50 protein-coding genes, 1 other RNA gene and 1 riboswitch (1 of these 52 cut by a window edge) are annotated in these 51,601 nt (G+C 53.9%); of the genes, 33 read left to right on the forward strand and 18 right to left on the reverse strand.

Features of this window, described 5'->3' with window-relative positions:
* A protein-coding gene (locus tag ET33_RS09845) for an alpha-L-fucosidase (protein ID WP_036680094.1) crosses the window boundary here: on the reverse strand, positions 1-18 show its beginning. It extends 1,782 nt beyond the left edge of the window; the window shows 18 of its 1,800 coding nt (coding positions 1-18); its start codon is at positions 16-18; the stop codon falls past the left edge of the window.
* Between the two features lie 157 nt (positions 19-175).
* Here ET33_RS09845 and ET33_RS09850 point away from each other — a divergent pair, with 157 nt between their 5' ends.
* A complete protein-coding gene (locus ET33_RS09850; RefSeq protein ID WP_051775228.1) occupies positions 176-1,039 on the forward strand; it encodes an AraC family transcriptional regulator in 864 nt (287 codons plus the stop codon).
* Positions 1,040-1,122: 83 nt separating this feature from the next.
* On the opposite strand, the gene ET33_RS09855 is transcribed toward ET33_RS09850, so the two are convergent.
* The 4 genes from ET33_RS09855 to ET33_RS09870 all read right to left on the reverse strand — a co-directional run bounded on the left by ET33_RS09855 (position 1,123) and on the right by ET33_RS09870 (position 3,783).
* On the reverse strand, positions 1,123-1,317 hold the full coding sequence (locus tag ET33_RS09855; RefSeq protein ID WP_036680096.1) for a hypothetical protein: 195 nt from the start codon (positions 1,315-1,317) through the stop codon (positions 1,123-1,125).
* A 130-nt stretch (positions 1,318-1,447) separates the two neighbouring features.
* On the reverse strand, positions 1,448-2,302 hold the full coding sequence (locus tag ET33_RS09860) for a YitT family protein (RefSeq protein WP_036680103.1): 855 nt from the start codon (positions 2,300-2,302) through the stop codon (positions 1,448-1,450).
* 106 nt (positions 2,303-2,408) lie between these two features.
* Positions 2,409-3,188 (reverse strand): DUF4247 domain-containing protein, encoded by a 780-nt coding sequence (locus ET33_RS09865; RefSeq protein ID WP_179223895.1) that lies wholly within the window; start codon positions 3,186-3,188, stop codon positions 2,409-2,411.
* 61 nt (positions 3,189-3,249) lie between these two features.
* Positions 3,250-3,783 (reverse strand): DUF4178 domain-containing protein, encoded by a 534-nt coding sequence (locus ET33_RS09870; RefSeq protein WP_036680105.1) that lies wholly within the window; start codon positions 3,781-3,783, stop codon positions 3,250-3,252.
* 257 nt (positions 3,784-4,040) lie between these two features.
* Between ET33_RS09870 and ET33_RS09880 the strand changes: the two genes are divergently transcribed.
* Positions 4,041-5,621: a DEAD/DEAH box helicase gene (locus ET33_RS09880; protein WP_036680110.1), complete on the forward strand. Its 1,581-nt coding sequence runs from the start codon at positions 4,041-4,043 to the stop codon at positions 5,619-5,621.
* Positions 5,622-5,737: 116 nt separating this feature from the next.
* On the opposite strand, the gene ET33_RS37360 is transcribed toward ET33_RS09880, so the two are convergent.
* Entirely contained in the window at positions 5,738-5,833 is a 96-nt protein-coding gene (locus tag ET33_RS37360; RefSeq protein WP_081890271.1) for a YjcZ family sporulation protein, read from the reverse strand.
* Positions 5,834-6,112: 279 nt separating this feature from the next.
* Between ET33_RS37360 and ET33_RS09885 the strand changes: the two genes are divergently transcribed.
* The 3 genes from ET33_RS09885 to fsa all read left to right on the forward strand — a co-directional run bounded on the left by ET33_RS09885 (position 6,113) and on the right by fsa (position 7,869).
* The gene (locus ET33_RS09885; RefSeq protein ID WP_036680113.1) at positions 6,113-6,904 is read left to right on the forward strand and encodes a YesL family protein; all 792 of its coding nucleotides are present in this window, start codon (positions 6,113-6,115) and stop codon (positions 6,902-6,904) included.
* Positions 6,905-6,981: 77 nt separating this feature from the next.
* A non-coding RNA gene (ssrS, locus tag ET33_RS36995) (6S RNA) lies at positions 6,982-7,163 on the forward strand.
* Between the two features lie 49 nt (positions 7,164-7,212).
* On the forward strand, positions 7,213-7,869 hold the full coding sequence (fsa, locus tag ET33_RS09890; protein ID WP_036680115.1) for a fructose-6-phosphate aldolase: 657 nt from the start codon (positions 7,213-7,215) through the stop codon (positions 7,867-7,869).
* Between the two features lie 93 nt (positions 7,870-7,962).
* Here the strand turns inward: fsa and ET33_RS09895 are convergent, their stop codons facing one another.
* Positions 7,963-8,448 (reverse strand): GNAT family N-acetyltransferase, encoded by a 486-nt coding sequence (locus ET33_RS09895; protein WP_036680119.1) that lies wholly within the window; start codon positions 8,446-8,448, stop codon positions 7,963-7,965.
* 240 nt (positions 8,449-8,688) lie between these two features.
* Between ET33_RS09895 and ET33_RS09900 the strand changes: the two genes are divergently transcribed.
* A complete protein-coding gene (locus ET33_RS09900) occupies positions 8,689-9,078 on the forward strand; it encodes a DUF1499 domain-containing protein (RefSeq protein WP_010491409.1) in 390 nt (129 codons plus the stop codon).
* Between the two features lie 71 nt (positions 9,079-9,149).
* Here the strand turns inward: ET33_RS09900 and tpx are convergent, their stop codons facing one another.
* Entirely contained in the window at positions 9,150-9,653 is a 504-nt protein-coding gene (tpx, locus tag ET33_RS09905; protein WP_036680122.1) for a thiol peroxidase, read from the reverse strand.
* 129 nt (positions 9,654-9,782) lie between these two features.
* Between tpx and ET33_RS09910 the strand changes: the two genes are divergently transcribed.
* Positions 9,783-10,685 (forward strand): LysR family transcriptional regulator, encoded by a 903-nt coding sequence (locus ET33_RS09910; protein ID WP_036680125.1) that lies wholly within the window; start codon positions 9,783-9,785, stop codon positions 10,683-10,685.
* 29 nt (positions 10,686-10,714) lie between these two features.
* Here ET33_RS09910 and ET33_RS38895 read toward each other — a convergent pair whose 3' ends face one another.
* Positions 10,715-10,858, reverse strand: coding sequence for a hypothetical protein (locus ET33_RS38895; RefSeq protein ID WP_161783534.1), 144 nt, complete (start codon positions 10,856-10,858; stop codon positions 10,715-10,717).
* 152 nt (positions 10,859-11,010) lie between these two features.
* Between ET33_RS38895 and ET33_RS09915 the strand changes: the two genes are divergently transcribed.
* The gene (locus ET33_RS09915) at positions 11,011-12,837 is read left to right on the forward strand and encodes an ABC transporter substrate-binding protein (protein ID WP_036680127.1); all 1,827 of its coding nucleotides are present in this window, start codon (positions 11,011-11,013) and stop codon (positions 12,835-12,837) included.
* Between the two features lie 75 nt (positions 12,838-12,912).
* Here ET33_RS09915 and ET33_RS09920 read toward each other — a convergent pair whose 3' ends face one another.
* Positions 12,913-13,596 carry a zinc metallopeptidase gene (locus ET33_RS09920; protein WP_010491399.1) on the reverse strand — a complete coding sequence of 228 codons (684 nt, stop codon included), beginning with the start codon at positions 13,594-13,596 and terminating at the stop codon, positions 12,913-12,915.
* Positions 13,597-13,630: 34 nt separating this feature from the next.
* Complete coding sequence (locus ET33_RS09925) at positions 13,631-14,062, reverse strand: MerR family transcriptional regulator (RefSeq protein WP_010491397.1); 432 nt, start codon at positions 14,060-14,062, stop codon at positions 13,631-13,633.
* A 394-nt stretch (positions 14,063-14,456) separates the two neighbouring features.
* Between ET33_RS09925 and ET33_RS09930 the strand changes: the two genes are divergently transcribed.
* Genes ET33_RS09930 through ET33_RS09940 form a run of 3 tightly spaced genes read left to right on the forward strand, consistent with a single transcriptional unit; the run spans position 14,457 to position 17,670 of the window.
* On the forward strand, positions 14,457-15,818 hold the full coding sequence (locus tag ET33_RS09930; RefSeq protein ID WP_167336423.1) for an ammonium transporter: 1,362 nt from the start codon (positions 14,457-14,459) through the stop codon (positions 15,816-15,818).
* 26 nt (positions 15,819-15,844) lie between these two features.
* Positions 15,845-16,939 carry a DUF294 nucleotidyltransferase-like domain-containing protein gene (locus tag ET33_RS09935; RefSeq protein WP_036680132.1) on the forward strand — a complete coding sequence of 365 codons (1,095 nt, stop codon included), beginning with the start codon at positions 15,845-15,847 and terminating at the stop codon, positions 16,937-16,939.
* Complete coding sequence (locus ET33_RS09940; protein WP_036680134.1) at positions 16,936-17,670, forward strand: exonuclease domain-containing protein; 735 nt, start codon at positions 16,936-16,938, stop codon at positions 17,668-17,670. Before ET33_RS09935 ends, ET33_RS09940 begins: the two co-directional genes overlap by 4 nt.
* Positions 17,671-17,676: 6 nt before the next feature.
* On the opposite strand, the gene ET33_RS36325 is transcribed toward ET33_RS09940, so the two are convergent.
* Positions 17,677-18,123: a Mov34/MPN/PAD-1 family protein gene (locus ET33_RS36325; RefSeq protein ID WP_051775229.1), complete on the reverse strand. Its 447-nt coding sequence runs from the start codon at positions 18,121-18,123 to the stop codon at positions 17,677-17,679.
* A gap of 58 nt (positions 18,124-18,181) precedes the next feature.
* Positions 18,182-19,498, reverse strand: a complete 1,317-nt coding sequence (locus ET33_RS09950; protein WP_036680136.1) for an MFS transporter — start codon at positions 19,496-19,498, stop codon at positions 18,182-18,184.
* A gap of 171 nt (positions 19,499-19,669) precedes the next feature.
* On the opposite strand from ET33_RS09950, the gene ET33_RS09955 reads away from it, so the two are divergent.
* Positions 19,670-20,206 carry a TlpA family protein disulfide reductase gene (locus tag ET33_RS09955; RefSeq protein ID WP_036680139.1) on the forward strand — a complete coding sequence of 179 codons (537 nt, stop codon included), beginning with the start codon at positions 19,670-19,672 and terminating at the stop codon, positions 20,204-20,206.
* A 91-nt stretch (positions 20,207-20,297) separates the two neighbouring features.
* Here the strand turns inward: ET33_RS09955 and cimA are convergent, their stop codons facing one another.
* The gene (gene cimA, locus ET33_RS09960) at positions 20,298-21,917 is read right to left on the reverse strand and encodes a citramalate synthase (RefSeq protein ID WP_036680142.1); all 1,620 of its coding nucleotides are present in this window, start codon (positions 21,915-21,917) and stop codon (positions 20,298-20,300) included.
* A 165-nt stretch (positions 21,918-22,082) separates the two neighbouring features.
* Between cimA and ET33_RS09965 the strand changes: the two genes are divergently transcribed.
* From ET33_RS09965 to ET33_RS10010, 10 genes are all read left to right on the forward strand, one after another.
* A complete protein-coding gene (locus ET33_RS09965; RefSeq protein WP_036680145.1) occupies positions 22,083-23,390 on the forward strand; it encodes a DNA polymerase IV in 1,308 nt (435 codons plus the stop codon).
* Positions 23,387-23,890, forward strand: coding sequence for a molybdopterin-guanine dinucleotide biosynthesis protein B (gene mobB, locus ET33_RS09970; protein ID WP_036680147.1), 504 nt, complete (start codon positions 23,387-23,389; stop codon positions 23,888-23,890). The genes ET33_RS09965 and mobB overlap by 4 nt, the downstream gene beginning before the upstream one ends.
* Positions 23,891-23,991: 101 nt before the next feature.
* The gene (locus tag ET33_RS09975) at positions 23,992-24,225 is read left to right on the forward strand and encodes a ferredoxin (protein ID WP_010491381.1); all 234 of its coding nucleotides are present in this window, start codon (positions 23,992-23,994) and stop codon (positions 24,223-24,225) included.
* 153 nt (positions 24,226-24,378) lie between these two features.
* Positions 24,379-26,202 (forward strand): CHASE2 domain-containing protein, encoded by a 1,824-nt coding sequence (locus ET33_RS09980; protein WP_036680148.1) that lies wholly within the window; start codon positions 24,379-24,381, stop codon positions 26,200-26,202.
* A 62-nt stretch (positions 26,203-26,264) separates the two neighbouring features.
* Entirely contained in the window at positions 26,265-28,364 is a 2,100-nt protein-coding gene (locus ET33_RS09985; RefSeq protein ID WP_036680152.1) for a FecR family protein, read from the forward strand.
* 27 nt (positions 28,365-28,391) lie between these two features.
* The gene (locus ET33_RS09990) at positions 28,392-29,993 is read left to right on the forward strand and encodes a stalk domain-containing protein (RefSeq protein ID WP_036680153.1); all 1,602 of its coding nucleotides are present in this window, start codon (positions 28,392-28,394) and stop codon (positions 29,991-29,993) included.
* Between the two features lie 183 nt (positions 29,994-30,176).
* Positions 30,177-31,625, forward strand: coding sequence for a L,D-transpeptidase family protein (locus ET33_RS40415; RefSeq protein ID WP_036680154.1), 1,449 nt, complete (start codon positions 30,177-30,179; stop codon positions 31,623-31,625).
* A gap of 571 nt (positions 31,626-32,196) precedes the next feature.
* On the forward strand, positions 32,197-33,291 hold the full coding sequence (locus ET33_RS10000; protein WP_036680155.1) for a quinone-dependent dihydroorotate dehydrogenase: 1,095 nt from the start codon (positions 32,197-32,199) through the stop codon (positions 33,289-33,291).
* A gap of 27 nt (positions 33,292-33,318) precedes the next feature.
* Positions 33,319-34,122 (forward strand): GTP pyrophosphokinase, encoded by an 804-nt coding sequence (locus ET33_RS10005; RefSeq protein ID WP_036680157.1) that lies wholly within the window; start codon positions 33,319-33,321, stop codon positions 34,120-34,122.
* An 82-nt stretch (positions 34,123-34,204) separates the two neighbouring features.
* Complete coding sequence (locus tag ET33_RS10010) at positions 34,205-34,621, forward strand: DUF309 domain-containing protein (RefSeq protein ID WP_036680159.1); 417 nt, start codon at positions 34,205-34,207, stop codon at positions 34,619-34,621.
* A 27-nt stretch (positions 34,622-34,648) separates the two neighbouring features.
* Here ET33_RS10010 and ET33_RS39705 read toward each other — a convergent pair whose 3' ends face one another.
* Complete coding sequence (locus tag ET33_RS39705; protein ID WP_235206683.1) at positions 34,649-35,305, reverse strand: phosphatase PAP2 family protein; 657 nt, start codon at positions 35,303-35,305, stop codon at positions 34,649-34,651.
* 101 nt (positions 35,306-35,406) lie between these two features.
* A complete protein-coding gene (locus tag ET33_RS10020; protein WP_036680164.1) occupies positions 35,407-35,889 on the reverse strand; it encodes a thioredoxin family protein in 483 nt (160 codons plus the stop codon).
* Between the two features lie 166 nt (positions 35,890-36,055).
* On the opposite strand from ET33_RS10020, the gene ET33_RS10025 reads away from it, so the two are divergent.
* From ET33_RS10025 to ET33_RS10055, 7 genes are all read left to right on the forward strand, one after another.
* Positions 36,056-37,672: a hypothetical protein gene (locus tag ET33_RS10025; RefSeq protein WP_036680167.1), complete on the forward strand. Its 1,617-nt coding sequence runs from the start codon at positions 36,056-36,058 to the stop codon at positions 37,670-37,672.
* A gap of 14 nt (positions 37,673-37,686) precedes the next feature.
* Positions 37,687-39,183: an RsmB/NOP family class I SAM-dependent RNA methyltransferase gene (locus tag ET33_RS10030; protein WP_051775230.1), complete on the forward strand. Its 1,497-nt coding sequence runs from the start codon at positions 37,687-37,689 to the stop codon at positions 39,181-39,183.
* Positions 39,184-39,185: 2 nt separating this feature from the next.
* Positions 39,186-39,929: a pseudouridine synthase gene (locus tag ET33_RS10035; RefSeq protein WP_036680169.1), complete on the forward strand. Its 744-nt coding sequence runs from the start codon at positions 39,186-39,188 to the stop codon at positions 39,927-39,929.
* 48 nt (positions 39,930-39,977) lie between these two features.
* Positions 39,978-40,793, forward strand: a complete 816-nt coding sequence (locus ET33_RS10040; protein ID WP_036680171.1) for a Cof-type HAD-IIB family hydrolase — start codon at positions 39,978-39,980, stop codon at positions 40,791-40,793.
* A gap of 81 nt (positions 40,794-40,874) precedes the next feature.
* Positions 40,875-41,915, forward strand: a complete 1,041-nt coding sequence (locus ET33_RS10045) for a hypothetical protein (protein WP_036680174.1) — start codon at positions 40,875-40,877, stop codon at positions 41,913-41,915.
* Between the two features lie 59 nt (positions 41,916-41,974).
* A riboswitch (FMN riboswitch) is annotated at positions 41,975-42,124 on the forward strand.
* Positions 42,125-42,266: 142 nt separating this feature from the next.
* Positions 42,267-43,220: a DMT family transporter gene (locus tag ET33_RS10050; protein WP_036680179.1), complete on the forward strand. Its 954-nt coding sequence runs from the start codon at positions 42,267-42,269 to the stop codon at positions 43,218-43,220.
* A gap of 214 nt (positions 43,221-43,434) precedes the next feature.
* On the forward strand, positions 43,435-45,468 hold the full coding sequence (locus ET33_RS10055) for a methyl-accepting chemotaxis protein (RefSeq protein WP_051775231.1): 2,034 nt from the start codon (positions 43,435-43,437) through the stop codon (positions 45,466-45,468).
* Positions 45,469-45,554: 86 nt separating this feature from the next.
* On the opposite strand, the gene ET33_RS10060 is transcribed toward ET33_RS10055, so the two are convergent.
* Complete coding sequence (locus tag ET33_RS10060; protein ID WP_036680181.1) at positions 45,555-46,943, reverse strand: RsmB/NOP family class I SAM-dependent RNA methyltransferase; 1,389 nt, start codon at positions 46,941-46,943, stop codon at positions 45,555-45,557.
* A gap of 123 nt (positions 46,944-47,066) precedes the next feature.
* Between ET33_RS10060 and queD the strand changes: the two genes are divergently transcribed.
* Genes queD through queC form a run of 3 tightly spaced genes read left to right on the forward strand, consistent with a single transcriptional unit; the run spans position 47,067 to position 48,922 of the window.
* Positions 47,067-47,543, forward strand: a complete 477-nt coding sequence (gene queD / locus ET33_RS10065; RefSeq protein ID WP_036680183.1) for a 6-carboxytetrahydropterin synthase QueD — start codon at positions 47,067-47,069, stop codon at positions 47,541-47,543.
* Positions 47,540-48,214 carry a 7-carboxy-7-deazaguanine synthase QueE gene (locus tag ET33_RS10070; protein ID WP_036680186.1) on the forward strand — a complete coding sequence of 225 codons (675 nt, stop codon included), beginning with the start codon at positions 47,540-47,542 and terminating at the stop codon, positions 48,212-48,214. Before queD ends, ET33_RS10070 begins: the two co-directional genes overlap by 4 nt.
* Positions 48,215-48,238: 24 nt before the next feature.
* Positions 48,239-48,922: a 7-cyano-7-deazaguanine synthase QueC gene (gene queC, locus ET33_RS10075; RefSeq protein ID WP_036680187.1), complete on the forward strand. Its 684-nt coding sequence runs from the start codon at positions 48,239-48,241 to the stop codon at positions 48,920-48,922.
* A 67-nt stretch (positions 48,923-48,989) separates the two neighbouring features.
* Here queC and ET33_RS10080 read toward each other — a convergent pair whose 3' ends face one another.
* Positions 48,990-50,564: a M4 family metallopeptidase gene (locus ET33_RS10080; protein ID WP_036680188.1), complete on the reverse strand. Its 1,575-nt coding sequence runs from the start codon at positions 50,562-50,564 to the stop codon at positions 48,990-48,992.
* An 862-nt stretch (positions 50,565-51,426) separates the two neighbouring features.
* On the opposite strand from ET33_RS10080, the gene ET33_RS39710 reads away from it, so the two are divergent.
* The gene (locus ET33_RS39710) at positions 51,427-51,513 is read left to right on the forward strand and encodes a putative holin-like toxin (RefSeq protein ID WP_220389033.1); all 87 of its coding nucleotides are present in this window, start codon (positions 51,427-51,429) and stop codon (positions 51,511-51,513) included.
* The last annotated feature ends 88 nt before the right edge of the window (positions 51,514-51,601 follow it).

Here is a 51,601-nt window from a genome sequence, read left to right on the forward strand (position 1 = left end):
CATATCCCGTTTGATCATCAAGAAGCCTCCATCCGTTCGCGGTTCGTCGCTACCGCGTTGCTCACTCCCATTGTACCCGGCATATGATATAATCCCTATGGATGCGGTTAACGCATATTTGTACGAAATTAACCTTTTTATTGAACCGTCAAGTTACGCTCTTCGAGGTGCTGCGATGTCAAACAACGAACCGGATTTCTCGCTGCTCAGCCATTTGCTGAAAGATATGAAGACGGAATTGCTCAACGCAAGACGGAGCAAATGCAATCCTGACTGGATTCAAAAGCCGTTCACTCCCGCGTACAGCAAAATCTATTACATCTGCGAAGGGGAAGGGCGGATGACGGTCGGCGGGCAGGAGCTGTTCCCCCAGCCGGGGCAGCTTGTTTTTGCTCCGGCAGGGTTGGTGCAATCGTTCTCGGTGACCGATCCGGCCCGGACGTATACGATGTATTGGTGCCATTTTATGTCGGATTTGAATTGGACGGGGTTGTTTTCGTTGTTCAAGCTGCCTTATTGCTTGACGGCGCGGGAGCCCTCCGAAGCGGTTGCCTTGTTCGAGAAGCTGGCGGACGAGCATAGCGCGAAGAAAGGGCCGGTCGGGTCGATCCGGGTCGAGGCGGCGCTGCTCGGCGTCATTGCCTGCTATTTGGAGCAGGCGGTGTCGAGGCAGGAGGAGCAGGCAGGCCTATCGTTCCGTCACAGCAAGCTTGGCGAGGTGCTGGACTACATTGACGAGCATTTGGCCGAGGAGATAACGATAGCGGAGCTGGCCGACATCGTGCATCACCATCCCAATTATTTTGTGCGCTTCTTCAAGCGTCAGCTCGGCACGACGCCGATGACGTACATCTACGAGCGCCGGCTCGAAAAAGCGAAGCAGCTCATCGGTTCGACCGACATGACCATCGGCGAGGTGGCGCAGGCGACAGGCTTTCACGATCTGTTTCATCTATCCAAAAACTTCAAAAAATCGGTCGGTATCGCGCCCACGGAATACCGCAGCTTATCCCGCGGATTGCAGCTGCCTTCCGACTAGGGGCATAAAACAAGACCGCTCTTCCTGCCACCGTAGCGGGGGCCGAAGAGCGGTCTTAATTTTGTTATGACGCTTTCACTCATTCAATGAAGGAAGGCGTCCTTTTGATGTTCCGAAATGCTGTATTGAATAATTTCCATGGCATCCTCTGTTTCGAGAGCTTCCAGCCCGTTGCGCAGCACGATCTCCGATTCGAGCTCGCGTTTCTTAAGGAACGGATACAGCTCCGGCGTCAGTCTCATGACAATGGTTGCCAATTTTACGGTTTCCACAAGCATCACCCTTCCCGTCATCTGTTGTTTAGAGATCAGGACTTACGAGTAATTCAGGTTAAGCCTTGGAAAAACGGTATGAAATTACTCCTCCATTATAGCATATTTCTGAAGGTCTATGTACCGGGAGTTTTGCTTAATTGCCGGGTTCGCTCCGGTCGGAGCGGCGGAACAAGCCCATGACGCCTACGGTCTCGGTAATATTGACGAAAGCCTGAGGGTCCCATTGGCGCACCAGGTTTTGCAGTTCGTTTAATTCGTAGCGTGTCGTCACCGTCATCAGCATATGCTGCGGCTCCTTCGTATATGCTCCTTCGGTATCGATGACCGTGACGCCGCGCTTGAGCTTTTGCATTTTTTTCAGGAGCAAATCCTTTTTCTTGGTGATGATGAAGACGGTTACTTTCAAATGCCGGATATGAATCGTATCGATGACTTTGCCTGTAATGAACATGGACAGCATGGAGTACAGGGCCAGGTCCCAGTTGTTTTTGAATAAGCCGAGCGCCACGATGACAATGCCGTTCAGACCGAACAAAGACGTGCCAAGCGAAAAATCCCGTTTGCGCGTGAGGATGGAAGCGATGATGTCAAAGCCTCCGGTTGATCCGCCCACCCGTATCGAAATGCCGGTTCCGAGCCCGACCAGCACCCCCCCGGCAACGGAAGAGATGATTAAATCTTTACTGACGGTCATCAGAGGGATCAGCTGCATGAACCAAGTGGTCAATACAACCGAGACGACGCTCAAAATAATAAATTTGCGCCCAAGCGTCAGCAGTCCCCAGATCAGCAGCGGCGCATTAAAAATAAGAAACAAGAGCGAAATATTCCAATCCGTAAAATAACCGACCAGCATGGATACGCCGGAAATGCCGCCGCTGAGCAATTGATGGGGAATCAAGAACAGATTGAAGCTCGATGCGATCAGAGCCGCGCCGAGGAGACAGGCGATTATAGAACCGGTCCAGGAACGTTGAAGCTGAAACATGAATGCACCTCCCGCATGCTTTTAGTATGAAGCGTTTTGACCGTTTTGAACCCCGAAAGCGGAAAAAGAGCCAAGCTTCCCTTGGCTAAGGGAAAGCTTGGCGGTCTTATTTGCGCTTGAACGATCCGGAACGCGAGCTGGTGCTCGGTTTCGAGGAACCGGAGGAAGGCGTCTTATAAGTCGGCTTGGAGCCGTCACTCTTTCTGGCCGAATCCCCTACGGCCGGATTGCTCTTCGACGGCGTATCCGTCTGCGGATTCGACGGTGTGGTACTTTGTGAATTTGACGGCGTCGTGGTCTGCGGATTCGACGGCGTCGTGGTAAAGCTTCCCTTGCGGTCGGACGTCGATGGCTGCGGCTTGGTCGTCGAGCCGGTCGAACCAGGATTAGGGGCAGATTGGTACCTGCCGTAGTCGTTATAGCGTGGGCTCGACGTGTACCCCTTGTAATCGTAGCCCGAACCGCGGTTGCTGTTGAACCAGCCGCCGCCGAATAAGGATTGCAGCAGCGTTGCCGCAACATAGCCCTGCAGGAACGAGGAGCTATAGTTTTCTTTGGCGTATTGGATAGAATCGACCTCGACCAAGGTGGTCCCTTCGGTGTTCGGGTCCTTCTGTACGTTGACGATCTTATTGTCGTAGACCAGAAACATCCGTTCTTCCGAATCCTTGCTCATTTCGGTCGGCTTTTCCTTGCCTGCAATTTCCTTGGCGACGGTCGGCACGTCTTTTCCTGCGACGGAATAAATTTTGGCGGTGTTTTTTCCTTGCCCTTGAACGTCGATTAACGAATAGTTGTCTTTAATATAGTTGCCGGCGTCGCCGCAAGCGGCCAGCAACGTGAATACCAGTAGGATGGCAATCCATTTGGACAATTTGTTGATCATGCGGCGGTCACCTCCGTTTCAAGCTATTTAATCATGCGATTATGGAAATGAGGACGAACGGTCATCGGGAGCCCTTCATAAATTTAATTTGTCCCGCCGGTGTCGGGGAGCCCTCCATGGCGACATATTTCCCGTCCTGCCATTGCAGGAAGAAGTAACGGTTCTCCGAACCAAAATAACGCCAGAACATAACCTCGTCTCCTGCGCGGAAATCGGTATTCCCTTCGACGCGCACCGTATCCGTGCGGTTATGCTCCATGTGGTACGTCACTTCGCCGCCGACGTCGAGCACGGATGGCACGTCGTTCGGATCGTCAAGCGAGCCTTCCACAAATTCGCATAAGAAACATTCGTACGTGCGCCCTTTTTCCACAAGCAGACATGATATATGCTTGCCGTTTTGCAGATAATACGCAAAGCGGTGTGGCGCAAACCCGCGGTCAAAATAAACGGCCTTGCCGGATACGACGTATTCTTCGAGGTCTACGTTAAGAATATCGCCGACCATTGTTTCCTCCAGCGGGTTCGATGGCTTTACTTCCGGCTCCGGATTGTTGCTCTTAATAATTGAACCGACTCTTTTCCAGATGGACATGGGCATTTCGCTCCTTTTCAAAATCGACGAATATAATTATTATATACGATATTCGGCGAATTTGGGTTTCAAGTTTGAACAATTCTGGAATATGGCTGCAGGGTATGGTATACTACTAAAGATATTCTTAAGTACGGCCTTGACTGTTCATATTGACACGGGTTGGAAGGTGTTTCATGAAGAGATTAAAAATAGAAGATAGGAGCGCACTTAAGGGTATAGACAAAGAACCCTAGAACAAAGGAGATTGAAATCATTTGAAAACTTTCAGTGAATTCGGCTTAGAGCCAAAGGTACTTCGCGCAATTACGGAAATGGGCTTTGAGGAGTCGACGCCGATCCAGGAAAAAGCCATTCCGGTAGCGATGGAGGGACGCGACCTTATCGGCCAAGCGCAAACGGGAACAGGGAAAACCGCGGCATTCGGTATTCCACTCATTAACAAGATCGACATCAAAGAAGAGCGTATCGTCGCTTTGATCATGTGCCCGACACGTGAATTGGCAATCCAGGTAGCGGAAGAGATCGAGAAGCTGGGACGCTTCAAGGGCATTCGCTCCCTGCCGATTTACGGCGGTCAAGATATCGTAAAGCAAATCCGCGCGCTGCGTAAAAAGCCGCAAATCATCATCGGTACGCCGGGCCGTTTGCTCGACCACATCAACCGTAAAACCATTAAGCTGGACGATGTGCAAACCGTCATCTTGGACGAGGCTGACGAAATGCTCGACATGGGCTTCATGGAGGACATCCAATCGATCCTGAAGCTCGTACCGGATGAGCGTCAAACGATGCTGTTCTCGGCGACGATGCCGATCAACATTCAGAAACTGGCTCAGCAGTTTTTGAGCAATCCGGAGCACGTATCCGTCATTCCGAAGCAAGTCAGCGCACCGCTGATCGACCAGTCCTATATCGAGCTTCACGAACGCCAGAAATTCGAAGCGCTCTGCCGCTTGATCGATATGGAAGCGCCGGACCTTGCGATCATCTTCGGCCGGACAAAGCGCCGGGTCGACGAGCTCTCCGAAGCATTGCAGAAGCGCGGCTATACTGCCGAAGGTCTGCATGGGGACCTGTCTCAAAATCAGCGTGACAACGTGATGCGCAAATTCCGCGATGGAAGCATCGACGTACTTGTTGCAACCGACGTAGCTGCCCGCGGTTTGGACGTATCGGGCGTTACCCACGTTATCAACTTCGACCTGCCGCAGGACCCGGAAAGCTACGTGCACCGGATCGGCCGTACAGGCCGTGCGGGCAAGGAAGGCGCAGCCTATACGTTCGTTACGCCGCGTGAGATCGACCACCTGCATTTTATCGAGAAAATCACGCGTCACAAAATTTCCCGGAAGCCGATGCCGAGTCTGGCTGAAGCCATCGAAGGCAAGCAAAAAATGACGGCAGAGCGCGTGCTGGAAGCAATGCAAAGCGACGACCACAATCAATTTAAAGGTCTTGCGATTTCCCTGCTGGAGCAGCACGATTCCGTTCATCTTCTGGCTGCGGCATTCAAGCTGCTTACCGGCGAGAAGAAAGACATCGAAATCGAACTGACACCGGAAGATCCGATCCGTGCAAAGAAAAGAAGACCGGACATCCGCAGCAACGGACGCAGACCGTCGGGTTCTTACGGTACGGCTGGCGGCGCACGCCGCAACGACCGCCCTTACGGCGGCGATCGTGGCGGCTATCGCGGCGGCGACCGCAACCGTCGCGACGGCGGCGGAAACCGTGACGGTGGACGCGACCGCGATTACCGCGGCCGTTCGGACCGTGACAATCGCGGAGGGTACTCCCGTTCCTCCAACCGCTCGAACGAAGAAACACTCGTGTAATAAACAAGAAGCAAGCACGCCAACTTTGGCGGGCTTGCTTCTTTAATTTGAGCAAAGAAAAGGGCAGGCCGTATACGGGCTCGCACCTGCCTACCCTTTCCTAATTCAACGCATGATTAGATGAACAAGCTGCGGCTAACGATGACCAGCAGAATAAACAGAACCAAAATAACAGCAGTGGAAGTTCCAAATCCTCCTGCGAAACCACCCATAGTGATCAGCCTCCTTCCTGTATTTTACCACCAGAAACAGCGTCATCCGGACGGATAACGGTTCTCATGCGCAAGTAGAGCTCCCTCGGCATCCGGGCGCGAGTATCCCTTGCTTGCCCATGGGACATTTCCGCTGCACGTAGATAACGGGGATGACCGGGGGGCTAATTGCGGTTGGTACTTTAATATATGTTCTTTGCGGCATTATGTATGGATGGCTACCTAGATGGAATGAAATAGGCTATAATAAAGCAATACAGATGAAGGAGGGCATAGGATTTGGAATTTCGAGGAATCATGGGTGGGTTTTACCGTATTTCCGAATGGATCATGAGACTATCGGTAATCAACGTATTATGGGTCATATGTGCCATTCCTTTCTTTTTCTTGGGGCTCGTTTTTTTGCAGTCTCAATCGGCCGATCAAGCACTTCAAACGCTTATATTGATGGCCGTTGTCGCGCCATTTACCATCTTTCCGTCGACGACGGCGATGTTCAGCGTAGCTCGCAAATGGTTGACTGGGGAAGAGGATACGCCGCTGTTCAAGACGTTTTTCCGCGGCTACAAGGATAACTTCGTCCAAAGCTTGCTTGGCGGTCTGATTTATATTCTCATCGGGGCCATTCTGTACACTAATTTCCAGTTTTATGGAAATCAAACGGGGGCCTTTGGCATTTTACGCTTTCTGGTCCTATCGCTCACCGTGCTGTTGATCATTTCGTTGTTCCATTTCTTCTCGATTCTGTCGCATCTGCACATGAAGATTTTGCAAATCGTCAAAAATGCACTGTTGATTACGATCGGCAATCCGCTGCGATCGCTGTCGATGATCGTGTTGAACGGAATCGTCCTGTATGTCAGCTTTAGCATGTTTACGTTCCTGATTCCTTTCTTTATGGGCAGCTTGATTGCGGTCATATCGTTCTGGCACTTTAACCTGATATTCGGAAAGCTGCAGGAGAAGCAGCAGGAGCTGGCCGAGAAAGAAGCGGAGCAGCAGCGGCTGCAGACGGAAAATGCCGATGATCCCGAGGCGGCCGAATCGGACCGCAAGACGGATAAACCGTAATTTCCCCCTGGTTCCAACAAGAAGTGCGGCGCAAAGGTTTACTTTCGCCATGGAGTGGACTATAATAGGAATACAACAAAATCCTGCGATGTGCGTTTCGGTTTTACAGTTGTTTTGAACCAATGACTGTTTCTTGGGAGACCTACATTGAATCGCGGCTGTCATGCCCTCGAAAAGGGACTTCAAAACCGATTCTGCGGACACCCACCTGCGAGAGCGGGTTTGAAACACGAAATCGGACGGCATATGCGGGTTTTTTTGTTGCGTTAAAATGTTAGCGTTCACAATAAAAGAGAGGGATGTTGGAGATGAAGCTCTTTATCGACACAGCCAATGTGGAAGAAATCCGCAAAGCACATGAACTCGGTGTCATCGCCGGTGTTACGACGAATCCGTCGCTCATTGCCAAGGAAGGAAAAGATTTCTTCGAAACGGTGAAGGAAATTATCTCGATCGTCGGAAACCTGCCGATCAGCGCCGAGGTGATCAGCCTTCAAGCTGACGAGATGGTGGAACAGGGTAAAAAACTGGCTGCTCTTGGTGACGGTATTGTCGTAAAAGTTCCTATGACGGAAGAAGGACTGAAAGCGACGAAACGTTTCAGCGAGATGGGCATCAAAACGAACGTGACGTTGATTTTCAGTTCGACGCAAGCTTTGCTTGCCGCACGCGCCGGAGCTACGTACGTCTCCCCGTTTGTCGGACGCCTTGACGATATTAACCAAATCGGAATGAATTTGATTAAAGAAATCAGCCAAATGTTTAAAGTACATAACATCGGCTCCGAAATTATTACGGCAAGCGTACGTACGACGACTCATGTCATCGACGCGGCGCTGCTCGGAGCGGATATTGCGACTGTTCCATATAAAGTGATTCAGCAAATGACCAAGCACCCGTTAACGGATGCCGGTATCGAACGCTTCTTGAAAGACTGGGAAGGCGCTAACCAAAGCACGTTCTAAAAAATCAAGCGGGATGGGACAACCTTCCTTCGTCAAATGCAAACGAACAGGGCCTAAGCTGCGCCTATGCGGCAGCAGGCCCTGTCTTATTTGTCACTTGCAATCACGTTTCATTTCTTGCCAGGCGATGCCGCCATGTTCGGACGCCGAAGACCGGATATACCGGAAGCCCAGACGTTCGTAGAACGAAATCAAATGCTTCTCGCATAGCAGCAGTACGGCTTCGAGCCCGTCCGCCTCCGCTTGCTCGAGCAAAGCTCTCATCAGCCGAGCGCCGAGTCCGCTGCCGCGGTAATCTGGATGTACGGCAACGGTCAGCACGCATAAAAACCGTCCTTCCGGGTCGCTGGCTCCGGTCTGTTTCATTTCTTCATCAGCAAGATTTTCATGCGACAGGCGAACGGCATTGGCGATCCCGACGACCCGTCCGTCGTGCTCGGCTACCTTGAAATAACGGCCGAACGTCTGCAAGCGGTAATCGAACGCTTCGTGGGAAGCGGCGACTTCCGGGGGATAGGACATCGTTTCAATCGCGTAAGCTTCGGCTATATCGGTTGGCAGTGCTTGTCTTATTTGCATCAATGAATTTCTCCTTTGAAAAAATAGGAAATGTAACACGAAATCGCAAACTTGTCCGGGATTCGAATCATAGACTGGCTTCCATGGTAATATACTGGTAGCAAGGGAAGCGCAGAAATCAATTTTGTACAAAATATGAACGGTTTTATTCGTTAGCTCTTTCTCTTCCCTGCAAACAATGATATGATAAAAGATAGTGTTAACCGGAATAGATTGTCACTTCATTGAGGAGGGAAGGCTTTGCTAAAGCGCACCTTAATCGGTCTCATTCGCAGCCACGAAACAACAGGAGAGAAGGCTAAGGACCCGGCTTTGAAAACCCGATATTATAAAATCTCCAAAGATCAGGCATGGGACGAAGTCGTGAACATGTTCAAGAAGCTAAGCGGCTACAAACTTCTCCACGAAGTCAAGAACGTCGGCGAAATCGTAGTGGAACGGCGCACCATTACCGGCCGCACGCAGGATATCACCCTTACGATGTTCGGCATTAACCCGCTCAAGACGGCGATCGATATCTATTCGGCTTCCCGCGGCTCGCTCGGAGACCTCGGTTCGAATTACAGGACGATCCTTGATATATATAGGCACATCGACAAGCGGCTGGCCGCTTATAAAATAAACGATTAAAAAAAACAGCGAGGAGCTCCACGGCTGCCCGCTGTTTTTTTGTGTGTCATCGCTGACGGTCGGAAACGATATTAAACGAGCTTTTTCACTGCTTCGATCGCAGCTTCATAGTTCGGATGCTCCGTCATTTCGCCGAGGTATTCCACGTATTGTACGGTATCGTTCGCATCGATGACGAAGATGGATCTCATCAGCAATTGCAGTTCGTCAATCAGCACGCCGTATGCTTTGCCGAACGAGTGGTTTTTGTAGTCGGACAGCGTTACGACTTTATCGATGCCCGCAGCGCCGCACCAGCGGGATTGCGCGAACGGAAGATCCACACTGATCGTCAGTACAACGACATTGTCGCCGAGCTTGGTTGCTTCTTCGTTGAAACGGCGTGTTTGCGCATCGCATACGCCAGTGTCCAAAGAAGGCACCACGCTGATCAGCTTCACTTTGCCGGCATAATCGGCGAGAGATGCGGTTTCGAGCAGATTTTTGTTAACTGTGAAATCGGGAGCTTTATCGCCTGGCTTAACTTCCGTTCCGATGAGGGTAATCGGGTTGCCTTTGAATGCCGCTTTTGCCATGAGTACATGGGCCTCCTTCAAATTGTGAGAATGATTGGTATTTCACCAAAATATATTATAATCTTTTATAAGAGAACTTGTCCAATAGGAGTGCACAACTTTAAACATATACAGGGGGAAGGAAGAGCATTGGAACTTAGACAGCTGCAGTATTTTGTAAAAGTGGCGCGCAAACAGCACGTAACCCAGGCAGCGGAAGAAATGCATGTGGCGCAATCGGCGGTCAGCCGTCAAATCCATCAACTGGAGGAAGAGCTTGGCGTACAATTGTTTGTGCAAAAGGGCCGCAACCTGCAGCTGACTTCGGTCGGAAAGCTGTTTTTGTGCCGGGTGGAGGGCATCCTGACCGATCTGGATCGCGCGGTTGATGAGGTCCACGAATTTCTCGACCCGGAGCGGGGCGAAATTCGGATCGGGTTCCCCCACAGTCTCGGTATAAACTTGCTTCCGACAGTCGTAGCAAGCTTCCGCAAGCATTACCCGAACGTCAAGTTCCGCCTTCGTCAAGGGACTTACAACAGCTTGATCCGCGACGTCATGAAAGGAGAAATCGATCTCGCTTTCATTTCACCTTTTCCGGAGAAGCATAATCACGTGGTCGGTGAAGTGCTGCTGGAGGAAGAGCTGTATGCCATCGTGCCGGAAGGCCATGCGTTGTCGGGAAACGAATCGATCAAGCTGGAGCAGCTCCGCGGCGAATCGTTCGTCATGTTCAGCGAAGAGTATTCGCTCCGCGCGATTGTATTGGAAGCTTGTGCGAAGGCGGGTTTTACGCCCCAAATCGGATTCGAGGGGGAAGAAACGGATACAATCCGCGGGCTGGTAGCGGCAGGCATGGGCGTCAGCCTGCTGCCGGAGATGGCACTGAAGGAAATTAACGAGCTTCAGCCGGCCAAAGTTCGCATTACGGAACCGGTCGTTACGCGCAGCATTGGGCTGATTCGGCGGAACGGCGAAAAGCTTCCGCCCGTGGCGGAAGTATTCCGCAAATTTTTGATCGACTTTTTCGAGAAAAAGACCGCCCGGGTTTAACATGCGTCTTCATCGGCAAAGCACCGAGATCAAGCGAATATCGCGCTGACGGCGGTGACGCCGACCAGCCAGTCCATAAGTGGCACACGGGGAAACCGGAAGCCGCTTGCTTTTTTTTCGGCCTCTTTCGCTTGCTCCAACATTTGCATTTCAAGATCGAACGGGTTTAACATGGTGTCTCTCCTCCTGAGGAAGCCTTTATTTTCTCCTTGTTTGCGGCTTCTGGTTTCATTATACCTTGCGAAAGATGAATAAAAAGTGTAGCATATTGTTTGTTTCTTTCATCTTTTATGGACGCATGGACCGGCGAGGAGGCGTTTTCAGAATGATCGATTTCTACTATTTGCGCCTGCGCAAGAAATACGCGGAGGTTAAGGAACAGGCGGAGATTGAGATTACGCTGCCGGAGCTGACGGATATTTTTCAATGTACGGCCCGCAACGTCAACTTGGTATTGAAACGGATGGAAGAAGCGGGTTGGATTCACTGGACTCCGGGCCGCGGACGGGGGCATCGTTCAAAAATCGTATTTTTGGCCAAAAGCGAAACGATTGCACTGGAAGCCGCTCAAGCGTTAGTGAAGAAAGGCGACATTCAGCAGGCATTCGCCTATTTGGAAGAGCATTCCGCTTTGCCTGCGCTCAAGGACCAGTTCGTGTATTGGCTGGATTCTCACTTCGGCTATCGGCCCGAGGTGAAGAACGATACGTTGACGGATACGCTGCGGCTGCCCTATTCCAAAAGGATTGCTTGCCTGGACCCGGCTCTTATCACCTTTGTCGTAGAGTGTCATATGGTACAGCAAATTTTTGACGTATTGGTCAGAATGAATATAAAGACGGGCAAAATCGAGGGCGGGCTTGCACACTACTGGACCAACGGGAACAACGGCAAGGAATGGACGTTTTATTTGCGCAAAGGGGTATTTTTTCACCACGGGAGAGAAATGACCTCGGAGGACGTCAAATATTCGATTGAGCGTCATAACAGCAAAGAATTGTGCTCGCCGTTTCGATGGCTGTTTGCGGATGTGGAACACATCGAGACGATCGGTAGCTACGCCATACGTATCCATTTGCGGCGGGCTAATCCGCTGTTCTTGCATCATTTGAGCTACGATCGAACTTCCATCGTTCCGCAAGATGCGGTGACGGAGCTCGGAGAAGCGTTCAGCCGGATGCCGATCGGGACCGGACCTTTCCGTGTGGTCCAAAATGACGACAATATGCTGGTGTTGGAGGCGTTCCCGCGTTATTTCGACCGGAGGGCGCATCTGGACCGGATTGAAATTTGGTATACGCCCGAGTTGATGCGAAAAGCGAGTCACCTTCAACCGCCGAACTATATGATGCGGCACCAATGCGATACGGCTGAAGAGCTCCCTAAAGACTGGCAGACGATACAGACGATTGGGCGGGATTGCAGCTATTTCACATTTAATTTAAACTTGCCGGGACCGCAGCAGAAGCTGTCTTTTCGAAGAGCTGTCGTACACGGCGTCGATCGCAAGCTTCTGGTGCCGTCGATCGCGCCGGGAGATGTCACGTTCGCCAAGTGGTTCTACGAGGAGAATCGGGAGCCTAGCGATACGGACGAGCAATACGATCCGATACTGGCCAAACGGCTGCTGGCGGAGAGCGGGTATGGCGGGGAAGAGATGCAGCTTGTGCACGCTCCCCATCACAAGGGGTTCGCGGAGAACTTGCAGACCCAGCTTGGCGAGATTGGCATAAAGGTAAAGCTGATCGAAGCGAAATGGGGAACGTCGGAAAGAGATGAAATGGTCCGAAGCTCGCATTTCACCTTTAACCGCAACGTCTTGGATCATGATGTAGAGCTGGCGGTTATCGAGTTGTTTCTAGCAGACAACTGTGTCGTTCGGATGCATCTGGGAGACGAGTTGAAGCAGCAGACTGATTTCATCATCGAACGGCTGTATCAAGAAGGATCTCCCGTCACGCGCGGCACGTATTTGAATCGGCTGCGGCAGCTTGTAACCGATCAGGCTTACGTATTGTTTCTGTTCCATCATACGCAGCGCACCGTATTCCATCCTTCGTTAAGAAACGTTTGCTTGAACTCGCTTGGTTGGGTCCGGTTTCGGGATCTATGGTTCGAACCGACGATGGACACCTTGCAGCAGGAGCGATAACATCGCATGAAAAAAGCCGCCGGATCACTCCATGGAGGAGTGGGTCCGGCGGCTTTCGCGTTCGGTGATGCAAGCTTAATCGTCGCTACGGTTGGTGAAGATCATAATATACTTAATCAGCTCAAGCAGCGAGATCAAGGCAGCAGCTACATAAGTAAGCGCAGCGGCGTTAAGTACTTTGGCTACGCCACGTTCTTCATCGTTGGTAATATAGCCTTCGGCAACCATCAGGTCGCGGGCCCGGTTGCTGGCGTTAAACTCTACCGGCAAGGTTACGAGCTGGAAAGCGACGGCGGCGGAGAAGAAAATAATCCCCAGGCCAAGCAATCCGGTCCAGTGGAACAAAAAGCCTGCGATCAAGAGCAGCGGCGCAATGCCGGAAGCGAAGTTCACGACCGGGAACATCCGGTGGCGGGCGACGAGCATCGGGTAATTCACTTTATGCTGAATGGCGTGTCCGACCTCGTGGCAAGCGACCGATACGGCCGAGATGGTGCTCTCGTAATAAACCGGCTCCGACAACCGTACGGTGCGGGCGATCGGATCGTAGTGATCCGTCAGCGCGCCGGGAATCGGCTCGACCGGAACGTCATACAATCCGTTGGAGTCCAGCATGCGGCGGGCCGCTTCGTATCCCGTCATACCGGATTGCACGGGCACATCGGACCATTTGTTGAACGTTCCTTTAACCCGGAACTGCGCCCAAATGGAGAGTATGAACGCAATGATAATTAGGAAATCCATAGGGTGAAAAAACATCGATCCATTCCTCCGTTTGTAAATATCGTCTCGATTAGGAAAGAGGGCCTTTACCTAACAGCAACAATAAAGCCTCGATGCATGCAGCGGTGGGCTGCGTGAGAATTTTGTTCAGGTTCTTCAATTGTGACGGCTTCAGCTTCTCAAGCATCGGTCCGACTTCCTTCGCTTCCTTCTCAAGCTGCTTAAGTAACAATTGCAATGATGTCAGTTTATCTGTCACTATTTCATCTCGGCTCACCTTATTCCATTGCAACAGGCTAGCCTTGATTTCCTCTAAGGTATACTTCTCCCTCTTCATACTTTCAATACGTTTCAGGCGCGCTAAGGTTTCATCGCTGTAGTAACGATAATTCGTGTCGGATCTTTTTTCCGGTTGAATCAGCCCGAGCTTCGTATAGTAATCGATCGTTCTGGGGCTGACCTCCGATAAACGCGCCAACTCGCCGATTTTGTAAAGCTTCATCTCCCCATCTCATGTCACCTCATTTTATATGGATACTGGAATAGGTGCTCTTGTATTCATGATACTCGAATCCAAACCATACAGTCAAACGTTACGCTTTACCCCGGGAATAAGCGGCTCCGATTGCCTGAAGTAGATCGTAGTTCAAGTATTCGCGCCATTTTATATGACGTAAAAATAGGAAGATCAACGAAAACAGGAAGAAAAAACGAATTATACGCGATTAATGTTAGATTATATTTCGCGATTCGTGGTTTACTAACGAAAAATCTATTGTCAAAACGTTATGACGTGGATATAATGACAATATAAATTTCATAAAATGTAATAAAAAATAACATCAAAGAAGGAAGTGGTCGTTTTGTTTAAAAAGTTATTCTTATCAGCGGTAATTATGTCAGCTTTGTTGCCTGCAAGCCTCGCATTCGCTGCGGACGAAGCGACACCCGCCCAGCTCCAAGGTGCAATCGACGCGGTATGGGTTATGCTGGCGGCGATTTTGGTTATCTTCATGCAAGCGGGCTTTGCGCTGCTGGAAGCGGGTTCTACCCGGATGAAAAACGCCGGCCACGTCGCAGGAAAGACCGTGTTAACATTCGGCCTGTGTGCGATTGCCTTCTGGGCTGTCGGCTTCGGCTTAGCTTTCGGAGACGGCAACAGCTTCTTCGGGACGACCGGCTTTTTCGTAGACGGGACGGAGGAGCAAGCCAAAGCGGCCTTCGGTTCGCTATCCGCATCGGACGTACCGATCGCCATCAAATTTCTGTTCCAGCTGGCGTTTGCCGGGGTGTCGCTTGCGATTGCGTGGGGCGGTTTTGCCGAACGCGGCAAGCTGGCCGTCTACTTCATCTTCGGCACACTGTTCACGGTCGTCATCTATCCGATCGTAGCTCACTGGGTATGGGGTGGCGGCTGGCTCGCTCAAATCGGAATGCAGGATTTTGCGGGCTCCACGGTCGTTCACTTGCAAGGCGCAACGGCTGCGCTTGTCGCAACGCTGCTGCTTAAGCCGCGGATCGGCAAGTATAATAAAGATAAAACGCCGAATTTGATCCCCGGGCACAACCAGGTTCTTTCGGTTCTCGGCGTAATCATTCTATGGATCGGCTGGTTCGGCTTCAACCCGGGCTCGACGCTGAGCGCGATGAACGACGGTTTCTTCGGCTACATCGCCTTAACGACGAATCTTGCGGCAGCGGCAGGCGCGGTAGCGGCTATGATCGTGTCCTGGATGTATTTCGGCAAGGCCGATATTCCCAGCATGCTGAACGGCGTGTTGGCCGCCCTAGTGGCCATTACCGCGGCTTGCGCTTTCGTTACTCCGCGTGACGCCGTCATTATCGGGGCGGTCTCCGGTATCCTGACCTTCTTCACGGCGCAATGGTTTGAAAAAGCGGGTGTCGACGACCCGATCTTCGCCTTCTCCGTTCATGGGATCGCGGGCATTTGGGGAACGTTGTCGACCGGACTATTCGCAACGCCGGAGTTGTCGGCGAAAGTAGGCGTCGGGAAAGCGGGGCTGTTCTACGGCGGCGGCTTGGAGCAGCTTGGCGTGCAGGCGCTTGGCATTTTCGGAGCCTTCCTGTTCGTCCTGATTCTGTCCTTCGTTATTTTGTACTTGATCAAAGTGACGATCGGCCTTCGGGTAACGGAAGAAGAAGAACTCGTCGGTCTGGATTTGTCCGAACACGGGACTTACGGGTATCCGGAGCAAATGAAGAAAACGGCGCATGGCAGCACAGCTACCACCATATAGAGCGAAAAGCCGAAGGGGATGTCGTCATGGACCGTCTCGCACTTGAAAAGTTTCAATGGGAAACGTCCCGGGTCCGAAGTTTGCAGAAGCTGAGGGCGCTTCGGGATCAAGTTAACGAGGAGTTCGGGCGGCGTCTCCTTTTTGCCGATGCGCTGGAATGGAACCGGGAGGTCAACGAATACCACGATGCGTTAATCCGCCGCGTCATTGCGCTGTCCGAGGAGCGGCTGAAGGAAGAATGGGGAAAAGCCGCACCGCTTCCTTATGCGTTCTTGCTGTTCGGCAGCGGAGGACGGGGAGAGCAGACGTTGTGGAGCGATCAAGACAACGGCTTGATCTACGCGGACCCTTCATCGGCAGAGGAGAGTCTGGAGGCGGATCGTTACTTCGCCGAATTGGCGGCCGGTATTACGGAAGGCTTGGAAGCGGTTGGGTACCCGCCCTGCCACGGGCAAGTCATATGCACCAACGAGCAATGGCGCAAGCCGCTGGGGGATTACCGTCGGATGGTCAACGAGTGGATGCAGGAGCCGGACTGGGAGCATGTGAGATATTTGCTAATTACGGTCGATGCGCGTACGGTGTACGGGGATGAAACGTTAGGCTGCGCACTTATCGAGGAAATCTACCGGTATACCGCGGCCCAACCCGCCATGCTGGAGCACATGCTGCGCAATACGCTGCATCATAAAGTATCGATCGGCGTGTTCGGACAACTGATCAAGGAGCGGTACGGCGAAGATGCCGGCGGAGTCGATGTGAAGTACGGCGCCTACATCCCGATTGTCAACGGAATCCGCTTGCTGGCGGTGGAAGCGGGGCTCCGCCGTTCGTCTACCGAGGAGCGAATAAAGGCATTGATCGCATGTGGACACGTTTCGGAAGAGATCGGACAGGACTGGCTGGAGGCCTTGACGCTGGCATTGAAGCTGCGGTCGATGACTCCTTATCAGATCGAGGAAGGCCGGTATGTGACCCGCGGCAAGCTGACCGCAGACCAGTTGACGAAAGAACGGGTGACGGAGCTGAAGCGGTGTCTTCGCATCGGAACGGAATTGCAGAAATACGTCAAGAAGAGCATTCCTAAGGGGATAGGACAAAGGTTAGGTGATCGCTTATGAAGGATATGCGGCCGGCCGGCCGGATGTGGCAGCTGTATAAAATGGGCGGACTCACTCCGGCGATCACGTCGATGTTCGATGCGCAAAGCGCGCAGCAGATGGCATTCATCCGCTCCATCATGAAGGAACAGCGCAAAAACTCATTGTATGAAATTTCTCTAAGCACGGTGGAACTGGTCGTTTTCGACTTGGAAACGACCGGTTTTTCGCCGTATAACGGGGATGAAATTATTTCATTTGGCGCCGTTTCCGTCACCGGGACCGAAATCAAGGAAGAGAGCACCTATTACAGCTTGGTCCATCCGAAGAGAAGCATTCCCGGGGAGATCGAAAAGCTGACGGGAATTACGAACGAGATGGCAGCGGATGCGCCGGATTTGCTGCATGCGCTGCGCGGCTTTCTGGAATTCGTCCGCCAGAAGGTGCTGGTCGCTCACGGTTCCGGTCACGACAAGCATTTTTTGAATGCGGCGCTCTGGCGGACGTCCAAAGTCAACTTGAACCATCGTCTGCTCGATACGATGATGATTGCCAAATGGCTTCACCCGAAGCTGAAAAGATTCGATTTGGACACGCTGCTCGACCTGTACGGCATTGAAGTGACGAAACGCCATCACGCGCTTGAGGACGCGCGGATGACCGCTCGGTTATGGGCCGGGCTCATGCGCGAAATCAAGTCGAAGGACGTGCAGACGTTAGGAGATTTGTATGCGCATTTGAGCCATCATTAAAGCAAGTCAAACCATAACGATTTCATACGAAATCGCCTCAAGGCTGGAATGCTCCTGCCGCCTTTTTCGAAAGGCGAAGGCTTTTACCTCGGGCAAAGAGGGATCGCGCAGCGAAACGATCCAGTGACTGGGCGTCGTGTGCCATAAGGTAGCTAAGTCTTGATCCGACGGATAAGGAGCGGTACGGGGATGGGAATGAACGATCCCTATCAGTTCATGCTTTCCGCCGGCAGCGTATAGGGCCCGGACAAGCTCCTGCGGGTGCAGCTCGAAGCTGTGCAGCGGATTTGCCGCGGCGTTGGCGATCGGCACATAGTGCAAGGCCGCAGGAATGCCTGCCGCAGACAGGCAGCCAAAAAGAAGGCCGCACGCTTCGCGCGGCATCGCTTCAAGGCAGTGGCCGAGCATCTCGGACCATGCTTGTCGGCGAATTCGAATCTGCAAACGATTCATCGGAAGAGGCGCCTTTCATTGTCTTTTGCGCCATTATACTACATTTCCCGCTCTTTTTTTACCCTCCGATTTTCCCTTGCGGTTTAATGAAGAAGAAGGCAAGGATTAACGTCAGAAGCGATAAAGACGTAACGGTAATGAACACGATTTGATGCGACTTGTCCATCATCCACCCGAACAGCGGAGGGCCGAAGGCGACGCCCAGAAAACGCAGACTGCTGTATAACGACGTGATCATCCCCCGCTGCTCCCGCTCGACGGAGCCGGTAATCATTGTGTTTAAGCAGGGTAGAAGCAAGCCGGTCCCGATACTGCTCAGAGTCAGCAGGCCGATAAAAACATAAATGCTTTTATTGTAGAACAAAATGCATAAACCGAGCGACACGGTCATGAGCACAAGGCCGATATTGACGAGCCAGCGCATCAGAGTCCCGTTCTTTTTGATGACCGAGCCGGTCGTATAGGATGTGACCACCATGCCGAGGAGTGGAACGGCGAGGACAAGCCCTTTCATCACCCCGTCGATATGATAAGGGGCCACCTCCAGAATGTCCGATAAATAAAAGAGGACGCCGAATAAGACGAACAATGCCATGGAGCCGGCAAAAAACGAAGTGATGAGCCAGCGCCCTTTTTGCTTCAAAATGGCACCGATATTCCGCAGGTACTCGCCGAGCTTGGGCGGAGCCTGCTCTTTCTTGGGCTCCTTCAGCAGAAACATGACGGCCAGCAAAGATAACAGGCAGAAGAACGGAAAAGCGAAAAAAGCGGCATACCATACGATTAGCGCAAGCAGCGAGCCGAGAATCGGGCTGACCACTTTGCCGGCTCCGTTCGAAGCTTCCGTCAACCCTAGCGCTTTACTTTCCATCCCTGCTTTGTATAGATCCCCGGCCAGCGCCATGGCAATAGGAGCGGTGCCCGCCGCGCCCATCCCTTGAATCGCCCGTGCGATAATGATCACGGTATACGAATTCCAAAGGGCGCCAAAGCCTGCCAAGATCCCGGCCCCGCCGTAAATGATCAACGAAGGAATCATGATCGCTTTGCGGGAAAAACGGTCGGACAAGTACCCGGCGATCGGGATCACGAGGCCCGCGGTGACGGAAAACAACGTAATCACCAAGCTGCTCTGGAATTTGGAAATACCGAGGCGCTCCTGCATATCGGGCAAAATGGGAACAAGCATCGAATTGCCGAGTACCAGTACAAGCGGTACGCTGGCGATGGCGATAAACTCCCAAATGACTCCTTTTGACCGCGGCTCGGCTGCTTTCGGGTTATCGCCGCCGGTGGCTTGCTTATCTTTTGAAGCCGAGTAATCGATATCGCTTTCGAACGTAATCCGCAGCTTTTTTGGTTTTGCTTTCTCCATACGATATTCAACCTCCGATAATAACCAAATCGTAAAGTTAATGTGCCCTTCCAAGGAAGGCGCCATGCTTTCCGGCTTTATCCAGCGGAGTGTGATCGGCTAGTAACGTTTTCCGGCAAATTGGGAATACTGTAACCGTAAGTAAGCCGGAGTATGGATAGGAGAGAGACGATGAAACGAAACTTGCTGATTTTCGGATTGGCATTGGCTTTGGCAGGGCTGGCACTTTTTCAGCATGACCGGATTGACCGGAACTCATCGGTTTACGCTGCGGGCCGGCAGGAATTAAAGGTGGCATCGCCGGTGCCTGCGTTTACCCTAAAGGGACTGGACGGGGGAGAATATAAGGTCGGCGGGGCCCGGGACAAGCCGCTGATGGTGAATTTCTGGGCTTCGTGGTGCGGACCGTGCCGTGAAGAAGCTCCCGCCTTAAAGCAGGTATACGACCGTTACAAAGGGCAGTTCGATCTTTATGCGGTCAACGTGACCAGAGGGGACGAGCTGGAGGCGGTCAAGCGCTTCGTCAACCAAGCGCAGTTTTCGTTCCCGGTGCTATTGGATACGAGCGGAGAGGCGGCAGACGCCTACCGGCTGTTATTCGTCCCGACAAGCTTCCTGATTGACCGTCAAGGGCGCTTGAAGGAAGTTATTCATGTGCTGCCTCCGGACCAATTGGAGGACAAAATCAAACGGCTGATCGCAAGCTAAACTTGGCATACGCATTGTTGAAAACCCGTGATATCAAAACAAGCCGCAATGTCTCCGACTGGAGGACTGCGGCTTGTTTGCAATCGTTATTTTAGTGATTTACGAGACCGAGGCGTTCCCGGCTTTCTTCCGGCTTGTCGGCCACCCGGGTCATGCCGAGCAGCGCATACCGGATACTGTCGACAAGGGCGTGCCAGCTCGCTTCGATAATATTTTCCGATACGCCGACGGTGCTCCACGTGCTGTTGAAATCGGTCGATTCGATAAGCACGCGAACTTTTGCTGCCGTAGTGTCCTTCTCGTCCAGGACGCGCACTTTATAATCGGACAAATGCATGTTGTTGATATCCGGATAGTATTCAACCAGACATTTGCGCAAGGCATTATCCAGCGCATTCACGGGACCGTTTCCTTCGGCGGCATTGTAGATCGTTTTGCCGTGTACGTTCACCTTGACGATCGCTTCGGAAAGCACCGGCTGATCGGCGGATTTGGCGACCATTATTTTAAACGAATCGAGCGAGAATACATCCTCCAGCTTGCCGTAGGCGTCCCGGATCAGAAGCTCCAGCGTGGCGTCTGCGCCTTCGAACTGGTAGCCTTGATGCTCCATCTCTTTGATTTGCTCAATGAGCTGCTTGGTCTGCTGATTGTTCGTATCGAAGTCCAAGCCAAGCTCCTGAGTTTTGAATACAAGGTTGCTCTGTCCGGCAAGCTCGGAGACGAGCACGCGCTGCTTGTTGCCGACCAGCTCGGGCTTGATATGCTCGTACGTGCTGGAATCGCGCAAAATCGCCGATACGTGAATTCCGCCTTTGTGCGCGAAAGCGGCGGAGCCGACATAAGGCTGGTTAACCGGCATATGCATATTGGCGATTTCGCTGACATAGCGCGCCACAGTGGACAGGCTGGCCAATTGCTCCGGGCTGATCACATCGTACTTCAGCTTTAACTGCAAATTCGGGATGACCGATACGAGATTGGCATTGCCGCATCGTTCCCCGTAGCCGTTGATCGTGCCTTGCACTTGACGGGCTCCGGCCATGACGGCGGCCAGGCTGTTCGCTACGCCGAGCTCGCAATCGTTGTGCGCGTGAATGCCGATCGGACAGGAGATCGAGGTCGTCACTTTGGTTACGATGGCCGAAATTTCGTGAGGCAGCGTGCCACCGTTCGTATCGCACAGCGCAATCCAGTCGGCGCCGGCTTCCTCGGCCTTCTTAATCGTCGCCAGAGCGTATTCCGGGTTGCTCTTGTAACCGTCGAAGAAGTGCTCCGCATCGTAAATGACTTCCAGCCCATTTTTCTTCAAAAAGCGGACCGAATCGTAGATCATCGCCAAATTTTCTTCCAGCGTTGTCTGGATGGCCGTATGCACTTGGAAATCCCACGATTTGCCGAAGATCGCTGCGGCCTGAACGCCAACCTCAAGAATCCGGTTCAGGTTGGGATCGTTTTCCGCCAACGTCTCTTTGCGCCGCGTACTGCCGAAGGCTGTAATTTTCGCATGCGACAATTTCAATTCCTTCACCCGCATGAAAAACTCAATGTCCTTGTTATTGCTGCCGGGCCAACCGCCTTCAATATAGGAAACGCCCAGCGCGTCCAGCTTTTGGGCGATTTTGAGTTTGTCTTCAACGGAGAGGCTGACGCCTTCGCCCTGAGTACCGTCTCGAAGCGTAGTATCGAAAATTTTAACCGTGCCCGCCATAATGATCCTCCTGTTTCTTTTAACATTTTATTGCGCTAAAGTATAATTTATAATTATAGCACAATGTAGCGGCCAAAGGGTATTGCCAATCCTAAAATATCCCCGGCTTGACCCCGGTGCTCCGGGCGAATTATGCTGTAAGTAAGAGGACGGGAGGCGGATGCCATGGTTGAGACAAATGGGAGTGCCAGCGGCTATCCCGTGAACGGCAGAGTGATTCTCCACATCGATATGAACGCGTTTTATTGCTCGGTGCATGAAGCGGTAGAGCCCGAAAAATACAAAGACAAGCCCATTGCGGTCGCCGGAAGCGTAGAACTGCGCAAGGGTATTATCGTTACTTGCTCCTATAAAGCGAGAGCGCGCGGAGTAAAGACGGGGATGCTAGTGCGGGAAGCCGATAAGCTTTGCCCCGGCTTAATCTTGATCCGCCCCGATTTTGACCTGTACAGGCAGTTTTCCAGACGGTTTATGAAGATCACCTACGAATATTCGCCGCTCGTCGAAGCGGTGTCGATAGACGAATGCTACGTCGATATTACCGGCTCCAAAATGTTCGGAACTCCGCTCGAAATCGCCGAAACGATTCAAAACCGGATCCGCGAGGAGCTTCTTCTGCCTTGTTCGATCGGGGTCGCGCCGAACAAGCTGCTGGCCAAAATGGCTTCGGATATGAAAAAGCCCAACGGCATCTCGGTGCTGCGTAAACGGGACGTACCGTCCGTGCTGTGGCCCCATCCGTGCGCTAATTTGTTCGGCATCGGCAAGAAGACCGCCGAAAAGCTGAAACGGCTGCAAATTCATACGCTCGGCCAGCTCGCCAATGCCGACGAGCGGCTGCTGAGCGACCGGTTCGGCGTGCTCGGTCCGGCATTGAAGCGAGCTGCCAATGGCGAGGACAATTCGCCGGTTAACCCAGATAAAGAGCAAAGCAAATCGATCGGCCATGCGACGACCTTGCCGGTTAATTATACGGACCGGTCCGACATTCACCGGGTGTTTCTGAATTTGTCCGACCAAGTCGGGCGGCGGCTGCGCCGGCAGGGCCTGGTTGCAGAGACGGTACAGATCTCGATACGCGATCCCGATATGAAGACGATCACGCGGGCCTCGAAGCTGCCCGAGCCTTCGGAAAGCGCGGACGACTTCTACCGGGTTGCCTGCCAATTGTTCGACGCCCATTGGAAGGAAGGGCTCCCGGTGCGTTTGCTCGGCGTAACGCTGCAGAATCTGACAGCCAAGCAAGAGCTTGCCGTACAGCTCGACTTGTTCAGCTACCAGAAGCAGCCTGTAAAGGAGAAGCTGAATCAGGCGATGGATGCGCTCCGCGACAAGTACGGCGAAGGCGTGATTCTGACTGCGGGGATGCTTGGCGACGATCCTTCCACGCTCATCCGCAACACCAAGAGGCGCGGCACGTCGCTGCAAATGGATCATCTTCGGTTAAAAGGATTGGAGGATGACGATTATTGACGACGATTATCGGCTTCGCCGGTTATTCCGATAGCGGCAAAACGACATTAGTTTCGCTGCTGGTTCCATATTTTGAGGATCGGGGCGTTAAGGTTGCGGTTATAAAACACGATGCACACGGGCATTATAAGGAAGCTCCCGAAGCGGATTCCACTTTGTTTATCCGGTCCGGGGCGTCGGCTTCCGTCGTCTTGTCTCCGGATGCCGTAAGAACGTACGAACGCAAAACAGTCACGCTTCAGGAGACGATCGAACGGTTAAAAGGAAGCTACGAGCTGATTTTAATAGAAGGCTTCAAGCGGGAAGCGCATGATAAAATCGCCATCTTCCGTACGGAGGATCAGGCACGGATCGTACAACAACTCGCTGCGCCGCCGATCGCTTGCATAGCCGCGGATCAGATGCTTGCAGAAGCCGCGGCACCGGACATTCCTTTCTTTTCAATGGACGCCGTAGAGTCGATCGCCGAGTTCATCCGCTCCCGCATGAGGAATCCATAACGAAGCGGTATCATATCGTTCGCTACTTTCTATTTGAACTTTGTAAGCTTTTATATTATATTTTAGGATGTGGTTACACAATCAAGGGAGGAAGATTAGACATGGCAAAATACACTTGGGTGGATAAAGAAACCTGTATCGCTTGCGGTGCCTGTGGAGCGACGGCACCAGACATTTACGACTACGACGATGAGGGTCTTGCAGAAGTAATTTACGAAGCTGACGGCAACAAAGGCGTAACCGAAATTCCGGAAGATCTGTACGATGATCTGCAAGATGCTCAGGACGGCTGCCCGACAGATTCCATCAAAGTTGCAGACGCTCCTTTTAACTAATACTCCGAGTACCTATAGCTTCATAGCAAAGAGCCTGTTTCCTCCGTGGAAGCAGGCTTTTTTCGCTCCGGCCTGACTTGAAATAAATAACTTCGTATCGGCATTTTATGGTAAGATGTTAGCGGAAACTGCAAGAAAAACAGGGGGCTTTTCATGAGAAAGGGATGGAGAAAGATCGGCGTTATCGCTGCGGGCAATGCGGTTATCGTGCTGCTGTGCGTCGTGCTTTTGACAACCGGGGCGCTTAAGGTATTATCCGACAGTTTATACGATTTCAACGTGAAGCAAACCATGACTCAAGCCCCGCACGAGGATATTGTCGTCATCGGCATCGATTCCGCCTCCATTCAGGAAGTAGGGCCTTACCCGTGGGACCGCAAAGTATACGCGGAGCTGATCAAACAGCTTGAAAGCGCAGGCGTCAAAGCGATCGGCTTCGATATCGAGTTATACTCCGAAAGCGACAAGCCGGAAAGCGACCGGGCGCTGGCCGACGAATTGGCCAAACACAACAACATCGTCATTCCATCCCATGCGAATCTGGAAGATAAATTCGACCGGTCGATGAAGGTGAAGGCAGGAGAGCTGCTGACTGCCCGCTCGATAACGGAACCGATCCTGGCCTTCCGCCAGTCGGTTGGAAAATCGCATATCAATGCGGCTTACGACAGCGACGGCGTCATTCGCTCCAATTGGCTGCAGATCGATTCGCCCCGAGGGGTATATCCGTCGTTTGGGCTTGCGATGGCGCAGCTTGCCGGAGTCGATGTGAGCCGGTATCTGAACCTGCCTGTATTGGACGGCCGTCCCAAGTCGGAAATGCTGATCCGCTGGGATGCGAAGGAATTCGATTTCGAAACGATTCCGTTCGCCAAGGTGCTGAAGGGCGGCGTGCCGCCTCAGACGTTCAAAGACCGGCTTGTGCTTGTCGGCTATACGGCTCCCGGCTCGGACGAGGGCGTTACCCCGGTGGAGAAGCACATGCACCTGGTGTATGCGCATGCGAATATTTTAAATCAGATTTTAAAGCAGCAGGTCGTGCTGCCCGTAGATAAGCGGATCGATTTTGCGCTTACGCTTCTCGTCGTTCTGCTGCTCGGGTGGGTGACTTGGCGGCTGCGGGCCATTAGCGGAGCGGTATTTGCGCTAGTGGTCGTCGTTCTTCTGTTCGTCGGACAGTACGAGTATTTCGCGGCCTACTCGCAGTATTTGGACATTGTCGATGCGGTGGCTTGCGGGCTCCTTGCTTATTTTGGCAATTTGTCCATGAAAACGTATTTTGAGACGAAGCAAAAAAATTACATTACCAAGCAGTTCGGACGTTATATTTCTCCCGACCTTGTTAAAGAGATTGCGAGCAGCGAGCAGGAAATTCAGCTCGGGGGGATCAGCAAGGAACTAACCGTTCTGTTCCTCGACGTCCGCGGGTTTACCCCGCTGTCCGAGAAGCTGAAGCCCGAAGAAGTGGTCGACTTCTTGAATATGATGTTTAACTTAATTACGGAGCGGGCCCTCGAAAACCGCGGCACGATCGACAAATTTATCGGGGATGCGGCGATGATCCTGTACAATGCTCCGCTGGACGTGCCCAATCATCCGTATTATGCGGTCAAAACCGCCTATGAAATTCAGAAGGGGATGGAGAACGTACGCGCCGAGGTGTTGGAGAAATACGGCGTCTCGATCAGCATAGGCATCGGCATCAACACCGGTGATGTCGTGGTCGGCAATATCGGGTCATATTTGCGGGTTGACTATACGGCGATTGGCGACAACGTGAATACGGCCGCCCGCATCGAGTCCAATACGCAGCCGAATCAGATCCTTGTGTCCGAAGCGACTTACGAGCTGACGAAGCATGCTTTCGATTATCAATTTGCCGGGGAGAAGCTAATGAAAGGCAAGAGCGTTCCGCTCAAGCTTTTTGAAGTGATGGGAATGAAAGACGTTCCGGCTTCATTTGACGAAATTCGTTGAATAATACCGTTTCTCACCTTACAATATGAGTAGATTTTTTGATTCCGGAGAGGGGTTTTGTTGTGGCGAACGCAGTGCGGATCAATAGACAGAAGCGGAAGCCGGCTTTGGCTTGGGTGCTTGTTTTCGCTATGTTGTTTCAAGGGGTAGCCGCTTTAGCTCTCGCAAGCCCGGCGAATGCCAAATCATCCCGGTCGGCGGCTGTCGTTGAAGTAACGGGAGATGTAGCGTACAAGAAATCTGGCGGCTCGCGGTCCTATGCGGTGTACCAGGACTTGAATTTGAATCAGGGCGATTCGATCGTGACCGGTCCGTCCTCCTCAGTCGTGCTGCGGATCGTGGACCGCGAAGACGAGATTACGATCGGTGAAAATTCCGAAGTATACATATCCGATTTAGTTGAAAAAAACGGCGGCAAGAAAACCAAGGTGAAATCCTGGGCCGGCAGTTTATGGGCGAAAGTCAAGTCTCTGATTGGCTCGGAGGAGGAGTTCGAGATTGAGACGCCGACGGCGGTTATGGGCGTCAGGGGAACGAACTTCATGACGTCCGTCAATTGGAAGACAGGGGAAACGACGATGGCCGTGGCGGCTGGAATCGTCTCCACTTCGGAAGCTGATTCCGCTGCGGATCATAAGCAGACCCGGAGTGCAGAAGGCGTGTCGGTGTACCCGGCTCAGCAGGTGGCGGTCAGCACCTCCGGATCGAGTAAGGACCTGAGAGCGCAAGCGGAGTATGCCGACCCTAAAGTATTGGCTGAGGTTCTGGATAAAAAAGTACTTGAAAGCTTTATCAAGAATATCGGGGACATCCAAAAAGAACAAGATAAAATTAAAGCGCAGCTTAAGGAAAATCTGGATAAAGGCGTAGGAAAACCGGACGAGAGCTCGATTCTGAAAATCAGTACGCCGGCAGATCTGGAAGCCGTCACAACCAATTTCGACCGGTTTCTGTCCCTGCTGGCCAAATCGGCCGTAGACGCAGGGAAACTGACTCAAAAAGCTGTGGACGAAGCCAATGCGAGCATGGCCGACGCCTCAAGAAAGCTTGATATTCACAATCCTCCTGCCCTGGATAAAAATGCAGGCATCGATCCGGAAGTGGAGCAGTTAAAGAAACAGGCGGAGCCAAAAAATACCGCATATGAGCAGGAGCAAAGAGAGCTTCGCGATAATCAGGCAAAGCTTGCGGCTTTGCTGGATCGTATTGAAGCCGACAGGCAGCGAATTCAAGACCAGAACCAAAAAGCCGTTGCAGAAGCGGATCGAAAGGCAACGGATCAATATACGAGCACGCTTAGTGCGGACGACAAGAAACAATTCGAGGAGAGCCAAAGGAAAAACACCAATCAGCCTGCGCCCGATTCATCCTCCCGTCCGACTTCGCCTCCCGCCGATTCCGGGAGCGACAGCGGTTCGGGCGGCGGTTCCACGGACGATCGTCCTTCCGCTCCCGTGCTGATCAGCCCGACAGCGGAAGCGACGGTGCGGAATCCAGTGCAAATTAAATTGAAAGCCGCTGCCGGGACAACGGTCCGTGTGCTGAACGGCACAGAGGAAGTCGGACGCGCGGACGGACAGGGAGATAGCGAAGTCACCGTTACGCTTCGGACGCTGCAGCCCGGAACTTACAATTTAACGACGCAAGCTTTCCGCGATTCCGCTGCAAGCGTTCCGGTTTCGATTCCGCCGATTCATATTTTGGGAGTAGGTCTGGCGCAAGTCGGCGGCATCAAGGACGGGAAGATCAACCTGGCGTTGACGATGAAAGGCTTTACACCTGCTGCGCCGTTCTATTCCGTCGAAGCACATCTGATTTATGGCAAGGCGGCGCTGGACTACAGAGGTCCGGCAAATCTGACGTCCGTTCCGGGCACCGTATTCTACGGCTCTCAAACGGCAGAGACGCTTCGCCAGGTAAGCGACGCCTCCAAGAGCGAATTGATCTACGCGGCGACAGCCTTTGAAACGCAAGGCTCCGGCGCAATAAAGCCGATTCAATTAAGCGGAGATACTTTGCTCGTAAACGTACCTTTATCGGTTGTCGATTCGGCCGCCGGTTCCGCCAAGGTTGATCTGGGCTATATCAAAATCATCGACAAACAAGGGAATACGGTATACGAAAGCAGAGACATTCAATCGATTAGCGTCGGCACGAAGTAAGGTGCAGGGTACGGGAAGGAGCAGGCTATGAAGAAAGCAACGAAACGAATCGCCGTGTCGCTTCTGATGTCCGCCATGATTGGCGCATCGAGCGCACAAGCCGCTGCTTGGTCGAAGGACGCCCTGCGGGGCGAGAACGGGCAGCCGTTAACGGAGATGACGACATTGGCCGGAAACGGCGGCTTGGGGAGTGCGGACGGAGCGGGCGCGTCCGCTTCCTTCCGGATGCCGGGAGGATTGACCGTATTGAAGGACGGTACGGTGCTGGTTTCGGATTCCCGAAACCAACTAATCCGCAAGCTGTCCCAGGGGATAGTCAGCACCTTCGCTGGCGCAGCCTATAAACAGGACGGCAAAGGCTTCCCTGTCGGCGATCTATTGGACGGGAAGAGTGATGCCTCGCTTTTCAACGAGCCTCAAGGACTTGCGACTGACGCCAACGACAACGTATACGTAGCCGATTCGGGAAATCATGCGATCCGTAAAATCGATACCGCCGGTCAGGTGAGCACCGTCGCCGGAAGCGGGCTGCTCGGAAGAAAGGACGGCAAAGGGAAGGATGCTTTGTTCTATCGTCCGACGGATGTGGTCGTCGCAGCCGACGGTACCTTGTACGTGGCGGACTCGCTCAATCATGCGATCCGAAGCATATCGCCTTCGGGCGAAGTCAAGACGCTGAATGCCTTATCGTCCCGCGTCGTAGAATTGTTCCCCGGACAAGTATCGCCCGCGGGGGATTTTGCCGACGGGGATTTGAAAAGCGCCAAGTTTAACGAGCCGACCGCTCTTGTGCTGGACGCCAAAGGAAATTTGATCGTAAGCGATTCCGGGAACCAGCGCATCCGATACATCGATTTGCAGACGGGGAAGGTAACGACGCTGGCGGGCGGAGGTCAGGCGGCAGCGAACAAAGAGCTGCACGTTTCGGGCGGCTTCGCCGATGGGAGCGCGTCGGATGCGAGATTTAATTTTCCGATGGGTCTTGCCTTGACGGAGGAAGGCGGACTTGTCATTGCCGACAGTCAGAACCATGCGATTCGTTACTTGCTGGATGGGCAAGTCAGCACCATCGCCGGGGCATCCGACCGTACAACCGGAAATGTTGACGGTATAGAAGGAAGTGCTGCGCTTCATCGTCCGATGGATATCGGAGTTCGTGCCGATGGATCGATACTGGTGGCTGACACCTACAACAACAAGCTTCGCGAAGTCAGTCTGTATCGGTTGCCGGACGGTCTTCCGAAAGATGGCGCCGTCAAAGTCGTCGTGGACCGGAAGCAAATTGCGTTCGAGGCCCAACCGGAGATCGTCAACGGTAGAACGATGGTTCCGATCCGGGCCATTACTCAAGCGCTTGATTATAAAGTGACGTTCGACAATGCGGCCCGGGCCGTGCAGCTCGTCAAGGACGGCGAGACGATCGAGCTGTATATCGGAAAGACCGGGATCAAGCGGTCGGTCCCCGGACAGGAGGCTACCGTCAAGCCGACGGATGTCGAGCCGTATATTTCGCAAAATCTCACCTTTGTCCCGGTACGTTTCTTTGCGGAAGAAATCGGAATGGACGTTCAGTGGGACGAGGCGACACGTACGGCGATTGTGCGCAGCAAAACGAAATTATCAAAGTAATATTCAATCTCGACAAAATGAGACCTATTCCGAGGAAAGCTCTTAGGGGGCACTTCTCTGGATAGGTCTTTTCGACTATGTTTACAGCTGAAGAAACGGTGCGGCTAGCGACGCAAGAGTATTAAGAAAAGCGCTTCTCCCGCCGATATAGTTTGCAGGAAGGCGGAAAGAGAGGGGCGTCCCGTGAAACCGAAAGATTCGAAGGATTCGGAAGAACAGCTTCAGCTCTTTTTCAAACAGGATCCGTTTTATTTAAAAAAATACGTCAAAGAGCATCCGAACAATAAAATGGCGTGGTACTTGCTCGGACGCGATTATGAAGCGCAGGGGAAAAAGGGAAAAGCGCTATACTGTTACGCGCAGGCTGGAGAAGTCTATGAAGCGTATGAGAATCAGAAGGTGGATCTGCCTCCTGAAGAAATCGAACCGATCCATCGCTGGGGAACGGAACGTCAAAAGAGAAGACGGAAGCGGCTCGTTCGCCTGATGGCCGCCGGTCTGCTGGCCTTTGCCGGTGTGTTGTTTGCCCCGGAGCTGGAACGTATGCTCGAGAAGACGGAAGAAAGCGCCCGCGCTCCGGTCATCGTTCTGCCGGAAGGAATGACGTCCTCCGAGCTGCAGGAAACGAAAGTGTATTATTTGGCCGGCGAGAAGAGTCAAGCGAATGTCGGCGCGGCGCTGCAAGAGATGCTGCTGCGGGAAAGAATCAGCAGCTACGCGATTCTGGCCCGGGGGATTCCGCTCGACGGGACCGCTTGGATCAGTTGGCTGAAGAAGCCGGAGACGCTGCTTTCCGTCGAAGCAAAAGCAAATGCGGCGCAGCAGCAGATCGATTATCATGACGCGGCTGCTTGCAGCTGCCAGCCAAGCGATCCGCAGAAGGCGGATCGCATTGTGGCCGCTTGGATGACGAAGCAGGAGCAGGATCTCGTGCTGCGCTCCGCCGTTGCGGCTTATATCCGGCGTACGGGGCAAGCGCCGGCGCAGGCTTCGCAGCTGACGGAAGCGTACCCGAACAACGTGCTGCCGGGGCTGACTCCCTATATGAAGGAAACGTTCGACCGAGACAAGGAAGCTTTGGCTGCGGAGTTGAGCGCATGGCTCAAGCAAGCCGGGGCGCAGCCTGCGGCTCTTGATGGAAATCCCGTCCCGCCCGGAACGGGACAGGGTAGTTTGACCAAGCCATTAACCGAACCAATGCGGATTATTGTCGATAAGCAGGCTCACCGGCTGTCGGTCGTCAGCGGCAACATCGTCGTCCGTAATTTTCCGGTAGGCTTGGGAGCCGAACGAACACCGGAGGGCAGCTTCGTCATCTCGGAAAAGGTGCGCAATCCGAACGGGAAGTCGAACGGAGAGTTCGGGAGCCGGGGGATGACGCTGTCCGATACGAATTATGCGATTCACGGAACGAACCGGCCGTCCAGTATCGGCAAGGACGAGTCGCTAGGCTGCATCCGTATGGCTAAGGAGGATGTGGAGGAGTTGTTCGATCTGGTGCCGCTCGGAACGAGCGTGACGATCGGCAAGGGCGCGCTCTCCAAGGAGGAATCGCGGAGCCCCGAACCGTACGGGGTGACGCCGCAAAGCGTCGACACGAATCCGGGGAAGAAGTACAACTGGTTGAATTAGGGAGCTTGGTCGTCCAAGTCAGCTATGGCTTCAGCACGAAAAGCATCACCTTGATAGTCGGTGGAGTATGCCCTTACGGCCGCTCTTGAAACTCGTGATATTTAGATTCGAATTAGCGGTATTATCACGAATTTCAAAGGCGGGCAGCGCAAGCGCTTCCTACAGGGCATACTCCACCTGTTTACCGGTGATATTTTCAAAAGACTTCTGCCACAGCCTTTGTCGGAAGACCAAGCTCTTGTGCGAGAGGATAGAAAACGCTAACAAGCCCTAATGGTTAAAAATTAGCAGAACAATCATGCCGAGTATGACGGCGCCGAAGATGGAGCTGACCCACACGATCAGTTTCTTATTAGGCTCATCCTTTGTTTTCCGCTGCGCATAGGGGGATATTTTCTTTTTTTGCATAGACCTCAGCCCTGCCTTTTTGTTGGATTAAGCATATTTTAACATAATGTATTGTTTTAAGTCGTATGGATTTTGTGACTTGTCCCCTTTATTTTTGTTTCGTAAAGCGCTAAACTGTCAAAAGAGACTAACGAAGAGACACGTGCGGGGAGAGGACAGAAGCATGCTTTACAAAAAAATCACAAAGCCGGTGCTGTTCGGGATGGACCCGGAGAAGGCGCATCATCTCATTATCGATGGACTGCATACGTTTGCCAAGCTGCCTGGCGGACGGGGACTGCTCCGCGCGATGTGGGGCGTACGGGCGTACCCGGAGCTGGAGAGCGAGCTGTGGGGAATCCGGTTTCCGAATCCGGTCGGCTTGGCGGCAGGGTTGGACAAGAATGCGAAAGCGGTCCCCGGATTTTCGAACATCGGTTTCGGCTTTATGGAAGTCGGCACGGTGACGCCGAAGCCGCAAGCCGGCAATGAGCTGCCGCGGCTGTTCCGGCTCCCGGAGGACGACGCGCTCATCAACCGGATGGGATTCAACAATGTCGGAATCGAAGGCATGAAGCGAAATTTGCGCAATCAAGGCCAGCGCACGATTCCGCTTGCCATCAATATCGGAAAAAACAAAACGACGCCCAACGAGCAGGCGGAAGACGATTACCGCGCCTGCATTCAAGCGCTATATGGGTACGGTGACTTTTTCGTTGTCAATATCAGCTCGCCGAACACGCCGGATTTGCGCAATCTGCAGCACGGGGACGACCTGTCGCGCCTGCTCGCGGCCGTGAAGGACGAGATCCTCAAGCAGCATGCCCGCTTCGGCGGACGGGAGAAGCCGGTGCTCGTGAAGATTGCACCCGATCTGACGCCGCAGGAAATCGAATATATGGTCGAAACGATCGTACGGAGCAACGTTTCCGGTATCATTGCATCCAATACGACGATCGCCAGAGACGGTCTACGCCATGCGAACCGGGGAGAAACGGGCGGATTAAGCGGCCGCCCGCTGACGGAGCGCTCCACCGAGCTGATTCGAACCGTATACCGTTTAACGGACGGGAAACTTCCGATTATCGGATCGGGAGGTATTTTTACGGCCGAGGACGCCTATGCGAAGATTCGGGCGGGAGCCAGTCTGGTCGAAGTATACACCGGCTTGATCTACGAAGGGCCGGACGTGCTGCGGCGCATTAACCGCGGGCTTCGCACATTGCTGCAGCAGGATGGATTTACGCATATATCGGAGGCGATCGGATCGGGGCATTAAGGCTAGTAAGATTTGGAGGTCGACGGAATGGACGGACGCGATTGGAAAAAATTTCTGCTGCCTTACGAACAGGCGGTCGAGGAATTGAAAGTCAAATTCAAGACATTGCGCGCGGAGCTCAAAAGCCGGGATGAATATTCACCTATTGAATTTGTAACCGGCCGGGTTAAGAGGACTTCCAGCATTTTGGAAAAAGCTAAACGGCTGAGCGTTCCGATGGATCAGCTCGAGACCGGGATCGAAGATATTGCGGGCATTCGGATTATGTGTCAATTCGTTGAGGATATCGAACGGTTGGCCGAATTGATCCGTGTCCGGGAAGATATGACGCTATTATACGAGAAAGATTATATTACCAACAAAAAACCGAGCGGTTACCGCAGCTATCATATGATTGTGGAATATCGGGTTCAGACGGCACTCGGCATGAAGCGCGTGCTGGCCGAGATTCAGCTGCGGACGCTAGCTATGAATTTTTGGGCGACGATTGAGCACTCGCTGAATTATAAATATCGTGAAAGCTTGCCGGAGGATGTCGTTGCACGGCTCAGCCGGGCGGCGGAAGCCGCTTACCAGCTCGATCAGGAGATGAGCAGCATCCGTGAAGAGATCGTCGAAGCACAGAAGCTGTTCGAGGACAAATCGAGCATCGTGGCCAAGGTGCTGAACGGCATTCAGGAGCTGTATTTTCATCTGCGGGTTCGGGAAGCCGCACAGTTTCAGATGCGCTTCAACGAGTTGTGGGACACGGACGACGTCTGGCTGCTGAAGAAGCTGTCGAACGAGGTGGATCAAGCGGTTCACCGGGCGAAGAAAAATTCCTTGGCCTAAAAGTCCGGTGAAGCCGGGCCAGCGGCCTGTTATTCACCGGGCCTCCGCTGGAGGCGACCGAAACGGAGGCGAGACGGTGACAATGCCATACGATCGTTTATATGTGGAGTTCGTGTATTATTTCAACGTGGCGCGCGACTATTTCGAATGTCACGAAGTGATGGAGGAGCTTTGGCTCGAGGAAGGCAGACATCCGTTGTATCAAGGCCTGCTGCAGGTGGCAGTGGGCCTTTACCATTACCGCAATGGCAATACGGGCGGGTCGATCAAGCTGTTTACCGCGGCCTTGGACAAATTGGACAATTACCCGGAGGACGCGCTTGGGATCGACTTGGGCCGACTTCGCGATGACAGCCGGCTGTATTTGCACAAGCTAACACATGCGGAGGAGCAGCCGTTTGCTTTCTACGATTTGGACATCCTCATTCTGGACGCCGAACTGGAGGCATTGGTGGAAGAGCTTAGGCTGCATCCGCCTGAGCCGCATGAAGAGGATTAGCCCGGAATGCGGCCTGCCATGCCGGCGTTAGGACCGGCGCGAGACGAGAACGGCTTGCAGCCCGACCCCGCACACGGTAAGCCATGCCGCTCCGGCGGCAAATCCGGCGACAACGTCGCTTGGATAATGAACCCCCAAGTAAATGCGGCTTACGCCGATCATGATGATCAGACAACCGGCCGTTACGGCGATCAGCAGCTTCAGAGCAGGAGATTTGACAAACATCAAGAAGAGCATAGCCAGCATGCCGTAGAAGACGATCGACGCCATGGAATGTCCGCTCGGGAAGCTGTAGCCCGTCTCTTCAACGATCCGGTGCAGCATCGGCCGCTGCCGTTCGAAAATTTGCTTCAATAGCTGGTTGAACAGCATGCCGCCGGTAACGGCCACCATGAAAAAAAGAGCTTCCCACTTCTTCTTCCGCCACACCATCAGAGATACGCTAACGAGCAGCAGGACGAACAAGGTCTGGAACGATCCGAGCTCGGTAATCCCCTTCATCCATATAGTCAGCTTAGGACTGATATAGGATTGAATCCAATCGATATAGGTCCGGTCAAAGCGCTCCAGTTGATTTTCCTGTAAATCGTGTGCGAACTTCACGAAGATCAGAAGCGACAGCAGCACGATGACGACCGCGGTCAATATATATTTTCCGGTCAGCCATTCTTGTTTGGGTTGCATAGGGGCCGTGCAGCTCCTTTTGAAAAAAATGAAATAAAAGAAGCAGCGGACGCATCCGCTGCTTCGGGGTATCCTTGGGCGTCCACCGACAGCCGGCAGGATTATTTTTTATGCTTTTCGAAAAAGGCTTTGAACGTTTCGGCTTTTTGTTCCCCGACGAGACGCTCGACTTCTTTACCGCCTTTATAATAAATCAGGGTGGGAGTTGCTTCTATGTTGTATTTTTGCCATCCGTCCTTGAACTCTTCCAGATTGAATTGCTTGACGTCGATGTTGAAATCCTTGGCAACGGGCATAAGCACAGGCGTTGTCACCTTGCAGTGCGGGCACGTCGAACCGAAATAATACAGGTAGAAGTCTTCCTGACCTGTGATCTTCTTGTCAAGCGCGGCAGGCAAAATGATGTTTTGGTAGTTCGGATCGTCCAGAAGCGCCAGCGTGGCGGGATTCAGCTTGTCCGGCGCAACGCCGTATACGTTGTTCGCGTACTTTCCGAATTTCGCCTGATTGGATTGTTGATTGACAAAATAAAGAGCTCCGAACAAAACGACGATAATGGCTAAAAAGATACCTAACTTTTTCATGATTCCCCTCTTCCTACCGAGATAAATGGTCACTCTAAAAACATTCGTTACTTATGCAAAGTTTCCTCCTTCTATCATACAATAAAATTGAAGGATTTTCGACATTGGCGTGGAATACATGGGTAGACTAGGGACGTCCAAGAGAATGGCGGGGGAACGTTAGACTATGAAACGCATCATCGAAGTTCTCGGCAAGCGGGAAAACGCCATATTTCTCGGAGTAGGCGGCGTGCTGCTGCTAGGCGGATTGGTATGTGGCGCTATGTTCTGGAACGCCGGGGCCGTGGGGCCCTCGGTTCCACCCGTTCAGATCGAACCGTCGGGGGAAAAGGCCAAAGTGATCTCCGATCCGGATGCCTATCGCGCTCAAGATTCCGCGTCCGATTTTTCGGCGCTGGAGGTCACCAGAACCAAAATAAACAAAGGATTTATGGCAACGGTAAAACAAGGACGGGTACTGGAGCAGGCTGCGGCGCCGGACGGCGTCACCATGGTATACCTTGTCCAGCGCAGCAAAACAGGCGATAACGGAAGTAGCTCTCGGATCGATGCGCTGTGGATGGACCCGCAAAGCGAGTCGGCCGAGAGTGCGCCGATTGCCCAGATCGCGGGGACGGACGAAGACGTGATCCGGCGTTCGACCCGATTGTGCGGATTTATGAATAAAGATGAGTTTGTCTACACGACCGTGAAAAACGAAGGAAACGAGCTTGTGTATTACGTCAATCGCTTCTCGATGAAGCAGCGCACGGTGACGCCGCTTCTGGAGCTGTATCGGCAAGAATCGAACGGGCGGACCGCGCCGGCGGTGCTGGAAGCCAAGCTTGCGCCGGATAAGCGGCATGTGCTGGTCCGTGACGAGCGAAGCGGGATCGCAAGCTACGATTTGAAGACCGGAGCGCAGGCCCGGATCGTTCCCGCCTCCGAGGCCGTACGGGCCGGGGAAAGTTTTCTGCTGGCGCCGGATGCGGGCGTGGGGCTCTATGCCGCAAGCCGCTTTCAAAGCGATCTATGGTGGATCGATTGGAATATCGGGGCAGCCAAGCAGCCGTTTGCAGCCGAACCGGGATTTGTGGACGCGGGGATGGATGCGGGACGGAAGGTGATTTATTATAATTGGACCTACGACCGGAAGCCCGAGCTGGCGCTGGCAGGGAATAAACGAACGCTGCTTGCCTCGTCCGGCGTGCAGCTTGCCGATCTGAAAGCCAATCCGCTCAAGCGATTCAGCCTGCCGAAAGGCTCGAAGGAGCACCTGGAATTTGGAGGCTACAATGAGGAGCGGAAAACGGTGCTGCTGCATCAATTTCAATTGGACCGGGCAGCCGCACCGAACGGAACCGCGGCTGTGGTCAAGAAAACAACCGCGTGGCTGCTCGGGGATCTGAAGACCGGAACGATGCAGCCGCTCCAGCAGGTGGAGGTGCCCGACGGGTGGGAGCTAAAGGACATGGCGTTCGGCAGCGTCCTGATGGACGGCGGCAGCGATACGCCGGCGGAGCAAGTATTCGTCAATATGCAGGACCGGACCTATTACAGGGCGAAGTGGAAGACGAAGCAGCCGGTGGTGCTGCCGGAGGAGGACCTTGTCTTGTTCGCTGACGAGCCGGGCAAGCGGGTGTTCGTCAGTTCGCTCACGCGGCCGGATCTGGTCGTTGCGGCCCTGAATTATAAAAAGTACAATTGGGATAATCAAGAGTTCGCGTGGTTGAACGGGCATTGGATGTCGCGGTACTACAAGGCGGCGGAAGGCGATAAAATCTTTTTCTTCCAGATTAACTGAAACGAGTGACGACAATGACGGAGCCGATGCTGCCGGAAGCATTTAAACAAAAAATGGAAGGCTTGCTGGAGGCCGAATATTCGGCCTTTCTGGCGTCTTATGGGGAGGAGCGGCATTACGGCCTGCGCGTCAATACGCTCAAATTGTCCGTAGAGCAGTTTCGCGGCTTGACCCGGCTGGAGCTCGAACCGGTTCCATGGGCGGCAACCGGCTTTTACTACCGGGAAGGAGACGGGCGGCCGGGAAAGCATCCGCACTACCATGCAGGGCTGTATTACATTCAAGAGCCGAGCGCGATGGCTCCGGCCGAGCTGCTTGACGTCCGCCCTGGCGAAAGGGTACTGGATTTATGTGCTGCGCCGGGCGGAAAAACGACGCAGCTTGCGGCCAAGCTGCAAGGAACCGGGCTGATCGTAGCGAACGATGTGCATCCGGACCGGGTGAAGGCGCTGGTGAAAAACATTGAGCTGAGCGGCGTACGCAACGCCGTCGTGCTGAACGAAGATCCGGCGAAGCTGGAAGGAGCCTTCGCCGGCTACTTTGACAAGATTCTGATCGATGCGCCCTGCTCGGGCGAAGGCATGTTCCGCAAGGAAGAGGATATGGCCAAAGTCTGGCGGCCGGACTGGCCGGAGAAATACGCCGAGATGCAGCGGACGCTGCTGAAGCAGGCGGCCGGCATGCTGAAGCTGGGCGGCTTGATGGTGTACTCGACCTGTACGTTCTCGCCGGAGGAGAACGAGGCGATGATCGCCGCGTTTCTGGACGAGCACCCGGCGTTTGCGGTCGAGCCCGCCCCCGCCTTCGGCGGCTGGGCGCCCGGTCGGCCGGACTGGCTCGGCACGCGCTACGCCCGCGGGGCCGAAACGGCCGGCGCTGCGCGCCTGTGGCCGCACCGGCTCGCGGGCGAGGGCCACTTCGCGGCCGCGTTGCGCCGCCGCGGCGAGCCCGCGCCCATGGCGGCGGCGGAGCCTGCGCCCGGCGACCGCCCGGGGCGGCCCGCGAAGCCGGCCCGCCGCGGAGCCGCCGGCGCAGGGCGCGCGCCGGCGCGGGGCGCTGCCGCGGACCCGCGCGAGGCGCTGGCCCGCTTCGCGGCGGAGCAGCTGGCCACGGCGCCGTACGGCGCGGCCGAGCTCGAATGCCGCGGCGAGCACGTGTACGCCGCGCCGGCGGGGCTGCCGCCGCTGGACGGCATCCGGGTCATCCGCCCCGGATGGTACCTCGGCAGCGTAACCAAGCAGCGCTTCACGCCTTCGCACGCGCTGGCGATGGGACTGCGCGCGGAGGAGGCGCTGCGCACGGTGACGTTCACGGCCGACGATCCGCGGGCCGTACGGTATTTGAAGGGCGAGACGCTGGAGCTTGCCCCAGGCGAGCTTCGTACCGCAACGGACGGCGTACCTGCTAAAGGATATGCGCTCGTGTGCATCGACGGGTATCCCGTCGGCTGGGCGAAAGTACAGGACGGGATGCTGAAGAATGAATATCCCCCCGGTTGGAGGTGGACCTAACAATGAAAGCAACGCTTCGTCTGGACAAGCTGCTGGCTCATACGGGCTTCGGCACCCGCAGCGAAATCAAACAGCTCGTGAAGCGCGGCTTCGTCAGCGTCGACGGCAAAACGGCGAAGGATAGCGGAATGCAAGTGAATCCCGAGCGGGATCGCATTACGGTCGACGGAGAACCGGTGGTCTACCGTGAATTTGTATACCTGATGCTGCATAAGCCGCAAGGCGTCGTGTCGGCGACGGAAGATACGAGGGACCGGACCGTGCTCGATTTGCTGGACGAGCAGTACTCGCATTTTGACGTATTCCCGGTTGGACGGCTGGATAAAGACACCGAAGGGCTGCTGCTGCTGACGAACGACGGCAAGCTGGCGCACAACCTGCTATCGCCGCGAAAGCATGTTCCAAAAACGTATTATGCCGAAGTGAACGGCGCCGTTGACAAAAGCGACATTGAAGCGTTCGCGCGCGGTGTCACACTCGATGACGGCTATGTGACGATGCCGGCTGAATTGATCGTGCTGCACTGCGGCTGCCCCGAAGCGGGCGAGCTTTCCCGCATTGAATTGACCATACATGAAGGCAAGTTTCATCAGGTGAAACGCATGTTTCAAGCCGTCGGCAAGCAGGTAACCTATCTGAAACGGCTGTCCATGGGGCCGCTGAAGCTCGACCCGGCGCTGCCGCTCGGGCAGTCGCGGGAATTGACGGAAGCAGAGCGGCAAAGCCTGCAGGCCCATGGGGAATAGCTTTTCAACCTACTATAGAGAGAAGAAGTACAAGGGAGCGGAGAAGAAATGAACTATCGCATCATTGCGCTTGACGTGGACGGTACGCTTTTAAACGACGACTATGAAGTAACAGACAAAACGGTGGAAACGCTGCGCGCGGCGCACGAAGCGGGGGCCCGGATCGTATTATGTACCGGCCGGGGCCCAGCCAATGCAATCCCGGTGCTGGAGCGTCTGGGCCTTACCGGCGTGCTGATCACGCATAACGGGGCGGCGACCGTCGAGACGCCGGGGCCGAAGCTGCTGCATCAATTCGGCTTCGAGGTGCAGGAGCTTGCGGAGCTCATCCGTTACTGCCGCGAACAGAAGGTGCATTTTGACGTGAACACCGCGCTGGATATGTTCGTCGAGAAAGTAGGCGAGCGGGAAGCGGCGATGTACGAAAAATATATGGTTTCTCCCGAAAGGGTGGAGGACGTGCTGAGCATGACCGTTCCGCTCGTGAAGCTTACGATGTTCGGGTCGGAGGAAGAGATGGACGCGGTCGAGCGGGACTTGGCGCGAGTATCGCTGCCTCCTACCGTTCATGCGCTGAGAAGCGGGGTGCACTTTGTCGACGTGATGTCGAAGGAAGTGTCCAAAGGTCGCGCGCTGCAGGCGCTCGCCGCCCAATGGGATATTGCTCCCGAACACATCGTTGCCATGGGCAACTATTACAACGACATTGATATGATCCGGTTTGCCGGGCTCGGGATAGCGATGGACAATTCGCCGGACGCGGTCAAAGAGGCCGCCGATGCCGTCACGCTGTCCAATAACGACGACGGCGTGCACGAAGCGCTGCGCCGTTACGTGCTCCCTTCGGGAGAGCTCCGCGCATAGTTTTCCGTCAGGGAAGGACATGCTATGAGGGTAGAAAACTCCGCACTGCGCGAGTGCATAACCTGATTGGAGGAGACCCGAATGACGCATGTCAGCTTAAGACCGGATCTGAGGACGGCGGGCGGCGAAGTCAGCGACATCTTGTTCAAAAATCGGTTTGTGGGCACGTTAACTCTCGTCTTTCGTGAATCCGACCGAATCGCAGGCGCGCTCCAATTGGAGAAGGAAGTGCTTGACGACGCGGAGAAAGACGAAGTGTTCGATGCGGTCCACCGGTATGTGGACTCCCTGCTGGACGCGCTGCAGGCAAAAGGGTGCGAGGTAATGGTCACCTACAGCAGCTTTGACCATGTGATCGCTTCGGAACGGGAAGCGGAAACCTATGCCGGGGTTGTCTCGACGGAAGAAGATTTTGATTACGACTCGGATTGGATCGATAACGATACACGTCTTGAAGACGAGCCCCCTTGGGAGCGGAACGACTTCACCATGGCGGATTTCGAGCTGGTGCTGGTCGGCGAAGACGAGGACGGACTGGAATACCATCTCTACGATCGAGACGAAGATTTTGTCGCCGAGATATTTCTCCAAGTCGAGGACCGCGAAGCGACCGGCACGGTCTATTGGATGATCGAACCTGACGAAGCCGAGCTGGATATCGCTGCCGATCTGCTTGTGCTTGATTTCGACGAGGACGAAGTAGACCGTTTCGAAATTGCAATGAGCTTCGACAACGAGATTTTCGAAGTGATCCAGCTGACCCACGAGGATTTGCTGGCGGAGGAGGACGACTCCGAGGTACTGTGGAGCGGAGGCGACGGAGACAAACCTTATACGGTTATGCTCGTTAGGGATGACGGGGGAGTGCTGACCTACGAAATTTACCAGCAGGCCCGGGGCGGTCTTCCGATCGGCTCGGCCACGGTGGATATCAGCGAGCGCCAGTTGACCGGCTTTATCGATTTCCGCGAGCCCGGCAGCACCGACGACCGGGAGCTGATCGCCACCTTGCTGATGGAGGAGCTTGATAAGGAGAAAGATTACTCCGCGCTCAACTTGTCCATGATGCACAACAACCGGCTGATCGAAGAAGTGCTGTTCGAAACGGAGAACGTCCATTAGTTGCAAAAAAAGGCTTGCTGAAAGCGAAAAGCATATGATAAAATGCTTTCTAATTGAATTAGGACCTTCGGGGCAGGGTGAAAATCCCGACCGGCGGTGAAGGCTCGCTCAGAGCTTAAGCCCGCGACTCGTCGATTTCGGTGCGAAATGACGACTGACTTGGTGCAATTCCAAGGCCGACGGTATAGTCCGGATGGGAGAAGGTCACAAAGTAGGCATACCGGTTTGATTCGTTTTGTAAAAAAACGGCTCATGGTGAGCTTATTTGCATATGCCCCGTTATCTTAACCGATAGCGGGGCTGACTTCTTTTCGAAGGGTCCTGTTCAAACACCTTGGGAGGTTGTTGAATATGGACAGAGTTTCTGCTGTCGGGTTAAACGGCCGTGTTGCTACGGCCAAAGCAAGCGTGCGGAGCGGACTATGGCTGGTCGTGCTCGGCTCGGCATTATGGGGCGTCGACCCTTTATTTCGTAGATTGCTGCTTGAATCGCTTACTTCTACGCAAATTGTTTTGATCGAGCACGTGCTGCTGCTCGTCTACGCTTTGCCCGTCGTCTGGCTGCACAGGCAGGAGCTGCGCGGCCTGAAGCTGCGCCATCTGATGGCTCTGCTGTTCATCTCGTGGGGCGGCTCGGCTCTGGCGACGATCCTGTTTACTTCGGCCTTCGCCCACGGCAATCCGAATGCCGTGCTGCTGCTGCAAAAGCTGCAGCCGCTGTTTGCGATCATTCTGGCCCGGATCGCGCTGAAAGAAAGCCTGCCGCGGCGCTTTGCGCTGCTCTTGATTCTCGCTTTGCTCGGCACCTATCTGCTGACGTTCGGCTGGAAGCCTTCGGTCGGGCATTGGGGCGATATCGCGACTTGGAGCGGCTTGCTCTCCATCGGAGCAGCTGCGCTATGGGGCGGCTCGACGGTGATGGGAAGGCTGCTGCTTGGTCAAATGAAGTTCGAGACGGTGACGGCTCTCCGTTTCCTGCTGGCGCTGCCGCTGCTTCTGGCTTTGTCGGCGGGCCAGGGAATGGCGCTCGTTCAGCTTGCGCACTCGATTGCTTGGGGTGCGGTGATCGTTAATTTGGTTATGGGCGCTTTCATCCCGGGACTGCTCAGCCTCTTACTCTACTACCGGGGACTGACCGATACGAAAGCTTCCTATGCGACGCTTGCCGAGCTGTCTTTTCCGGCGGTCGGCTTGCTGATCAACTGGCTAGTGTTCCAAGAAGCCGTTACGCCGGACCAACTGGTCGGCTTCGTCATTATATGGGCCGCATTGTTCGGTCTTTCGCGTCAGAGCCAAAGCGAGTGAAAAATAGATTGTCCTTCGGGACAGTTTCCAGCCTGTTGAGACCCTCAACAGGCTATTTTCTTTTGTTTTCGTGATTTATTCATTCACCGCGTTAAGGTCTCGAAATACATCGATTGTAAAAAAATACCGTTAAAAATTAGGTTGTCATCTGTCGACATTATAATGGGACATCGTTCCAGTATTTAATAAATTTCATCTAAGGGCGGGCAGAACAATGAATAGGTTACAGATTTGGAGCAAATGGAAAGAACTTACGAAAGACAAAGTATTTTTTACGATTAAAAACAAACTCATCTTCACTTTTATAGTCATACTGCTAGTTCCTACGATACTGCTCTCGTATGTTTCGTATCAAACGGCAAGGCAAAACGTGGACAGCCAAATGGTCAGCACGTCGAAGGAAGCCGTCAAGCTGATCGATGCCTTATTGAACGATTTTTTCGCGTCCAAGAAGCAGCAGGTTGATGCTTTGTCACGGATTGTCGACTTAAGCGCCGTAAAAGCGGCGGACAACTCTAATATCGGGGTGCAGGATTCGGTGCATCGCCAGCTTCTGATGTACCGAGAAATCGAAAAGGATGCCGACATGGTGTTCGTCGGCACCAAGAACGGCTTGTATATGGATTCCGCCGACGTGACCAAAATGGCCGCCGATTACGATCCTCGCGAGCGTGCCTGGTTTAAGCAAGCGGTAGAAAACAAGGGCAAGGCCATCATCACCTCTCCCTATATCTCCTCGGCCACGGGGAATCTGGTGTTCACCGTTGCGAAAGAAACGGCCGACGGCCGGGGCGTCGTTGCCATGTCGATCTCGACCAAAAAACTTGCCGAAATTACCCGTACGGTAAGCATCGGCAAGGAAGGGTTTGTTTTCATTTCGGATCAGGACCGGAAATACGTGTATCATCCTACCAGCGAAATCGGAAGTCCGATGCCCGAGGGCGAGATGACGAGCGACTTGTACAAAACCGATACAGGATATTTCCAGTACAAGATGGACGGCGCATTGAAGAAAATGGTTTTCTCCACCAATGCATCTTCGGGTTGGAAAATCGGCGGCACTATGTATGAATCGGAAATTGCCGATGCGGCTTCTCCGATTTTGAAATCTACACTCATCGTGCTGGTTTTGTCCACATTGATCGGCTCTTTGATGGTGGCTGCCATTATTTTCTCCATTCTGAAGCCGCTGCGGAAAATAAACGAAGCTTCGCTGTTGATCAGCGAAGGCGATTTGACGAAACAAATCGAGATCGCCCGTGCCGACGAACTGGGGACATTAAGCTCGAACTTTAATAAAATGGCTTCGTCGCTTCGTGCCTTGATCTACAAAGTCAACGACAATGCGATGCAGCTTGCCGCGTCCGCCGAAGAGCTGTCGGCCGGCTCCGAGCAAATTACGGAAGCGGGCAAGCAGGTCGCTCAGGCGGTTCAAGAAATCGCCAACGGCTCGGCGCAGCAAGTGGTGCAAATCGGCGAAACGAACCGGGAGATGAACGATATGGCATCCCAACTGCAGGCCATCTCCCATACCACCGACGCCGTCTCCGATTCGGCGCAGCATACGCAAGGGACGGCCCAAGACGGCACGGAAGCGATCCGGACCGTTATCGATCAAATGAATGCCATTGGGCAAAAAGTGAAGACGCTGTCCGACGATGTGACGGGGCTCGGGGACCGTGCCAAGCAAATTGTATCCTTTACAACCGTGATTACGGAAATTGCTTCCCAGACCAACCTGCTTGCGCTGAATGCGTCCATCGAAGCCGCGAGGGCGGGAGAGCAGGGGAAAGGCTTTGCGGTTGTCGCCGCCGAAATCAAGAAATTGGCGGAGCAGTCCAGCGCTTCGGCCAAGCAGATTTCGCAATTGATCGCCGCCATTCAAAAGGATACGGACATGACCGCGGCCAGTATGGAAACGGTGACGCACGAAGTGGAGCAGGGAATGGTTAAGGCGGACATGGCAGGCAGGTCGTTTGAACAAATTCTGAGCTCGTTGGACAGCGTAGCCGTTCAAATCGCCCAGGTCTCGCAGGCGACGCAAGGAATGGCCGCAAATTCCGAAAATGTTTTGAACGCCGTCGATGCCGTATCGCATATTTCCGAAGGCACTGCGGCGTGCATTGAACAAGTGGCGGCAAGCACGGAAGAGCAGCTTGCCTCTATGGAAGAAATCACATCTTCCTCTGCGCTGCTGAGCAAAATGGCGGAAGAGCTTCAAGAAACCGTCGCGAAATTTAAAGTCTAAGCTTTTCATATGCCAAAAGCAGCATGCGATCACAATCGATCGCATGCTGCTTTTTTGCCAAGGGTGTGCATGGTAAGGGAGAGGAATCACCGGCGCAGTCCTTTCGGATAATGGTTTTTGACCTGCGTTCCGGATTGCTTGCCCCAGCCGAGCGGGAAGCCGTCAACGGTGACTAGCGTCCATCCGCTGCGGGCTTCGGGGACGTCTAGGGTCTCCCCCCGGAGGTAGCGTTCCGCTTCGCCGCTTCCCGCGGCCAGCTCGACTGCAAGCCGGGCTTGGGCGGCATCCGTCAGCGCAAGCGCCAAAGCATGCGCTGGCTCCGCACGGTCCTTCTTCACCTCGGCGAGGTGAAGGCCAGGACGCAGCGTCTTGAGCCCCTGAAGCATCGTGCTGCCGAACGGGATGCCGGCTGGCGCGGGCAGCAGGTAGAGCTGCTCGCCGAACAAGACCGGCTCGCCCGGCGGAAGCGCGAATCCCGCAACAAGCGCCTCCTCGGCGAACCGTTGGAACAGCCGCATGGCTGCCTCTTCGGGCCGTCCGGCGCCGCGCCTCGCTTTGCCTGCTTGGCGCATTCGCGGGGCTGCCGAGCCCGTCATCGCCGCATGCGGCTCGTCCGGCGCCCCTTCCAGCTGCAGCACGGCGACAAAATGCCCCTCGCCTTGATGTAGGTGCGGCCAAATGCGCTCCGTCCGTTCGAGCCGCAGCTGCGGATATTGGCGGAGCAGCTCGTGAACCGTACGCTCGTTCTCCTGCTCGTTGAACGTGCACGTGGAATAGGCGAGCCGTCCGCCCGGCTTCAGCATCGTCACCGCGGATTGCAGAATGTCGAGCTGCCGCGCCGCGCACATCTCCACGTGAGCCGGTGACCATTCGGCGATCGCCTCCGGATCTTTGCGGAACATGCCTTCTCCCGAGCAGGGAGCGTCGACCATAATTTTATCGAAAAAGCGGGGGAACCGCTCGGCAAGCTGCTGCGGCGTAGCGCTGACGACGACGGCGTTCGTTACGCCCATCCGCTCGATATTTTCGGATAAGCTCTTGGCGCGGACCGGGTGAATTTCATTGCTGATCAGCAGCCCTTGGCCCGCGAGCTTCCCGGCGATGTGCGTCGATTTCCCGCCCGGCGCGGCGGCGAGGTCGAGAACGACGTCTCCCGGCTGCGGGTCGAGCAGCTCAACGGCAGACATGGCGGACGGCTCTTGGATATAATACAGCCCTGCCGCATGGTAGGGATGCTTTCCGGGCTTCGTTTCTTCCCGGTAATAGAAGCCTGTCTCGCACCAGGGGACGGGCTCCAGCCCGAACGCGTCGCGCAGGCGCTCCACGACGGGGCCGCCGCTCCTCGGATCGATTTTGGCGGGATTCATTCGCAAGCCTTGCGTGCGGGGCTGTTCATAGCTTCGCAGGAACGCTTCGGCGTTTTCTTGCAGCTGCATTTGCATTTGTTGGATATAAGCTTCGGGCAAACGGATCATAGAGGACATGTCGAACTCCTTTTAGACTGTCGGTATCCCTACATTATACAAGCTTCGCCATATTGTGAGAAGCTAAGACTGCATGCTATAATTGTTTGGTCCTTTTGGGAGAGGTGAACGAGAATGACTTACGAAATTCCGAAAAAAGTACAAACGTTAGGCGAAGACATTCAGCGGAGCGAGCTTAAATATCACGACAGGGAAGTACTCGTCTCCAAGGAATTTACGTTCGATAGCGCCCATCATTTGCATTGCTACGAAGGCAAATGCAAAAGCCTGCATGGGCATACGTATAAGCTTCAGGTCGTGATGCGCGGCAAGGTCGACGACCGGGGCATTTCGATCGATTTTGTGGATATCAAGCAAATCGCAAAAGAACGCATCATCGACCGGTTGGATCACCGTTACTTGAATGAAGTGCTGCCGCCGATGAATACGACCGCGGAAAATATGGTCGTCTGGATGTACGAGCAGCTTCGGGAAGCGCTGCGGAGCGAAGGGCTGTTCCCGGCGGTGCGGCTGGAGGAAGTCCGCCTGTGGGAGACGCCGACCAGCTATGCAGCCGTTACGGCGCGCTTGATGGGAGATGATCCGGCATGATCCGGCTGCCGATGGTGGAAATTTTCGAGACGGTCGAGGGGGAGGGCACGCGGGCCGGCTTTCCGACCGTGTTCGTGAGGCTGTTCGGCTGCAATCTACGCTGCACGTGGTGCGATACGAAGTACAGCTATCCACCGGCCGAGGCCGAATTTACGATGACGATCGAGGACATTGTCGCCGAGGCAGGACGTTACCGTTCGCGGCACGTCTGTCTGACCGGGGGCGAGCCGCTGTTGTACGGCGATAAATCCGCGGCGCTCATCGAGGCGCTGGTTGCGACCGGCCGCTACGACGATCTGCATATCGAGACGAACGGCGCCATGGACCTGACGCCCTTTCTGGAGCGGATCGAATCGCCCATAGTTCGCTACATTATGGACTACAAGCTGCCCGATTCGGGTGAAGAGGAACGGATGATCACGGCGAATCTGGCGAAGCTGCGCCCGCAGGACGAGCTGAAGTTCGTGATCGGGAGCGAGCGGGATTTTCATACGGCTAGAGCGCTGCTCGAAGCGTACCCGACCCGGGCGCTGCCGCTGTTCAGCCCGGTATGGGAAACGATGCCTCCGGCCAAGCTGGTCGGTCTGATGCTGGAGCACGGCTTGTCTCGGGTGAAGCTGAACATGCAGATGCATAAAATCATTTGGGACCCTGCGGCCCGCGGGGTATAACCAGGCGAAATGAAGGTGAGAACGATGAAAAAAGCGGTCGTTATTTTGAGCGGGGGGCTGGATAGCACGACCTGCATGGGGATGGCCCAGGACGCCGGGTACGACGTTTACCCGATCACGTTCGATTACGGGCAGCGCCAAAGGCGCGAGATCGAGAACGCGCGGCAGGTGGCCGAATTTTATAAGACAGCGAGTCGCCATAAAGTGATTGCGCTCGGCTTTTTGAAAGAGTTCGGGGGCAGCGCTTTGACCGACGAATCAATTGAGGTTCCGCCGGCCGGCGAGAGCGGTGCGGTCGATTCGGATATTCCCGTGACTTACGTGCCGGGCCGCAATCTGCTTTTTCTCTCGATCGCAACTTCCTACGCGGAGACCATCGGAGCGGAAGCGATCTATATCGGCGTCAACGCGCTTGATTACAGCGGCTACCCGGACTGCCGCCCGGAATTTATCCGGAAGGTGGAGGAAGTGATGGCGCTGGCGACGCGTGTCGGTGTGGAAGGCGGTCCGATTCGCATCGAAACGCCGCTGATTCATTGGACGAAAGCCGAAATTATTCGCGAAGGGATGCGGCTTGGCGTGCCGTATCACTTGACCACCTCATGCTACAACGGGCAGGAGGAAGCGTGCGGCGTTTGCGATAGCTGCCGGCTGCGCTTGAAAGGCTTCGATGAAGCGGGTACGGCCGATCCGATAGCTTATCAATAAAAAAGTTCAAGGGGCTGCCCCTCATTCGTTTGCGAATGGGGGCAGCCCTTTAAGTTACGTTCTTAAATTAGTTCACGCCGACGGCAGTGTATGCTTTTTTAACGGCGTCCACTTGGGCGGAATTCGCTCCGAACGAGTCGGTCGCCGCTTGAATGGCAGCGGCGCGGATGGCCGAAAAGTCCGAAGTCGGAGTCAGGTAATGGGTGAGGGCGTCGTAGAAAATTTGTTCAGCCGCACTGCGCCCGATCCCGTTCACGGTTACGCCATAGTGCGTGCCACCTTGGGCGATCAGGTGGAAGGCTTTGTTATTGATACCGCTGTTCGTATGCACGCCACCGTTATCGGAAGAACCGGTGTAACGGTCTTGATAGCGGTCAGGCTGTCTGTAGAGCTTCGGATTTTCCATAGAACGGAGAGCGCCCGCATTGAGGGTTATCAAGTCGCCGATCAGCCAGTTTTTGCCTTCGATCGCATTCCCGAAAATATCGGAGATCGATTCGTTCAGCGCCCCAGACTCGCCGTAGTATTCCAGACCAGCCGTACTTTCCGTAACGCCGTGAGTCAATTCGTGGCCGATAACGTCCGGATCGGCAGGGAACGATCTGAAGGTTACGCCGTCTCCGTCTCCGTAAACCATCTGCACGCCGTTCCAGAAGGCATTGTTGTATCTGGTGGAGTAGTGCACGCTCGATTTGAGCTGGAGGCCGTTGCCGTCAATGCTGTTGCGGCTAAATTTGTTTTTATAGTAATCGTACACTTTGGCGGTGTAGGCATGCGCGTCGACCGCTGAGCCGTCGTTCCAAATATTGTTTGTACTGGTGAGCAGCGATCCGGGCAGAGATGTCCGGTTTCCTGCGCTGTAAGTAACGATACCTTGTCCGCGAGTCGAATCCTTCAATTGATAGCTGGAGCCGGATTGGGTGGTTGTGAACGTTTTCGTGTCTCCAAGCACGCCTTTTCCGGTGCCCGTAGCGTGAGCGAGGATGTCGTACTTGAACAAAATGCTGCCGTCATCGGCGCTGATGAAGTAGCGCGTGCGGACTGCCTCCGGTTCAAGAACGTTAACCTCCGTCACATAGGCGAGGACCGGCTGTCCGTTGTGCAAGTAAACGTACAGATCCGCTTTTGGCGCCTTTTGCGGTTCACCCAGCTTGCCGACGGCTGCTTCGGTATCTTTCTGGGCAACGGCGATAGCTTGCGCTTCGCTGATTTGCGAACTCAGGCTTTTCGAAACTTGCTGCTGTTGATCGGGAAGCAGGCTGCCGATCAGCGATGTGACTTGTCCTTCTTTGTTGACGTGAATCGTCTGAATGCCGCCGTATACGGGAACGCCTCCCACAAGCTGCTGCAGACGGTAATGCGTGGTTCCTGTTTTCTCGTCGGTCGTTTGCCCGATAATTTTCAATTGTTTTTTCAGATCGACGGATTTGCCGATCTGGAAGCTTTCCTGCTTGGATTCAAGGTACTTCCAGATTTTTTCCTCTCCCGATACGCCTTGCGGCGCGCTCCAGCTTTCCCCGGTAATCAATTTAGGGGCAAAGTTCCCCAACGGAGCGGATTGATCTTGCGGAGCAGCATGCACGGCTTGCACGCTTCCGAGCAAAAATGCTCCTGTAATAACCGATGCCCATACTTTTAACATAAACGTCATCTCTCCTTTTTAATTGTTTTCCAATCGGTTTAGAATGAATTAGAAACTGATTTAACCGATGGCGGGATGCAAAGCAAATTTAAAGCGGGTCTCGTTGAAGGTGATTACAGAAGCAATAATCTGAGGCAAGGCAGGATAAATCGAGTGGAAGCATGAGGCGTGTAAAAACTGAAATAGGGGTGTCGGGTGACGATACAAGGTTTTCGCTAGAAAAGCATCACCTCTTTCATCAAGTGGTTAATTCTTTTGAGGTAAAACTGTAGAGGCTATTCGTAGTTCGTCGAAATGTAAGGTAAAATATTCCAACGAGGACTACTTGATAATTATATTAAACCAATTTTTAAATTTTTCAATACCCTTTTAAGTAAAAATTTTCCTTCTAAACAATAAAGGTTCTTTAGGCCTAAAACATTGGAGGAGACGTCACCTATTTCTTGTCGAAAATTTGATAGAAAAGGGTCTTGTGATCCATATGGGTGGACTATGGTCGATAAGGCGCGTCATTCGTTAAGGGAGAGCCGGTATGAAACCGGCATAAGGGTGCCGTATCGGCGGAGCTTGCTGTCTGGGGGACAGGAGGGCCGGAGTGCGCCGAACGCTTCCTACGTGGCTTGCATAATTTGCAATAGTTCCCGGTTTGGAATCTGCAGAAGCCCTTTGGTGCAGGACCATGCTCCGGATAACGTAAGTTGAGTGTCCTGGAGTCCGTACTGTTCGGTCCCAAGAGCCGTTTGGTTTTTCGGTTGGACAGGCTTACTTTGGGTTCAATGGAATAATATGTTACAATGGAAAAACCACGATAGAAAGGCTTTTAGGGCGGTCGGCTAGCCTCCTGGAACGGAGGTGATGGCCTATGGAGGTATACCAAGCACTTACCTTGATGTTCGGGTTCGGGATGTTCATCTTGACATTGCTAACGTACCTAAACAAAAAGAAATAGACCGCCCTCGGTCAAAGCAGCGGTCCTTTCTTGATCCTTATACAATTTGTCTAAGCCACTGCCCAAAGAAGCGGCTATTGTGCGGGAG

The sequence above is a fragment of the Paenibacillus tyrphae genome (genome assembly GCF_000722545.1).
Lineage (GTDB): Bacteria > Bacillota > Bacilli > Paenibacillales > NBRC-103111 > Paenibacillus_G > Paenibacillus_G tyrfis.

Excerpts from the sequence above, each read along its gene's own strand:
- ET33_RS09850 (WP_051775228.1), top strand. The coding sequence starts at position 176 with ATGTCAAACAACGAACCGGATTTCTCGCTGCTCAGCCATTTGCTGAAA.
- ET33_RS09855 (WP_036680096.1), bottom strand. The coding sequence starts at position 1,317 with ATGCTTGTGGAAACCGTAAAATTGGCAACCATTGTCATGAGACTGACG.
- ET33_RS09860 (WP_036680103.1), bottom strand. The coding sequence starts at position 2,302 with ATGTTTCAGCTTCAACGTTCCTGGACCGGTTCTATAATCGCCTGTCTC.
- ET33_RS09865 (WP_179223895.1), bottom strand. The coding sequence starts at position 3,188 with ATGATCAACAAATTGTCCAAATGGATTGCCATCCTACTGGTATTCACG.
- ET33_RS09870 (WP_036680105.1), bottom strand. The coding sequence starts at position 3,783 with ATGTCCATCTGGAAAAGAGTCGGTTCAATTATTAAGAGCAACAATCCG.
- ET33_RS37360 (WP_081890271.1), bottom strand. The coding sequence starts at position 5,833 with ATGGGTGGTTTCGCAGGAGGATTTGGAACTTCCACTGCTGTTATTTTG.
- fsa (WP_036680115.1), top strand. The coding sequence starts at position 7,213 with ATGAAGCTCTTTATCGACACAGCCAATGTGGAAGAAATCCGCAAAGCA.
- ET33_RS09895 (WP_036680119.1), bottom strand. The coding sequence starts at position 8,448 with ATGCAAATAAGACAAGCACTGCCAACCGATATAGCCGAAGCTTACGCG.
- tpx (WP_036680122.1), bottom strand. The coding sequence starts at position 9,653 with ATGGCAAAAGCGGCATTCAAAGGCAACCCGATTACCCTCATCGGAACG.
- ET33_RS38895 (WP_161783534.1), bottom strand. The coding sequence starts at position 10,858 with ATGTTAAACCCGTTCGATCTTGAAATGCAAATGTTGGAGCAAGCGAAA.
- ET33_RS09915 (WP_036680127.1), top strand. The coding sequence starts at position 11,011 with ATGATCGATTTCTACTATTTGCGCCTGCGCAAGAAATACGCGGAGGTT.
- ET33_RS09920 (WP_010491399.1), bottom strand. The coding sequence starts at position 13,596 with ATGTTTTTTCACCCTATGGATTTCCTAATTATCATTGCGTTCATACTC.
- ET33_RS09925 (WP_010491397.1), bottom strand. The coding sequence starts at position 14,062 with ATGAAGCTTTACAAAATCGGCGAGTTGGCGCGTTTATCGGAGGTCAGC.
- ET33_RS09930 (WP_167336423.1), top strand. The coding sequence starts at position 14,457 with ATGTCAGCTTTGTTGCCTGCAAGCCTCGCATTCGCTGCGGACGAAGCG.
- ET33_RS09935 (WP_036680132.1), top strand. The coding sequence starts at position 15,845 with ATGGACCGTCTCGCACTTGAAAAGTTTCAATGGGAAACGTCCCGGGTC.
- ET33_RS09940 (WP_036680134.1), top strand. The coding sequence starts at position 16,936 with ATGAAGGATATGCGGCCGGCCGGCCGGATGTGGCAGCTGTATAAAATG.
- ET33_RS36325 (WP_051775229.1), bottom strand. The coding sequence starts at position 18,123 with ATGAATCGTTTGCAGATTCGAATTCGCCGACAAGCATGGTCCGAGATG.
- ET33_RS09950 (WP_036680136.1), bottom strand. The coding sequence starts at position 19,498 with ATGGAGAAAGCAAAACCAAAAAAGCTGCGGATTACGTTCGAAAGCGAT.
- ET33_RS09955 (WP_036680139.1), top strand. The coding sequence starts at position 19,670 with ATGAAACGAAACTTGCTGATTTTCGGATTGGCATTGGCTTTGGCAGGG.
- cimA (WP_036680142.1), bottom strand. The coding sequence starts at position 21,917 with ATGGCGGGCACGGTTAAAATTTTCGATACTACGCTTCGAGACGGTACT.
- ET33_RS09965 (WP_036680145.1), top strand. The coding sequence starts at position 22,083 with ATGGTTGAGACAAATGGGAGTGCCAGCGGCTATCCCGTGAACGGCAGA.
- ET33_RS09975 (WP_010491381.1), top strand. The coding sequence starts at position 23,992 with ATGGCAAAATACACTTGGGTGGATAAAGAAACCTGTATCGCTTGCGGT.
- ET33_RS09980 (WP_036680148.1), top strand. The coding sequence starts at position 24,379 with ATGAGAAAGGGATGGAGAAAGATCGGCGTTATCGCTGCGGGCAATGCG.
- ET33_RS09990 (WP_036680153.1), top strand. The coding sequence starts at position 28,392 with ATGAAGAAAGCAACGAAACGAATCGCCGTGTCGCTTCTGATGTCCGCC.
- ET33_RS10000 (WP_036680155.1), top strand. The coding sequence starts at position 32,197 with ATGCTTTACAAAAAAATCACAAAGCCGGTGCTGTTCGGGATGGACCCG.
- ET33_RS10005 (WP_036680157.1), top strand. The coding sequence starts at position 33,319 with ATGGACGGACGCGATTGGAAAAAATTTCTGCTGCCTTACGAACAGGCG.
- ET33_RS10010 (WP_036680159.1), top strand. The coding sequence starts at position 34,205 with ATGCCATACGATCGTTTATATGTGGAGTTCGTGTATTATTTCAACGTG.
- ET33_RS39705 (WP_235206683.1), bottom strand. The coding sequence starts at position 35,305 with ATGCAACCCAAACAAGAATGGCTGACCGGAAAATATATATTGACCGCG.
- ET33_RS10020 (WP_036680164.1), bottom strand. The coding sequence starts at position 35,889 with ATGAAAAAGTTAGGTATCTTTTTAGCCATTATCGTCGTTTTGTTCGGA.
- ET33_RS10025 (WP_036680167.1), top strand. The coding sequence starts at position 36,056 with ATGAAACGCATCATCGAAGTTCTCGGCAAGCGGGAAAACGCCATATTT.
- ET33_RS10030 (WP_051775230.1), top strand. The coding sequence starts at position 37,687 with ATGACGGAGCCGATGCTGCCGGAAGCATTTAAACAAAAAATGGAAGGC.
- ET33_RS10035 (WP_036680169.1), top strand. The coding sequence starts at position 39,186 with ATGAAAGCAACGCTTCGTCTGGACAAGCTGCTGGCTCATACGGGCTTC.
- ET33_RS10040 (WP_036680171.1), top strand. The coding sequence starts at position 39,978 with ATGAACTATCGCATCATTGCGCTTGACGTGGACGGTACGCTTTTAAAC.
- ET33_RS10045 (WP_036680174.1), top strand. The coding sequence starts at position 40,875 with ATGACGCATGTCAGCTTAAGACCGGATCTGAGGACGGCGGGCGGCGAA.
- ET33_RS10050 (WP_036680179.1), top strand. The coding sequence starts at position 42,267 with ATGGACAGAGTTTCTGCTGTCGGGTTAAACGGCCGTGTTGCTACGGCC.
- ET33_RS10055 (WP_051775231.1), top strand. The coding sequence starts at position 43,435 with ATGAATAGGTTACAGATTTGGAGCAAATGGAAAGAACTTACGAAAGAC.
- ET33_RS10060 (WP_036680181.1), bottom strand. The coding sequence starts at position 46,943 with ATGATCCGTTTGCCCGAAGCTTATATCCAACAAATGCAAATGCAGCTG.
- queD (WP_036680183.1), top strand. The coding sequence starts at position 47,067 with ATGACTTACGAAATTCCGAAAAAAGTACAAACGTTAGGCGAAGACATT.
- ET33_RS10070 (WP_036680186.1), top strand. The coding sequence starts at position 47,540 with ATGATCCGGCTGCCGATGGTGGAAATTTTCGAGACGGTCGAGGGGGAG.
- queC (WP_036680187.1), top strand. The coding sequence starts at position 48,239 with ATGAAAAAAGCGGTCGTTATTTTGAGCGGGGGGCTGGATAGCACGACC.
- ET33_RS10080 (WP_036680188.1), bottom strand. The coding sequence starts at position 50,564 with ATGTTAAAAGTATGGGCATCGGTTATTACAGGAGCATTTTTGCTCGGA.
- ET33_RS39710 (WP_220389033.1), top strand. The coding sequence starts at position 51,427 with ATGGAGGTATACCAAGCACTTACCTTGATGTTCGGGTTCGGGATGTTC.